Below are 56,472 nucleotides of genomic sequence, written 5' to 3'. Positions count from 1 at the left end.
GGGAGAGGGCTGGGGTGAGGGTGAACATACAGCTGTGGTGCTCGTTCCGTTCACCTTATATTCCTTGCTATTCTATAACCGCACGAGCGGTGAACGTGCCAGGGTGGCTCAGTCGCCACCACCCTGGCAACCCGGGCTCCCGGCGGTAAATCGTCGCTTCGCGATACCCTCGGCTTATTCCTTCCGGCTATCGGGTCGGGCATGAGCCTGCATCCATGCAGGCCACGCCCTCTCGGCGCATCCCTGCGCCTCGCCCCGGCCTTCAGGAAACGCCTCAGCGATTTACAGCCGGACCAGGGCATCGCTGAAAGCCCTCAGTTAGTCTGAAGACAACGTTATTGCTTCTGCTTTCAAATTACTGAGGAACCCTCTACCCATCCGGGGGCACTTTCCCTCTTGTGCGGTTACGATTTGCTTATGTAAAACGATCGAGGATAATAAAGACATTGCGTATCAGTGATATGCCCCAATACTGTTGGTATATCCCCAAGAGACTCTGACATAGCCATGCCTGAACACTATCGTTACTCCTTGCCTGTCAAAGCGGGCGACCAGCGCCAGCTGGGCGAACTCACGGGCGCGGCCTGCGCCACCCTGGTGGCGGAAATTGCTGAGCGGCATCCAGGGCCGGTGGTGCTGGTTGCCCCGGACATGCAAAACGCCCTGCGCCTGCACGACGAAATTCGTCAGTTCACCGACAGTCTGGTATTCAGCCTGGCCGACTGGGAAACGCTTCCCTACGACAGTTTTTCTCCGCACCAGGAGATCATCTCTTCACGCCTGTCGACGCTGTATCAGCTTCCCACCATGCAGCGCGGCGTGCTGATTGTACCAGTGAACACCCTGATGCAGCGCGTCTGTCCGCACAGCTATTTGCACGGCCATGCGCTGGTGATGAAAAAAGGCCAGCGCCTGTCGCGCGATGCCCTGCGCGTGCAGCTGGACGGAGCCGGCTATCGACATGTCGACCAGGTGATGGAGCACGGCGAATATGCGACGCGCGGTGCGCTGCTGGATCTCTATCCGATGGGCAGCGATCGGCCATATCGTCTGGATTTCTTTGATGATGAGATCGACAGCCTGCGCGTGTTCGACGCTGACACCCAGCGCACGCTGGAGGAAGTGGACTCCATTAACCTACTGCCCGCCCATGAGTTCCCGACGGATAAAACCGCCATCGAGCTGTTCCGCAGCCAGTGGCGCGACAGGTTCGACGTGAAGCGCGATGCCGAACATATCTACCAGCAAGTCAGCAAGGGCACCCTTCCGGCCGGGATCGAGTACTGGCAGCCCCTGTTCTTTAACGAACCGCTGCCGGCGCTGTTCAGCTACTTCCCGGCGAATACGCTGATTGTTAACACCGGGGATATCGACGCCAGTGCCAGCCGCTTTGAAAGCGAAACGCGCGCCCGCTTTGAAAACCGGGGCGTTGACCCGATGCGTCCGCTGCTGCCGCCGGAAATGCTGTGGCTACGTACCGACGAGCTCAACGCCGAGCTGAAACGCTGGCCGCGCATGCAGCTCAAAACCGACGCGCTTGCCGAGAAGGCGGCGAACACCAATCTCGCGTTCCGGACGCTGCCTGATCTGGCCGTCCAGGCGCAGCAGAAATCCCCGCTTGATAATCTGCGCAAGTTTCTTGAGTCCTTCACCGGGCCGGTGGTCTTCTCCGTTGAAAGTGAGGGTCGCCGTGAAGCGCTGGGCGAACTGCTGGGACGGATCAAAGTTGCGCCGAAGCGCATTCTTCGCCTGAGCGAAGCGACCGGAAATGGCCGTTACCTGATGATCGGCGCCGCCGAGCACGGATTCATTGATACGCTCAATAACCTGGCGTTGATTTGTGAAAGCGACCTGCTGGGCGAGCGCGTCGCGCGCCGTCGTCAGGACAGCCGTCGCACCATCAACCCGGACACCCTGATCCGTAACCTGGCCGAACTGCACCCCGGTCAGCCGATCGTTCACCTGGAACACGGGGTGGGTCGCTATCAGGGGATGACCACCCTCGAAGCAGGCGGCATCAAAGGTGAATACCTGATGCTGACCTACGCCAACGACGCCAAACTGTACGTGCCGGTGTCGTCCCTGCACCTGATCAGTCGCTACGCCGGGGGCGCGGAAGACAACGCGCCGCTGCATAAGCTGGGCGGCGATGCCTGGGCGCGTGCGCGCCAGAAGGCAGCGGAAAAAGTGCGCGACGTGGCCGCCGAGCTGCTGGATATTTACGCCCAGCGTGCGGCCAAAGAGGGCTATGCGTTTAAGCATGATAAAGAGCAGTATCAGCTGTTCTGCGACAGCTTCCCGTTTGAAACTACGCCGGATCAGGCCCAGGCCATTAACGCCGTGCTGAGCGACATGTGCCAGCCGCTGGCCATGGACCGCTTGGTCTGCGGTGACGTGGGCTTCGGCAAAACCGAAGTGGCGATGCGTGCCGCCTTCCTGGCGGTGGAAAACAACAAGCAGGTGGCGGTGCTGGTGCCGACTACCCTCCTCGCCCAGCAGCACTTCGACAACTTCCGCGACCGCTTCGCCAACTGGCCGGTGCGCATTGAGATGCTGTCGCGTTTTCGCAGCGCCAAAGAGCAGACGCAAATCCTGGAACAGGCAAGCGAAGGCAAAATTGATATTCTGATCGGCACTCACAAGCTGCTGCAAAGCGACGTGAAGTGGAAAGATCTGGGGCTGCTGATCGTGGATGAAGAGCACCGCTTCGGGGTGCGCCATAAAGAGCGCATCAAAGCGATGCGCGCCGACGTCGACATTCTGACCCTGACCGCAACGCCGATCCCGCGCACCCTGAACATGGCGATGAGTGGCATGCGCGATCTGTCGATAATCGCCACCCCACCGGCGCGCCGTCTGGCGGTGAAAACCTTTGTTCGCGAGTACGACAATCTGGTGGTGCGCGAGGCGATCCTGCGCGAAGTGCTGCGCGGCGGCCAGGTGTATTACCTGTATAACGACGTTGAAAATATTCAGAAAGCCGCCGACAGGCTGGCAGAACTGGTACCGGAAGCGCGCATCGCCATTGGTCACGGCCAGATGCGCGAGCGCGAGCTGGAGCGGGTGATGAACGATTTCCACCATCAGCGTTTCAACGTGCTGGTGTGTACCACCATCATTGAGACCGGGATCGACATTCCAACGGCGAACACCATCATCATCGAACGCGCGGATCACTTCGGCCTGGCCCAGCTGCACCAGCTGCGCGGGCGCGTCGGGCGCTCGCACCATCAGGCCTACGCCTGGCTGCTGACGCCGCATCCAAAGGCGATGACCACCGACGCGCAAAAGCGTCTGGAAGCTATCGCCTCGCTGGAAGATCTGGGTGCTGGCTTTGCGCTGGCGACCCACGACCTGGAGATCCGCGGCGCCGGTGAGCTGCTGGGTGAAGACCAGAGCGGCTCCATGGAAACCATCGGTTTCTCGCTGTATATGGAGCTGCTGGAAAATGCCGTCGACGCGCTTAAAGCCGGACGTGAACCGTCTCTGGAAGATCTCACCAGCCAGCAGACCGAAGTGGAACTGCGCATGCCTTCTCTGCTGCCGGATGATTTTATTCCTGACGTGAATACCCGTCTGTCGTTCTACAAACGCATTGCCAGCGCGAAAAGCGAAGGCGAGCTGGAAGAGATCAAAGTCGAACTGATTGACCGTTTTGGGATATTGCCCGATGCGGCGCGCAACCTGCTGGATATTGCCCGCCTGCGTCAGCAGGCGCAGAAGCTGGGCATTCGCAAGCTTGAAGGCAATGAGAAAGGCGGCGTCATTGAGTTTGCCGAGAAGAACCACGTCGATCCGATGTGGCTGATTGGCCTCCTGCAAAAACAGCCGCAGCATTTCCGTCTTGATGGCCCGACGCGTCTGAAATTTACTCAGGATCTGACGGAACGTAAAACCCGCATGGACTGGGTGCGTAACTTTATGCGTCAGCTGGAAGAGAACGCCATCGCATAACGGTATCCCCCGCCAGCGCCCGGCTGGCGGGGGGACAATTTACAAACTCTTTGCACTTCGCCCGAACTTCCCGACTATACATTCGCCATAATTATCATTAACGCCTTATAAAACAATAACCTTATCATTTGTATGGATTATGATAATGATGATTTCTTCGCGTTTTACCCGCTGGTTAACTCTGTTTGCGCTGGCCGCGACGGTTGCCGTCGCGCTCCCTGCTCGCGCAAATACCTGGCCTCTTCCGCCTGCCGGCAGCAACGTCGTAGGTGAAAACCGCTTTCACGTGGTTGAAAACGATGGCGGTTCGCTGGAAGCGATTGCCAAAAAATATAACGTCGGGTTCCTGGCGCTGTTGCAGGCCAACCCGGGCGTAGATCCATACGTGCCCCGGGCAGGCAGCGTACTGACGATTCCGCTGCAAACCATCCTGCCGGACGCGCCGCGTCAGGGCATTGTGATTAATCTCGCCGAGCTGCGTCTGTATTACTACCCGCCGGGCAAGAACGAAGTGACCGTCTACCCTATCGGTATTGGTCAGTTGGGGGGCGATACGCTCACGCCTACCATGGTCACCACCGTCTCTGATAAGCGCGCTAATCCAACCTGGACCCCGACGGCAAACATTCGCGCCCGTTATAAAGCTCAAGGTATCGACCTGCCTGCCGTGGTGCCTGCTGGCCCGGATAATCCGATGGGGCACCATGCGATTCGCCTGGCGGCATACGGTGGGGTTTATCTTCTGCACGGAACGAATGCGGATTTCGGGATCGGGATGCGCGTCAGCTCCGGCTGCATTCGCCTGCGCGATGACGATATCAAAACGCTCTACCGCGTGATCGCCCCTGGCACGAAAGTGAATATCATTAATACGCCGATTAAAGTGTCTGAAGAGCCGGGTGGCGTCCGTCTGGTTGAGATCCACCAGCCGCTATCGAAAAACATCAATGACGATCCGCAGACGCTGCCAATTAATCTGAATGCCTCGATGGTGAGCTTTAAAACGAATGTCAATACCGATGGCGCGGTGATGGAGCGGGCGATGGAAGCGCGCTCGGGGATGCCAACCGATGTCACGCGGCATCATGAGGTTGCTCAGCAATCAATGTAAAGCAGTAATAACGACAAACGCCCTGCATCAGCAGGGCGTTTTTTTTGCAGTGGCATAACGGAGGGTTGCGTTACGCTTATTTGTAGATAACAGCGGTACCGTGCAGGGTGTTAGGACCGGTCACAGAGGTGATGCGGAATGATTTCGCACCCATTTCGTCAGCTTTTTGTGCCAGCTGATCTTCCAGAGAGCCCAGATTAGTCCCGGCAGTGGCAGAGATGGTACCGACTTTCTGCTGGTCTGCTGGCGTTGATTGCACTTCAACAGCAGCGAAGCTTGCGAAAGAGAGTGAACTCAGAACGGCGGCAGCGATGAGGGTTTTAACGTTTTTCATGATTTTATACCTTTAGGCAGATGATGTAGTGGTCGTTAGTTATTTAGTTAACGATCGATAGGTAAATGATAGATGTGATCCAGGTCACACGTCAACCCATTTTTATAATGGTCGTTAAATTAATTTCATTTGCCTTATATTTCATAAAGATAAAATTAAATTATTTTTCAGAAATCACCGCTGGTCGTTGCAGACGTTTATTTTTATAATGACTATTCAACAAAACAACAGAGGACCAACGGCACATGACAACCGATGTCACGCGTTGCGCGAAGAAAAGCCGTGGCCGACCAAAAGTGTTCGACAGGGATGCGGCGCTCGATAAGGCCATGACGCTCTTCTGGCAGCATGGGTATGAAGCCACGTCGCTTTCCGATCTCGTGGAAGCAACGGGCGCGAAAGCCCCTACCCTGTACGCAGAGTTCACCAACAAAGAAGGCTTATTCCGGGCCGTTCTGGACAGATACATCGCGCGCTTCGCGGCAAAACATGAAGCCCAGCTGTTCTGCGAAGAAAAAACGGTTGAGCAGGCATTGCAGGATTATTTCACGGCAATCGCGACCTGCTATACCAGCAAGGACACGCCTGCGGGCTGTTTTATGATCAACACCTCCGCGACCCTCGCGGCATCGTCTAAAGAGATTGCCAACACGGTCAAATCGCGACATGCGATGCAGGAGGAGACGCTCAGCACGTTTCTGGCTCAGCGTCAGCAGCGCGGCGAAATACCGGCGCATTGCCGTCCGCAGGAGCTTTCCCAGTATCTGAGCTGTATTTTACAGGGGATGTCCATCAGCGCCCGTGAAGGCGCGACGCTGGAAAAATTGCAGGGGATTACGCAAACAACGCTGCGCTTGTGGCCTGAACTTCTTAAACTCTGACGCAAAAAAAAAGCTCCTCAGCCTGAGCGCATGAGGAGCTAAGTTCAGAGAACATCTTTTTTACACTTTGTTATTCAGTATCAGCTGACCGTTGCTGTCGAGAGGGATCTGCGTGCCAGGATCTTTATCCATGCGGATTTTGCCCTGCTGATCGCCAATTTTGTAGGTTACGTCGTAGCCCAACATTTTTTCAGACTTGTCATACACGGTTTTACAGCGCTGCTGCGTTGTGGTGTAGGTATCATTTTCCTGCATCGCGCCCTGTACCTGGTTACCGGCATAACCGCCACCCAGCGCACCAACCACCGTCGCGACATCCTTACCACGGCCGCCACCAAACTGATGACCAATCACCCCACCAGCAACCGCGCCCAGCACGGAGCCAGCGATACGGTTTTCATCCTGAACCGGACGACGGTGGGTGACAGAAACATTACGGCACTCCTGACGAGGCGTCTTGACCGTCTCTTTGATCGGTGTAGCGGAAACCACCTGCGCATACTGCGGGCCACGATCAAGTACGTTCAGACTGGCAACGGCAGCCACACCTAACGCAGCTGCGACGCCAATCCCTATACCCGCCAACATTGATTTATTCACGGGACTTCCTCCTTTGTTGCAATTGGTAGCAATTTTGCAGCGCAATAAACGCTTCGCCAATAAGATAAAGGATCAAAATCAGGGCTGTTGACCGGGACAACGTGGGTTTAAGAGAACTCTTAAGCGTCAGGAGGGAAATGCACAGCATGATGTGCTAAGAATTCCCTCCGGAGGGCCCGGAGGGAGAGAGAAATTAGTGCAGCTTCAGGCGTGGACGGATCACGCGGTTGATGCGGCCAACCAGCATCATCAGGCCGGTTTTGAAGTAGCCGTGCAGCGCAATCTGGTGCATACGGTACAGAGAAATGTACACGAAGCGGGCGATGCGCCCTTCCACCATCATGGAGCCGCGCATCAGGTTACCCATCAGGCTGCCCACGGTGGAGAAGTTTGAGAGCGACACCAGAGAGCCGTGGTCTTTGTAGACATAGGCTTTCATCGGTTTGCCTTTCATCTGCGCCAGGATGTTATGCAGCACGAGGCTTGCCATCTGGTGCGCGGCCTGGGCGCGAGGCGGTACAAATCCGCCTTCCGGACGTGCGCAGGAGGCACAGTCGCCAATGGCGAAGATGTCCGGATCGCGCGTGGTTTGCAGCGTCGGCTCTGTCACCAGCTGGTTAATGCGGTTCGTCTCCAGCCCACCGATATCTTTCATGAAATCAGGCGCTTTGATCCCCGCAGCCCAAACCATCAGGTCGGCCTGGATATATTCGCCGTCTTTGGTATGCAGGCCGCCCTCATCCGCGCTGGTCACCATGGTCTGGGTCAGCACGCGCACGCCCAGTTTGGTCAGCTCGTTGTGCGCCGCGCCGGAAATACGCGGCGGCAGCGCAGGCAGAATACGTTCACCTGCTTCCACCAGCGTCACATTCAGCGCTTCGTTAGTCAGCCCTTTGTAGCCGTAGCTGTGCAGCTGTTTGACCGCATTGTGCAACTCCGCCGATAATTCAACGCCCGTTGCGCCGCCGCCCACGATAGCAATGTTGACCTTGCCGTTAGCACCCATGTTATTGGTGTACTTCAGGAACAGGTTAAGCATCTCCTGATGGAAACGACGCGCCTGATGCGGGTTATCCAGGAAGATGCAGTGCTCTTTTACGCCTGGGGTGTTGAAATCATTGGAGGTACTGCCCAGGGCCATCACCAGCGTGTCATAGGCCAGCTTGCGCTCAGGAACCAGCAACTCGCCTTTATCATCACGCAGCTCAGCCAGCGTGATGGTTTTGTTTTCACGATTGATATCCACCACCGAACCCAGCTGGAACTGGAAGTGGTGGTTACGCGCATGCGCCAGATAGCTCAGCGCATCCACGCCCTCATCCAGCGACCCGGTCGCCACTTCGTGCAGTAACGGCTTCCACAGATGACTGTGGTTACGATCCACCAGCGTGATTTTGGCTTTCTTACCGCGACCCAGCTTCTTACCCAGCTGTGTCGCCAGCTCCAGTCCGCCAGCACCACCGCCGACAATCACTATCTTTTTCAATGGCGTAGTCAACGTGACCCCCTCAAATTATTAACCAATTGTTAATTAAAAGTTATATAAATAACCCTTAATTAACAACAGGTTACTGCGCTGAAACCATTCAGATTCATTGAGAATAGCACGTCAGGCGCATTGGTCATACCAAAATTGATATGTATCAAGTTTTGATGGTTTAAAAGTAGACAACTCTGACAAAAAAGAGGCCCGGTACGCTTTCACGTACCGGGCCTTTATCAGGTTCAGGAGATCAGCCCAGCGTTTTAAAGGCTTTAATACGCTGCAAGTGCGGGGAAATGTTTTTGAACTTGTGGGTCTGCTCTTCGTCCCAGACAATTTCGTAGTAATGGTGCAGAAGCTCGGCGGCGCGGGAGCTGTTCAGCGCTTCATCGTTGCGGGAGAGGATCACCAGGCACCGGTCGCGGTTCTTTTCACGGAAATTGCTCACGCATTTGGTTGCGATATCGGCGTACTCCTCCGGGCGATCGATTTTGCCTTCCATGTTTTCGTTCGGAAAGAGGTTAGGATTAAAAATGACCTGACGGATATCGCACAGAAAACCGATGCGCTCTGCCCAGTATCCTCCTAACCCCACGCCGCAGATCAGCGGGCGATCGTCGATATTGAGCTGCAACATTTTATCCACTTCTTTAAGCAGATGCTGCATGTCATGCTTCGGATGACGTGTGCTGTAACTGATCAGCCGGACATCCGGATCGATAAACTGCAATTGCAGCACTTTCTCATGATTACCAGGACTGTTTGAGTCAAAACCGTGTAAATAAATGATCATCGTCTCACCACGCTACGCCTTCCGGGATGAATTAAAGGGCTGCTTTATGTGCCTGCCAGCGCTCGTTCAGGGCTTCAAGCCGGGCGTTTACCGTTTTCCAGCGCGCCGAGTCCATCAGCTCCTGACGACTAAATGAACCTTTATGATACAATTGTGTAACACGTTCAGCATTGATCGGCGACAGGTTATCCAGCACGCTCACCGCCCCTTTACGATTATTGCAGACGAGGATCATATCGCAACCCGCATCCAGCGAAGCCTGCCCACGTTCGGCATAGCTACCCATAATTGCCGCCCCCTCCATGGATAAATCGTCAGAGAAAATTACGCCATTGAAGCCTAATTCCTGACGCAGTACGGTTTTCAGCCAGTGCGGAGAGCCGCTGGCCGGACGCGGATCGATCTCACTGTAGATGACGTGCGCAGGCATGATGGCATCCAGCTTGTTATCAGCGATCAGCGAGCGGAAAACCGACATGTCTTTAGCGCGAATGTCTGCTTCCGGGCGCGGATCGCGCGGGGTTTCTTTATGGGAATCCGCCGTCACCGCCCCGTGGCCCGGGAAATGTTTGCCGGTGGTTTTCATGCCCGCAGCATGCATACCGTCAATAAAGCGCGTCGCCATTGCCAGCGCAATACGCGGATCGTCATGATACGAACGCTCACCAATTGCCGCGCTAATGTGTCCTACGTCCAGCACCGGGGCGAAGCTGATGTCGATATCCATGGCGATCATCTCGCTGGCCATCAGCCAGCCGGCGTCCTGCGCCAGTTGACCGCCCTCTTCGATCCCCAGCAGCGCAGCAAAAGATTGCGCGGCGGGTAAACGGGTAAACCCTTCGCGGAAACGCTGCACACGCCCACCTTCCTGGTCTACGGCCACCACCAGGTGATTGCGCGACGCCGCACGGATCTGGCGAACCAGCTCACGCAACTGCTCCGGATCATGATAATTGCGGGTGAAAAGAATCAGCCCCCCTACCAGCGGATGCGCCAGAATTTCGCGCTCTTCCGCATCCAGCTCAAACCCTTCGACATCCAACATTACTGGACCCACACCTACCTCTCTTATCCTTTCGTTTGTAACTGACGCCAGGCATCATTTGCCAGCGCAATAAATTGTTTGTCATCTGTCTGCTGAAGGCGCATTTCAAACCATCCCGCCATCAGCATCAACACCCACGGACGCCAGCGCGCGACCTGCCGCGCAAGGGTGAGCGCATTGATGTTGGCGTTTCGGGCATAGGCGGTTATCAGCTGCTCGCGCGACGCCTCATCAGGCATCCAGACCGCAGCGAGTTCGAGCGCCACGTCACCGTCTCCGGCATATTCCCAGTCGATAAGTTTCTCGCCTGCCGTGGTATGAACGATATTACCCGCGTGGACATCCATATGCAGCGGCGCCAGACGTAACGCCTGCGGCTCTCCCGCTCTGCGTAGCCGCTTAAGCTGCGCCAGCCAGTAGGGCGTGCGTCGTCCAGGCGCAGCCTGCTGCCAGTAGTGATCCAGCAAAGGAAGTAACGTTACCCGCCAGCCCAGACGCGGCTGGCGATGCAGATGATACAGCATGGCTGCAAGCGCAGGCGTATCGGGAAGCTCGCTTTTGATCTCACCCGCAATAAACGCCACCGCCATCCAGTCTCTGATAAAGAGATGAGGTTGTGGCGCAAGGTCGGCGGGCAGGCGCTTCAGGGCGCGGAACTGGCGACGAAAATGGGAGGCAGGCGCGGCGGCATCGTGATGCTGACGTAAAACCAGCCGATGGTCGCCACGCTCAATAATGCAACTCGCGCCGCCAAGCCCGGCGGGGGCTTGCGGCGCGATAACACGGTACTGAGGGAAATAACGCGTCAGGACGTCATGACGCGTGCGTTTATTGTTGCGTAACGGCACCTTTACCTGACCAGATAATTTCGCCGGTCTGAACCAGCATTAACTGCATCTGCAACGACGGCGTGTTCACGTTGCCTGTCGCGTTAGAATAAAGGACATACTGCGCGCCAACGTTGCGGGCAATACCAATCGCTTTACTGCGCGAACCCAGGCTGTCCTGAGGCGACAGACCAAGCTGCTGCTTGGCGACCGCGAGCTGCTGAGCTGAGACCAGCGTAAATTTACCGTTGTTTGCCAGCGCGTTGCGCAGGGTTTCCGTCGCTTCTCCCGCATTCAGGGAACCGTTTGTACGGTTGTTCACGCTGTCCACCAGCAGCACGCTGCCGGGCGTAACGCCCTGTGCCTGCAACATTTTGCCCACCATCGGCTGCATCGCGCCGTTCCAGTCATAGTGGCGTACTCGCGGCGCAGGCTGTGCGGTGTCGTCCGGATGTTCGATCGGGCCAGGCTGCGCCGGAATGGTCGGTACAGACGGCACGGTTGGAACAGGCTGCGCTGGCGTTGTTGGCTGTTCCGTTCCCGGCTTCGCCTGATCTACCGGTGCTGGTTCTTCCGTTCGCGTCACACAACCCGCCAGAAAGAGTGCAAAAGCACTCAGGAGCGCATAACGGCTCATTGTTTTAATCAAGGTTCACTCCTTACAAATAAAGATAAAGTCTCACCTTATGTGCACCCAGATAGCTGGCGCTGCCGTAGAGCGTGACTGACGATCTTGCCGGGATGGTCACGCTGCGCGGCGCCTCAAGCGGGTGCATCTCAAGACCTCTCACGTCATACCAGTAGAAGCGATAATGCACCGTCACTGGCTCTTGCCTTTCGTTATAGAGCGTAGAGGAGGCTGAAGACTGGATTTCGCTTATGGTCAGCGAAGGTTTCTCCGCCGTGATGCCCGCAGCAAGCACTGAGGACTCCATCACCAGCGTCTGTTCTTCACTGACCGGGATGGCGGGACGCGCGCTGCACCCAACCATTACCAGCGTCACGATCAGCGCTGCAATACGCCCAGTTAACATATTAAAGACCTTTATGTGCCAGCATCGGTCCCAGTGGACGTCCACCCAGCAGATGCATATGAATATGATAGACTTCCTGGCCGCCATGGCGATTACAGTTCATGATCAGACGGTATCCGTCCTCAGCAATCCCTTCCTGCTCTGCGATTTTCGCGGCTACCGTAAGCATACGGCCCAGCGCCACTTCATGCTCGGTTTTAACGTCATTAACGGTCGGGATCAGAATATTGGGAATAATAAGGATGTGCGTCGGCGCCTGGGGAGAAATGTCGCGGAAAGCCGTGACCAGTTCATCCTGATAGACAATATCCGATGGAATTTCGCGGCGGATAATTTTACTGAAAATCGTTTCTTCAGCCATGACCTTTTCCTTTTAAGTTTAATCTGGCGTCGTGCGTCCGTTGTTAACACACATTGTCTGATTTACTGCGTGACACAAGACAAGAGTATGAGCGAGTTTCTCCTGTCCTTTCAACCTTCTCCCGTGATTTCTTTCCTGATTGTCCGCCATCTGGCTGAAGAGGCATCGCTTTAGGACATTTCTTTTCTGAAACCTTATTTCAGTTCATCCCGAAACATCTGTTTACAGCGTTAATCACAATGCGTATATTTCGCATTTGCATTTTCATGCGCATTTTTAACATAGAAAACGACGTCAGCCCGTGCTAGCGGGACTGTCGCGAATTACCTTCACCATTCACTAAGGGTTTGATGATGTCTTTCATTAATCACACCAGGGATGGGCAACATCAGCCTGCCGCAACACCTTCGTTGCTGGCCGCCTGCATTGCTATGGCATTGACGCCAACCGCCGCTTTCGCTGCTTCAACCACCGAAGATACCGTCGTCGTAGACGGGGGTTTTGACAACACACAGGATCTTTCTGCCAGCCAGGATCAGGATTACAGCGTAAAAACCACCACCACCGGCACCAAACTGTTGCTGGTTCCCCGCGACATCCCACAGTCCGTCAGCGTTATCAGCCAGCAACGTATGGCTGACCAGAATCTGCAATCCATCGGACAGGTGCTGACGAATACCACGGGCATTACGGCCCAGGTGCAGGACAGCGACCGTACCGTGTTTTACTCACGCGGCTTTTTCGTCAGCAACTACGCCTATGACGACCTGCCAACCTCCATCAGTGAAGTGTGGAACTTTGGTGATACCGCCGCGGATACCGCGATTTATGACCGCATCGAAGTGGTTCGCGGCGCCACCGGCCTGATGTCCGGCACGGGCAACCCGGCGGCGTACGTTAATATGGTGCGTAAGCACGCGGACAGCCCGGAATTTAAAGGTAACGTCTCCGCCAGTTACGGCAGCTGGGACAAGCAGCGCTACGTGCTGGATCTCCAGGCGCCGCTGGTAGAGTCAGGTAAGGTACGGGGCCGTCTGATTACGGGTTATCAGGACAACGACAGCTTCGTGGATAACTACCACTACCGGAAGAAATTCCTCTACGGTGTGATGGACGCGGATGTCACCGACAGCACCACCCTCTCGGTAGGGTATGAGTATCAGGAAAGCCATACCGCCGACCCAACCTGGGGCGGGCTGCCGACCTGGTACAGCGACGGAAGTAAGACCCACTACAATCGCAGCCAGACTGTCGCACCTGACTGGGCTTATTCAGATAAAGACAGCACCCGCATCTTCGCTAACCTGACTCAGCGTTTCGATAATGGCTGGGAAGCGCACATCAACGGTATGCACGCTGAAACCAACTTCGACTCCAAACTGATGTATATGTCCGGCTATCCGGATAAAGAGACCGGTGCGGGCCTGGTGGGTTACGGAGGCTGGAACCGTGGGGAACGTAAACAGGATGCGGTTGACGCCTTCCTGCGCGGCGGCTTCGATCTCTTTGGCCGTCAGCACGAAATGATGTTCGGCGGCAGCTTCAGCCGTCAGCGTAACCATTACGACAACTCCATGCCGGATGCGGTATACGGCATGGTTGATGTCGGCAACTTTAAGAACTGGAACGGGAACATCGCCGATCCCCAGTGGACGCCGTGGAAACTCTACAGCAAGGATGATATTCGCCAGTCTTCAGCCTATTCGTCGGCTCGTTTCTCGCTGGCCGATCCGCTGCACCTGATCCTGGGCGCGCGCTACACCCAATATAACATTCGTTATAACCCGGCAGGATCGCCGAATACCCGTCTGGAAAGCACCAAAGATGATGTCACGCCGTACGCCGGCCTGGTGTATGACATCAATGAGGACTGGTCGACCTACGTCAGCTATACCTCTATCTTCCAGCCGCAGGATAAGCGCGATGTCAGCGGACGTTATCTTGACCCTACCACGGGTAAAAGCTACGAAGCCGGGGTGAAGGCGGACTGGTTTAATACCCGCCTCACCACCTCGCTGGCGATTTTCCGCATTGAGCAGGATAACGTCGCCAGCAACACCTATACCTACATGCCGAGCGGTGAGTCGATCTATGAATCGCTGGACGGGGTGGTCAGCAAAGGGGTCGAGTTCGAGCTCAACGGTGCCCTTACCGATAACTGGCAGCTGACCTTCGGCGCGACGCGTTACATCGCAGAAGATAAGAATGGCAACGCCGTCAGCTCCGATCAGCCGCGCACAACCATGAAGCTCTTCACCCGCTATCAACTGCCAATGCTGCCGGAACTGACCGTGGGCGGCGGCGTAAACTGGCAGAACAAAGTGTGGACGGACGTGGAAGGCGGCCCGGCAGGACGTTCCCGCGCGGAGCAAGGCAGCTATGGGCTGGTGAACCTGTTCAGCCGTTATCAGGTCACCAAAAATTTTGCGGTGCAGGCTAACGTCAACAACCTGTTCGACAAAGAGTATTACGATTACGTCGGCTCTTATGTAGTGTATGGCGCGCCGCTGAACGTCTCGGTGAGCGCGAGCTACGATTTCTGAGTGACAGAAGCCCGGTGGCGCTGCGCTTACCGGCCCTACCCATCACGTAGGCCGGGTAAGACGCAGCCGCCACCCGGCACCACAAACCGCAGTAATAAAAAAGGCAGCCATTCGGCTGCCTTAGTCTCCCCAGGTCACAGCTTAGTTGTTACGGATGTACTCATCCATTTCGGTTTTCAGGTTATCGGATTTCGTACCGAAGATTGCCTGAACACCAGAACCTGCAACAACGACGCCCGCTGCGCCCAGTTTTTTCAGACCCGGCTGGTCTACTTTCGCAACGTCGGCAACGCTCACACGCAGACGAGTGATACACGCGTCCAGGTTAGTGATGTTCTCTTTACCGCCGAAAGCAGCTACCAGAGCAGGCGCCATTTCGCTGGTCACACCGGCTTTGCTGTCTTCCGTTGCATCTTCACGACCCGGCGTTTTCAGGTCCAGTGCTTTGATCAGCACGCGGAAGACGGTGTAGTACACCACTGCGTAGCCCGCACCCACAATTGGGAACAGCCACAGCTTGCTGCTGTTACCGGACAGAACGATGAAGTCGATCAGACCGTGAGAGAAGGACGTACCGTCACGCATACCCAGCAGGATACAGATTGGGAATGCCAGACCTGCCAGTACCGCGTGGATGATGTACAGGATCGGCGCAACGAACATGAAGGAGAACTCGATCGGCTCGGTGATACCGGTCAGGAACGAGGTCAGCGCTGCGGAGATCATGATACCGCCCACTTTTGCACGGTTCTCTGGTTTAGCAGAGTGCCAGATCGCAATTGCGGCGGCCGGCAGACCGTACATTTTGAACAGGAAGCCACCAGACAGTTTACCTGCCGTTGGGTCACCCGCCATGTAGCGTGGGATGTCGCCGTGGAACACCTGGCCTGCTGCGTTGGTGTATTCACCAATCTGCATCTGGAATGGAACGTTCCAGATGTGGTGCAGACCAAATGGTACCAGGCAGCGCTCAATGAAGCCGTAGATACCGAACGCCACAACCGGGTTCTGGTAAGCCGCCCACTGAGAGAAGGTCTGGATTGCTGTACCGATTGGTGGCCAGATGAAAGACAGAACCACACCGGTGAAAATCGCGGCCAGACCAGAAATGATCGGCACAAAACGTTTACCCGCGAAGAAGCCCAGATACTCAGGCAGCTTGATGCGATAGAAGCGGTTAAACATATACGCTGCAATCGCACCGGAGATGATACCACCGAGAACACCGGTGTCCGCCAGATGCTTAGCGGCAATCTCTTCAGCAGGTAAGTGCAGTACCAGCGGCGCAACCACAGCCATGGTTTTCACCATGATGCCGTAAGCAACAACGGACGCCAGCGCGGATACACCGTCGTTATTGGTGAAGCCCAGAGCAACACCGATAGCGAAGATCAGCGGCATGTTAGCAAAAACAGAACCGCCTGCTTCGGCCATCACGTGGGAAACTACGGCTGGCAGCCAGCTGAAGTTTGCAGAACCGACACCCAGCAGGATACCTGCGATAGGCAGTACGGATACTGGCAGCATCAGCGATTTACCGACCTTTTGCAGGTTAGCAAATGCATTCTTAAACATAATTGAGAGTGCTCCTGAGTATTTGTGCTTTTTTTACGTTTTCACGCATTGGCCCGGGGGGAGTACCGCGCCGTGGACAGGACATCTAAGCGCCCTTTATTTATTACACAGAGTAAAATAATTCCCTCTGAGTTTGTTTGACGGCTATCACGTTTCAGTTCAAGACGGCCAAAAAACTTGCAGATATTTACATAAAGCATGTCTGGATGTGTCTAAAAACGCCATCACCGCCCCAAATGAGGCGGTGAACTTTACTCGTTTTACTTATTAATTACGAGCCTAAAAATAACAGGCGTATCAGACAGATTGCAGGCGGGCGGGGTCGATATGGAACAGACTGGCGAAGTTTTCCGTTGTCACGCGAGCCAGCTCTTCAATACTGACACCTTTCAGAACGGCCATATACTCAGCGACATCCCGGGTCATCGCTGGCTGATTTTCTTTGCCGCGATGAGGCACCGGTGCCAGGTACGGGGAATCGGTTTCCACCAGAATACGATCCAGCGGAACATATCGCGCCGCATCACGCAGTTGCTCAGCATTCCGGAACGTTACAATCCCCGAGAACGAGATATAAAAGCCTAAATCAAGCAGCTTACCCGCCGTTTCTCTGTCTTCAGTGAAACAGTGTAGTACGCCACCGCAATCCGTCACCTTTTCTTCCCGCAGGATCGCCAGCGTGTCGGCGCGCGCATCGCGGGTATGAACGATAACAGGCTTATTCAGTTCACGGCCAATACGGATGTGGTTGCGGAAGGATTCCTGCTGGCGAGGTTTCGTTTCCGGGGTGTAGAAATAGTCGAGACCGGTCTCGCCCATCGCCACTACGCCCTCTTCTGCGGCAAGACGGCGTAAATCCTCAACGTCGTACGCTTCATCCTGATTCAGCGGATGCACGCCGCAGGAGAAGACGACATTATCGCGCTCGCCTACCAGTTCACGCATGGCGCGGTAACCCGGCAACGTGGTCGCCACGGCCAGGCAAAATTTCACATCGCGCGCGGCGGCTTTCGCCAGCACGTCGTCCACATTTTTATGCAGGGACTGATAATCCAGGCCATCGAGATGGCAGTGTGAGTCGACTAAAAACATAATGTCTCTCTCAGAGGTGGGAAACCGGCGGTATGACGCCTGGTTGCAGGTAGTGTTCGATACGCAGTAACTGGTCGGTCAGTAAAAGCCCGCGATTGAGACCGGTTACCGTCAAAAGTTGTTCACGACTCTGGCAGATATCATGAAGGATAGCGTGCAGCGACTGCCCTGACAGGCGATTCGCCAGCGTGGTGACCAGCGCCCACACGTCAGGGTTAGTCAGAAGCGTCGCCCCCTGCTGGATTTTGAGCGCATCCAGCAGCAGCGCGGCCAGCCAGTGCAGCCGTTCCGGTGCCTGATCGCTGTTCAGCGCTGGCAGCACGCTCAGCCAGTCATGGCTGTCGAGGGCTGATTCAACCGCACGACATAGCGTTTCACGCTGGGACCACACTTCCGGCTGCAATAAGGCCAGCGCAGCCGCAGGCGCACCGCTGCACAGGCGCAACGCCGAGCGCGCCGCATCTTGTGACACCGTCACTTCTCGCTCAAGCCAGGCGAGCGCCCAGGATTCCTGAGGGACAGCGAGGTGGTGAAGACGGCAGCGACTGCGCAGCGTCGCCAGCAAGCGTTCCGGCTCGCGGCAGGAGAGGAAAAACCAGGTATTCTCTGGCGGCTCTTCCAGGGTTTTTAACAGGGCGTTGGCTGCGGCTTCCGTGAGCAGCGCGGCGTCTTTCAGCCACACCACTTTCGCCCCCCCCAGACGCGCATATTCGTACAGTTTCTCACTGACCTCACGCACCGCGTCGATACCGAGCGTATTTTTGCCCTTCTCGGGTTCGAGGGTGTAATAGTCAGGATGCGTGCCCGCCTGCATAAGCTGGCAACCCCGGCATTTACCGCAGCTTTTATGTCCTTCCGGCTGTTGGCACATCAGAAAGCGGGTGATGGCGTAAATCAACGCATCATCACCCATTCCCGGCAGCGCCTGGATCAGTAACGCATGATGCCCCCGACCAACCTGATAGCTGCCGATCAGCTGTTCAAAGTGCGGGCGCAACCATGGATACCATTTCATGCCTGCTGCTCCTGTAGCCACTGCGTAACGGTCTGCTGAATATCACGCGTAACGTCTTCAAGGGATTGCGTCGCATCGATGGTACGAATGGTCATGTCCTGCCCGGCCAGTTCCAGATAACACGCACGGGTGCGGTTAAAGAAATCAAAAGACTCCTGTTCAATGCGGTCCAGTTCGCCGCGGGCACGGGCGCGCTTCAGGCCCACCTCAGGGGTCACGTCCAGATACAGCGTCAGGTCAGGACGGAAATCGCCCAGAACCGCGTCGCGAAGCGTAGCCAGCATGGTCTGGTCGATACCCCGGCCACCGCCCTGATACGCCTGGGTTGAGAGATCGTGGCGATCGCCAATCACCCATTTCCCTTCTGCCAGAGCGGGTTTGATCACCGTCTCCACCAGCTGAACGCGCGCCGCATAGAACATCAGCACTTCCGCTTTGTCGGTAATAACTTCATCGCCAACGGATTTGATATCCAGAACCAGGCTGCGCAGTTTTTCCGCCAGCTGCGTACCGCCCGGCTCGCGGGTAAAGACCATGTCGGCGACGCCAAGCGACGTAAGCGTATCCACCACCACGTTACGGGCAGTTGTTTTGCCCGCCCCTTCGAGTCCCTCAATGACAATGTATTTACTGCGCATTTTTTTCCTTAAGTGCCTTCAGATAGTCCTGAACCGAGCGATTGTGGCTGGCCAGGTTGGTATTAAACGTATGCCCCCCTTTTCCGTCAGCCACAAAATAGAGATACAGCGTTTTGGCCGGGTGCGCGGCGGCCTTCAACGATGCTTCACTCGGCGTCGCAATCGGTCCAGGCGGCAGGCCGCTAATCACGTAGGTATTATACGCCGTTGGCGTCTCCAGATCTTTTCTGGAAATCCTGCCGTTGTAGTTTTCGCCCATGCCGTAGATGACGGTAGGATCGGTTTGCAAACGCATGCCGATGCGCAGACGGTTAATAAACACCGAGGCAACCTGGTCACGTTCGGCAGCAACGGCCGTCTCTTTCTCGATGATCGAGGCCATCGTCATGAACTGGTTTTGATCTTTATAAGGCAGGCCCTCTGCTCGACCTTTCCAGGCAGCGTCTACCGCCGCGACCATTTTGTTGTGCGCGCGCTTCAGAATGGCCACATCGGTAATGCCTGCCGTATACATCCACGTATCGGGCCAGAACCAGCCTTCCACCCACTCGGGATGTTCGAATTTTAAGGCGTCTGCCACGGTCTGGTAGCGGTCATCTTTCAGCGTATGCTTAATGTATGGCGCGTCCCGCAGCTGCCTGAGGTAATCGCTCAGACGCATACCTTCCACAAAACGCAGCGGGAACTGGGCTTCTTTACCACTCTCCAGCAGTTGCAGCATCTCGCGCACGGTCATGCCAGGGGTAAAGCGATAGGTGCCGGCCTTGAAATGGGACAGGTCCGGTTCAATACGCAGCAGCCACTGGAATACGCGTGGGCGATTGATAATTTTGTCGTCATACAGCTGCTGACCAAGCGCCTGCCGCCCGGTCCCCGCTTTCAGGGTAAAAATCGTCTCGTCTTTTATCAGGATCTGACTCTCCGCCAGCTGACGGACTTTCCACACTCCCGCTCCGCCAGCGATACCGAACGCAACGATAAGAAGGAGGACAAAGCGTAACATTTTCTTCATGACTACCTGGTTTGCTCACATAACGGGGCCAGAAACTGGAACAGCTCGCGGGATGACCAGCATTTGCGGCCATAAGCGCGAACGGGGACAACGGGCATCAGCGCATTGCAGATTACGACTTCATCGGCGGACAGCAGCGCCTCTTCCTTAGCGTTGACTTCGACAACGCGAAAGCCTGCGCGTGCCAGCTGGTGCAGACAAAACTGCCGCATAATGCCGTTGACGCCGGCCTGCTCCAGCGAAGGCGTGAACACGTCACTGCCCTTCCGCCAGAGTAAATTAGCCGCACAGCATTCCGTAATGTACCCTTCGCTGTCAAGAACCAGCGCCTCCCCGGCCTCCGTCTGCTCAAGATGAGTACGAATAAGCACCTGTTCAAGGCGGTTGAGATGTTTTATGCCAGCGAGCATCGGGTTTCGCCCCAGACGTACCGGACTTAACGCCAGGGCTACGCCCTCTTCACGCCAGTGCGCATAATGGGAAGGATAATCTGAAACGGAAAGGACCCGCGTAGGATGCAGACAGGCAGAACCGCTATAGCCCCGGCCACCGCTCCCGCGGCTAATAATGACTTTCAGGACGCCGCTTGCTTTATCTGACGCCAGCCGACGCATTTCACTTTCAAGAATGTCCCACTGCGAGAAGGGGATCAGTAATGCTTCGCAGGCTTTTTGTAAACGAAGGATATGGGCCCCGAGCAGACACACGCCACCGTCGAGAATACGCGCAGTCGTGAAACAGCCATCGCCAAACTGGGTCGCCCTGTCGCTTGCCGGCAGCGTTTCTTGCTCAAGGCCATTAATTAAAAACATGGTGGCTCCTTATGCGTGGAGGCTCAGTCTGGCAGGATGTGGACAGCCGGACAAGGGGATTTCGCCTAATAAAAAAGGCCCGGCAAGCGGACCTTTTTTTATCGTCAGCGACCAACCAGACTCAGACCTTTTTGAAGATCAGAGAGCCGTTAGTCCCACCGAAGCCGAAGGAGTTACACAGGGTATACTCCATACCGCTAACCTGGCGCGCTTCGTGAGGAACGAAGTCCAGATCGCAACCTTCATCTGGATTATCCAGGTTAATGGTTGGCGGTACAGCCTGATCGCGCAGCGCGAGAATAGAGTAGATTGACTCTACTGCCCCCGCAGCACCCAGCAGGTGACCGGTCATGGATTTCGTGGAGCTTACCATTACGCGGCCAGCAGATTCGCCGAAGATAGACTTAACAGCCTGCGCTTCTGCTTTATCGCCCGCAGGGGTAGACGTCCCATGGGCGTTAACGTAGCCAATCTGTGCCGGCGTAATGCCCGCATCGCGGATGGCGTTTTCCATCGCCAGCGCAGCGCCTGCGCCGTTCTCTGGAGGAGACGTCATGTGATAAGCATCGCTGCTCATGCCAAAGCCAACAACTTCAGCATAAATTTTCGCGCCACGTTTTTTCGCGTGTTCGTACTCTTCCAGTACGATCATGCCTGCACCGTCACCCAGTACGAAACCGTCACGGTCTTTATCCCACGGACGGCTCGCCGCCTGCGGATTATCGTTTCGGGTAGAGAGCGCACGCGCTGCACCGAAGCCACCGACGCCCAGCGGGGTACTGGCTTTTTCAGCGCCGCCCGCAACCATAGCATCTGCATCGCCGTACGCAATGATACGCGCGGCCTGGCCGATGTTATGCACGCCAGACGTACAGGCTGTCGCGATTGAGATGCTTGGGCCACGCAGGCCGAACATAATGGTCAAGTGACCTGCCACCATGTTGACAATCGTAGACGGAACGAAGAACGGGCTGATTTTACGCGGGCCGCCATTCATCAGAGATGTATGGTTTTCTTCAATCAGACCAAGACCGCCAATCCCGGAGCCGATAGCGGCGCCGATACGGGTCGCGTTCTCTTCCGTAATCTCAAGGCCAGAATCCTGCATGGCCTGAACGCCAGCGACAATTCCATATTGAATGAAGGCATCCATCTTGCGCTGTTCTTTGCGCGAGATGATCTCTTCACAGTTAAAATCCTTTACTAAGCCAGCAAATTTCGTTGCATAGGCGCTAGTATCGAAATGGTCGATTAGGCTGATGCCGCTCTGACCGGCAAGGAGAGCTTTCCAGGTGGACTCTACGGTATTGCCGACAGGAGACAACATGCCAAGTCCGGTCACAACTACACGACGCTTAGACACGCTTGTCCTCCAGGGAGGGATAAAAAAAGAGATTCGTGGGACAACAAAAGATAAAACTCAGGCGGTCGAATGACCGCCTGGAGATGTTCACTTACGCCTGGTGACCGTTGATGTAATCAATGGCAGCCTGAACGGTGGTGATTTTCTCAGCTTCTTCGTCCGGAATCTCAGTATCAAACTCTTCTTCCAGAGCCATTACCAGCTCAACGGTGTCAAGAGAATCTGCGCCCAGGTCTTCAACAAAGGAAGCGGAGTTCACAACTTCTTCCTGCTTAACGCCCAGCTGTTCGCCGATAATTTTCTTAACGCGTTCTTCGATAGTGCTCATACTCTTAAATTTCCTATCAAAACTCGCTTTCGCGATGGTTTTCGTAGTGTATAAAATGTTGAAAAATTTGCAACTAAATCCCGGCAGGTCTTACCACGATTTTACGTTATTTTGAGGCCATTTGCCCAAATAACGCAAATATTTTCGATCGTGATTAAACCATGTACATCCCGCCGTTGACGTGGAGGGTTTCACCAGTGATGTAACCCGCTTCGTCAGAGGCTAAAAATGCAACCGCGCTGGCGATTTCTTTAGGGTCGCCAAGACGACCCGCCGGAACTGCCGCCAGCGTACCCGCACGCTGCTCATCAGTCAGCGCACGCGTCATGTCCGTTTCAATAAAGCCCGGAGCAACAACGTTTACAGTAATTCCGCGGGACGCGACTTCACGCGCCAGCGACTTACTGAAACCGATCAGACCTGCTTTCGCCGCAGCGTAGTTAGCCTGACCAGCATTTCCCATGGTACCAACCACAGAACCTACAGTGATAATACGACCATGACGCTTTTTCATCATAGCGCGCATTACCGCTTTTGACAGACGGAATACAGATGACAGGTTGGTTTCGATAATATCGTTCCACTCGTCGTCTTTCATTCGCATCAGCAGGTTGTCGCGAGTGATCCCGGCATTATTGACCAGAATATCCACTTCGCCAAACTCTGCGCGAATATTTTCCAGAACAGATTCGATAGATGCTGGTTCAGTCACATTCAGTACCAGACCTTTACCGTTCGCACCCAGATAGTCGCTGATGGCCTGTGCGCCATTCTCACTGGTCGCAGTCCCGATCACCGTCGCGCCGCGCGCAACCAGTGTTTCAGCAATAGCGCGCCCAATACCGCGGCTTGCGCCGGTCACCAGGGCAATTTTTCCTTCAAAACTCATGGTATTCCTCTTTTATTGCGAGAGTGCCGCTTTCATGGCTTCCGGCTCGTTAATCGCCGAGGCAGTCAGGGTGTCTACAATACGTTTTGTCAGACCGGTAAGTACCTTACCTGGACCAACTTCATACAGATGTTCAACGCCCTGAGACGCCATAAATTCAACGGTTTTAGTCCACTGAACCGGGCTGTAGAGCTGGCGAACCAGCGCGTTACGGATAGCCTCCGGCGCGGTTTCGCACTGCACATCGACGTTATTCACAACGGAAATCGTCGGTGCGTTAAAGGTCATTTTTTCCAGCTCAACCGCCAGCTTATCGGCAGCGGGCTTCATCAGCGCGCAGTGAGACGGTACGCTCACCGGCAGGGGCAGTGCACGTTTTGCGCCCGCAGCTTTACAGGCAGCACCTGCACGCTCAACCGCTTCTTTATGACCCGCGATAACCACCTGGCCTGGCGAGTTAAAGTTTACCGGAGAAACGACCTGACCTTCAGCAGATTCTTCACAGGCTTTAGCGATAGACGCATCATCCAGACCGATGATGGCAGACATGCCGCCCGTGCCCTCTGGCACCGCTTCCTGCATGAATTTACCACGCAATTCAACCAGGCGTACCGCGTCAGCGAAGGCAATCACCCCTGCGCAGACCAGCGCAGAGTATTCACCCAGGCTATGACCCGCCATCAGCGTCGGCGCTTTGCCGCCCTGCTGCTGCCATACGCGCCACAATGCGACGGAGGCTGCCAGCAGTGCCGGTTGAGTCTGCCAGGTTTTGTTCAGCTCTTCAGCGGGGCCCTGTTGGGTCAGCGCCCACAGATCATAACCCAGCGCGTCAGAGGCTTCACGGAAAGTCTCTTCAATAACCGGATAGTTTGCTGCCATTTCAGACAACATCCCAACAGTTTGCGAGCCCTGTCCCGGGAACACAAAAGCAAATTGCGTCATTTTTTAATCCTTATCCTAGAAACGAACCAGCGCGGAACCCCAGGTGAACCCGCCACCAAAGGCTTCAAGCAAGACCAGTTGGCCCCGTTTAATTCGTCCATCGCGTACCGCTTCGTCAAATGCGCACGGTACCGATGCCGCAGAGGTGTTGCCGTGGCGATCAAGCGTCACCACAACGTTATCCATAGACATGCCCAGCTTCTTCGCCGTCGCGCTGATGATACGCAGGTTCGCCTGATGCGGCACCAGCCAGTCGAGTGCGGTGCGTTCAAGGTTATTGGCTTCCAGCGTCTCATCGACAATATGCGCAAGCTCAGTCACCGCCACCTTGAATACTTCATTACCTGCCATGGTGAGGTAAATGGAGTTATCAGGATTAACGCGATCGGCGTTAGGCAGCGTTAACAGCTCGCCGTAGCGGCCATCGGCATGCAGGTGCGTGGAGATGATGCCCGGCTCTTCGGACTGCCCCAGCAGCACCGCGCCCGCGCCATCGCCAAAAATAATGATCGTGCCGCGATCGGTCGGATCGCAGGTACGCGCCAGCACATCAGCGCCGATCACCAGCGCATATTTTACGGCGCCCGATTTTACATACTGATCGGCGATGCTCAGCGCATAGGTGAAACCCGCGCACGCTGCTGCAACATCAAATGCCGGGCAGCCTTTGATGCCGAGCATGTTCTGCACCTGGCACGCTGCGCTTGGGAAGGCATGCGTGGCAGAGGTTGTCGCCACCACAATAAGCCCGATCTGTTCTTTATCAATGCCAGCCATCTCAAGCGCTCGCTGAGCGGCTTCGTAGCCCATGGTGGACACAGTTTCGTCTGGCGCGGCGATACGACGTTCACGGATACCTGTGCGCGTGACAATCCACTCGTCAGACGTATCTACCATTTTTTCAAGATCGGCGTTGGTACGCACTTGTTTTGGCAGGTAGCTGCCGGTACCTAAAATCTTCGTATACATGTACGCTCAGTCACTTTTAGCTAATACAGATCCCAGGCGAGCGGCAATCCTCTGAGGGACTTGTCGCTGCACCGCCTGCACTGCCTGTTCAATCGCGACGGTAAATGCTCGCTGATTGGCGGCGCCATGACTCTTAATCACGATGCCGCGCAATCCTAACAGACAGGCGCCATTATACTGGTCGGGGTTGAGGTGACTGAATCGCCGCGTCAGGCTTTTTTGTAACCAACGCTTTAATAAAATCAGCCACCAGGACCTTTTTTTACCTTCTCCCTGCGATTTCAGCAGAGAAAGGAACATTCGTACGACCCCTTCCATGGTCTTCAACGTCACGTTTCCGGTGAAGCCATCACACACTAATACATCCGTTTTGCCCGTCAGCAACTCATTGGCTTCGAGATAACCAATATAGTTGATGGAGGGGACCTGTTTGAGTATTTCCGCAGCGTCGCGGATACTGTCCAGGCCTTTGGTCTCTTCTTCACCAATATTCAGTAAAGCAACGCGGGGATTGTTAATCCCGACCACGTCTTCAGCCAGCACCGACCCCATAACGGCAAACTGAGCCAGCATTGTACTATCACAATCCACGTTAGCGCCCAGATCCAGCACCACCGTTTTGCCCTTCTGCTGATGCGGTAATACCGTCACCAGCGCCGGACGCTCAATGCCCTCAATCGGCTTGAGCAATAATTTCGACAGCCCCATCAGCGCGCCAGTATTTCCCGCGCTGACGCAAGCCTGCGCTCGCCCTTCTTTCACCAGCTCCAGCGCCATTCGCATAGAGCTGCCACGGCTATTACGAATAGCCTGCGATGGCCGGGCATCACTGGCAATAACTGACTGCGCAGGAATAATCTGCAGACGCGAACGTTGTTCAAAGTCAGCTTTTGCAAGTAATGGCGTGATTGTGTCGGGATTACCGACTAAAAGAAGTGTGAGTTGCGAATTAGAATTCAGTGCCTGCAATGCTGCAGGCACTGTCACGGTAGGGCCAAAATCTCCCCCCATGACATCTAACGCCAGGGTTAGACGTGTCAAGGTATCGTCGCAGCCTGGTTCGGTAAACTCCCCGTTTGCACGGGGAAGTTCCTCACTAAGCCTAATCACGCTGACGCGTGATTACTTAGTGATAACCTTGCGGCCGCGGTAGAAACCGTCAGCGGTGATGTGGTGACGCAGGTGTTTCTCACCAGAAGTCTTGTCTACAGACAGGCTGGTAACTGCGGTCAGCGCGTCATGGGAACGACGCATGCCACGTTTGGAACGGGTTGGTTTATTCTGTTGTACGGCCATGGACCTTACTCCTCAATTACTTACGCTTTAAGCTGGCTAATACGGCAAATGGGTTTGGTTTTTGCGCTTCATCAGGCAGTTCCCCAAAGACCATGTCCGCCTCGGACACTTCACAGTGTTCAGAATCATGCACCGGAACGACTGGCAGGGAGAGGATGACTTCATCTTCAACCAGCGCCAGAAGATCGATTTCACCGAATTCGTTAACCTCAATCGGCTCATACGCTTCCGGGAGTGCTTCAGCCTGTTCGTCAGAACGAACCGGACTAAAACAATACGTTGTGTGAACATGCTGTACAAACGGTTTCCCGCAACGCTGACATTCGAGCGTTACCGTCACCTTTGCATCACCGGTTAACACGGCGAGACGCTGGTTGTCGATAGCGAACGACATGGAGCATTCTACATCACTGTCCACACTGACTACAGATTCGGCAATACGCTCAGCCTGATCGGAAGAATAGATTCCTTCGTAATCGAGGCGTTTTTGAGCCGTACGAACCGGATCAAGAGTCAGGGGTAATTTTACCTTTTGCATAGGGCGCGCATATTAACTTTGTAACGTCATAGAGTCAAAGAAAAAGGCAACCAGAGCTGCCTTTTGCCAATTATTCGCACACATTGCGGCCTGTAGTTTAAAATGGCTGGCATCGATACGCTATATCTGGTGATAAAAATATGCCAAATCTCGTCCTTGCTTCCACTTCACCTTATCGCCGAATGCTGCTGGAAAAGCTCGGGATCCCGTTTGAATGCGCTGCGCCGGAGGTGGATGAAACGCCACAGCCGGGCGAGTCACCGCGTCATCTGGTGACCCGTCTCGCGAAAGAGAAAGCACAGTCGCTGGCCGTACGTTACCCCGCACATCTGATTATAGGCTCCGATCAGGTTTGTGTGCTGGACGGCGAAATCACCGGCAAACCGCATACGGAAGAAAACGCCTGCCAGCAGCTGTTGCGTGCGCGAGGCGGTATCGTGACCTTTTATACCGGCCTGGCGCTTTATAATTCGGCTTCCGGTCATCTGCAAACCGAGTGCGAGCCGTTTGATGTGCACTTCCGTCATCTTAGCGAGCAGGAGATTATGGATTATGTGCGTCGGGAACGTCCGCTAAACTGTGCAGGGAGCTTTAAAAGTGAAGGACTAGGGATTGCGTTGTTCGACAAGCTCGATGGCCGCGATCCCAACACGCTGGTGGGGTTGCCGCTGATTGCGCTGTGCCAGATGTTAAGGCGAGAAGAGTGTAATCCACTGACGGCGTGACTTTGCCCAGCGGCGCTTCGCTTGCATGGGCCTACGGATTTCGTAGGCCGGGTAAGCGCAGCGCCACCCGGCACAAAATCAGCCGCGCAGAACTTTCAGACAGCGTTTGAGCTGCTCATCCAGCGGCGCTTCAATACGGATAACTTCGCCGGTATTAGGATGGGTAAATTTCAGCGCTGCCGCGTGCAGGAACAGACGCGACAGCCCTGTTCCCGCCAGCTGCTTATCAAATTCGCGATCGCCATAGCGGTCATCAAACGCAATCGGATGGCCCGCAAACTGGGTATGGACGCGAATCTGGTGGGTACGCCCCGTCACCGGACTACAGCGCACCAGCGTGGCGAATTCGTAGCGCTCTTCAACTTTAAAGCGCGTCTCAGACGGTTTCCCTTCCTGATTAACACGAACAATGCGCTCGCCGCTTTGCAGAATATTTTTCAGCAGCGGCGCCTGCACCACTTTCACGTGGGACTGCCACTGGCCGCGCACCAGCGCCAGGTAATCTTTCTGCATCCCTTTTTCGCGCAGCTGTTCATGCAAAGAACGCAGCGCAGAACGTTTTTTCGCCACCAGCAGCACGCCAGAGGTATCGCGGTCAAGACGGTGAACCAGTTCGAGGAAACGCGCTTCCGGGCGCAGCGCGCGTAACCCTTCAATCACGCCGAAGCTCAGACCACTCCCCCCGTGTACCGCCGTTCCGGACGGTTTATTCAGCACCAGAATGTGGTCGTCCTCATAAAGGATAACGTCGCTCAGGGCCGCGACTTTTTGCAGCTTCGGAGAAACGACCTCTTCTTCACGCTCTGCAACACGTACCGGTGGAATCCGGACTTCATCGCCCGCCTCGAGCTTATACTCTGGCTTCACGCGTTTTTTGTTCACCCGCACCTCGCCCTTACGCAAGATGCGATAAATCATACTTTTTGGCACGCCCTTCAACTGGGTGCGCAAAAAATTATCGATACGTTGCCCCGCCTCGTCGTCGGCGATGGCAACCATTTTTACGGCTGGAGTCTCTGTTTTCATGGTTGGCGATTCTAAATAGCGTCAGACATTAGCGCCACTCATTTTTCTATGCTTATATTTACTTTTATCCGGACCACTCCCCTTTCGCGCAATCGATTTGGTGGTTATTAAACCAATCACCCCCTTGAAGTGAAGAAACTGTGAGTAACCGGGTGATAATTGGTAAAAGTCATCTTGCTATAACCCGGCGAGCAGTGGAATAATGAATCCGTTTTCCGCGTTAAATCCGGGTTTTGTAAGGATGTCGACGGAATGACCAATTTTGTCTGACCGATCATCCACGCAGCAATGGCGTAAGACGTATTGATCTTTCAGGCAGTTAGCGGGCTGCGGGTTGCAGTACTTCCCGGTATAAGGATTGTTCTCTGGAGAGTTTTCCCAGGCAAATCCCCTGATAATTGCGCTGTGTTTCCGTATGAAACACAGGCAACCGACACTCTGCGCCTCTTAAGCGAGCGACAACCGTGAGGTTGGCGACGTGAATAGACACGAGGCCATCGGTTCATACCCCGGAAAGCGTCACCTTGCCCGCAGCTTTGTCGTCAATGTAAGAATAACGAGTAAGTTACGATGAAAAGAATGTTAATCAACGCAACTCAGCAAGAAGAGTTGCGTGTCGCCCTTGTGGATGGGCAGCGCCTGTACGATCTGGATATCGAAAGTCCTGGACACGAACAGAAAAAAGCGAACATTTACAAAGGCAAAATCACCCGCATTGAACCAAGCCTTGAAGCTGCATTTGTCGATTACGGTGCTGAGCGTCACGGTTTCCTTCCTCTCAAAGAAATCGCCCGCGAATATTTTCCTGCAAACTACAACTCCCATGGCCGTCCGAACATTAAAGATGTTCTGCGTGAAGGTCAGGAAGTTATCGTCCAGATCGATAAAGAAGAGCGTGGCAACAAAGGTGCCGCACTGACCACCTTTATCAGCCTGGCAGGAAGCTATCTGGTATTGATGCCAAACAACCCGCGTGCGGGTGGCATCTCTCGCCGTATCGAAGGCGATGACCGTACCGAGCTGAAAGAAGCGCTGGCAAGTCTCGAGCTGCCAGACGGCATGGGCCTTATCGTGCGCACCGCAGGCGTCGGCAAATCTGCCGAAGCGTTGCAGTGGGACCTGAGCTTCCGTCTGAAGCACTGGGAAGCCATCAAGAAAGCGGCTGAGAGCCGTCCTGCTCCGTTCCTGATCCACCAGGAAAGCAACGTTATTGTGCGTGCCTTCCGTGATTATCTACGTCAGGACATCGGTGAAATTCTGATTGATAACCCGAAAGTGCTTGAGCTGGCTCGCCAGCACATCGCCGCGCTGGGTCGCCCGGATTTCACCAGCAAAATTAAACTGTACACCGGTGAAATCCCGCTGTTCAGCCACTATCAGATTGAATCCCAGATCGAGTCTGCCTTCCAGCGTGAAGTGCGTCTGCCGTCCGGCGGTTCTATCGTAATTGATACCACCGAAGCGCTGACCGCTATCGACATCAACTCCGCGCGTGCAACCCGTGGCGGCGACATCGAAGAGACCGCCTTCAACACCAACCTTGAAGCCGCTGATGAAATCGCCCGCCAGCTCCGCCTGCGCGACCTGGGTGGTCTGATTGTTATCGACTTCATCGACATGACCCCGGTTCGCCATCAGCGTGCGGTTGAAAACCGTCTGCGTGAAGCGGTGCGCCAGGATCGCGCACGTATCCAGATTAGCCATATCTCGCGCTTCGGCCTGCTGGAAATGTCCCGTCAGCGTCTGAGCCCGTCACTCGGCGAGTCCAGCCATCACGTCTGCCCGCGCTGTTCCGGTACGGGTACCGTGCGTGACAATGAATCGCTCTCCCTCTCTATTCTGCGTCTGATTGAAGAAGAAGCGCTGAAAGAGAACACCAAAGAGGTTCACGCCATCGTTCCGGTGCCGATTGCCTCCTACCTGCTGAACGAAAAACGTGCAGCGGTAAGCGCAATCGAAGCGCGTCAGGGCGGCGTTCGCTGCATCATCGTGCCAAACGACGAGATGCAAACCCCGCACTATCACGTGCTGCGCGTGCGTAAAGGCGAAGAGACAAGCACCCTCAGCTACCTGCTACCGAAGCTGCATGAAGAAGAAATGGCGCTGCCATCGGATGAAGAGCCTGCCGAGCGTAAACTGCCTGAGCAGCCTGCATTAGCAACCTTCATCATGCCGGAAGCCCCGCCGGAAGCGACGCTGGAAAAACCAGCGGCAAAACCTGCCGTGCAAAAGGCGGCCCCTGCCGCGCCAAAAGCGCAGCCTGAGCAGCCGGGTCTCCTGAGCCGCATCTTCGGCGCGCTGAAAAAAATGTTTGCTGGCGAAGAAGTTCAGCCTGAGCAGCCGAAAGAAGCGCCAAAAGAAGCGAAACCAGAGCGTCAGCAGGACCGTCGTAAGCGTCAGAACAATCGTCGCGATCGTAATGACCGCAACGACCGTAGCGATCGTAACGAGCGCCGTGATAATCGTTCCGAGAACAACGAAGGTCGTGAACAACGCGAGGACAACCGTCGCAACCGTCGCGAGAAGCAACAGCAGAACGTTGAAGATCGTGAAATTCGCCAGCAGGCGGGCGATGAGTCCGAGAAGAGCAAACAGCGTGACGAGCAGCAACCTCGCCGCGAGCGTAACCGTCGTCGTAACGACGAGAAACGCCAGGCCCAGCAGGAAGTCAAAAACCTGAACCGCGAAGCGCCTGTTGAACAGCAGGACACGGAGCAGGAAGAGCGTACTCAGGTTATGCCGCGTCGTAAGCAGCGTCAGCTGACCCAGAAAGTACGTGTGGGTGCTGTTCAGACGGAAGAAAACGACGTTATCGCGGTTGAAGCAGCAGAAAGCACAACGGGTACCCAGGTCGCGAAAGTTGACCTGCCAGCCGTAGTGGAAAATCAGGTTGAGCAGGACGAAAGCAGCGAAAACCGTGACAACGCAGGTATGCCGCGTCGCTCCCGTCGTTCTCCGCGTCACCTGCGCGTGAGCGGCCAGCGTCGTCGTCGCTACCGTGACGAGCGTTACCCGACTCAGTCGCCAATGCCGCTGACCGTGGCGTGCGCGTCACCTGAGATGGCATCCGGTAAAGTCTGGATCCGTTATCCGGTTGCTCGCCCGGAGCAGGCTGTTGAAGAACAGGCTGTGACCGAAGAGGTGATTGCACCGGTAGCAGCGGTGGAAGACGTCGTGACTGAAGCGGCAACCGTGGTTGAACCGCAAGTTGTTGACACGGTGGCACCGCAGGCTGTGGAAGTGGAAACGACCCATCCTGAAGTCATTGCCGCGCCGGTTGATGCCGCTCCGCAGATCATTGCCGAAGAAGATACCGTGGTGGCTGAAGAAGTCGCGGAGGAAGCTGAGCCGGTCTCCGCAGCAGAAGAACCCGCAGACGTTACCGTCGAAACGGTGACGGAAGAGGTTGTTCAGGACGTCGAGATTCAGGTTGAGCCTGTTGTCGAAGAGGTCAAAGAGGCTGAAGTGAAATCCGAGCCGGTTGAGGTCGTTGCCGCTCCAGCGCCTGCTCACGTTGCTACCGCGCCGATGACTCGCGCCCCGGCACCTGAGTATGTACCTGAAGCGCCACGCCATAGCGACTGGGTTCGTCCGGCATTCAACTTCGAAGGCAAAGGTGCTGCCGGTGGTCACAGTGCAACGCACATGGCTACTGCGCCAGCTACTCGTCCTCAGCCTGTTGAATAACGCACGCTAAGACTGAAAGCCGACCTTCGGGTCGGCTTTTTTATGGCTGTTGCAGGGGCTTTCTCATTCCGGTGACCTCCGGCATTATCTGCCGCATCAGCTCCAGAAAACGCCGCAAGCGCGCCGGATAATAACGAGACCAGGGGTAAACCAGATGTACCGGTAACGCTGCCGGCTGCCACTCTGGCAGTAGATGCACCAGTCTTCCTTCCTGAATATCATCCTGTACTGTCCAGCTGGATACCACCGCCACGCCCAGCCCGGTGAGTGCCGTATTGCGCGCCACATACAGGCTGTCGGTACTCAGGCGTGGCGTAATGGTAACCCGCGCCGGGGCAGATGATGCATCGTGGAAAAGCTCCACATGGCGTTGATAAAAAGAGCTGATGGCAATCCAGGGAAGCTGCTGCAAATCTTCCGGCGTTTTAACCGCGGGATAACGGGCCAGTAATTCCGGTGAAGCCACCACCGAGCGCGGCACTTCAGCCAGCAGCACGGACACGGTTGCCGGATCGACTTCCACACCCACCCGAATAGCACAGTCAAGGTTGTCGCCGAGGAAATCAACCGAGCGATCGTTGAGCATCCACTCTACAGAAAGCTGGGGATAGCGCTGCAAAAATTCGGTTAACGGTTTCAGAAGCTGATCCTGGCCAAACGCGTGCGGGGCGCGCACCCTCAGCACCCCAACCGGTTCATCTTCCGTCTGCCCTACCTCGTCTTCCAGCGCCAGCCAGCTGTCAATCACCCGTCGGGCATGCTGATAGCAGCGTTCGCCGTCATCGGTCAGCCGGGTCGTATGGGTTGTGCGCAGCATCAGGCGTACTCCCAGCATGGTCTCAAGCGACTGCAACCGTCGGCTCACCGTGGCCTGGGTTGTTGCCAGCTGACGTGCCGCCGCAGAAAGAGACCCCGCCTCCACAATGCGAACAAACGTTCGCATCAGTTCTACCCGATCTATACGCTCAGACCTTTTCATACCATTTTTACCCATACGCCACACGTATAAGCGTTTTACCACCGCGCCCGCTACCGTCGCAAGGCGTACTGATAAAAAATAGCCGCACACGACGAATGAGGAACATCTTATGAACACAACCACCACCCGGGCCGTAAGCCGCTGGGTAATCTTAATGCTGGCGCTCGGTGCGGGCTTTAGCGTGGCATCCATCTATTATGCCCAGCCTCTGCTGCCGCTGATGGGCTCAGACCTGCATCTGAGCATCGAAGGCATGGGCATGGTCCCGACGCTCACCCAGGCGGGTTATGCCCTGGGCATCCTGTTTCTGCTCCCGCTCGGCGATCGTCATGACCGCAGAACGCTGATCCTGATAAAAAGTGCGGCCCTGGCGCTGTTCCTGCTGGGTTGTAGCCTGACCGGACAACTGCACTCCCTGCTGCTCACCAGCCTGCTGATTGGCATGGCCGCCACCATGGCGCAGGATATTGTCCCGGCCGCAGCGATCCTCGCGCCGGAAGGTAAACAGGGAAAAACGGTCGGCACGGTGATGACCGGCCTGCTGCTGGGGATTTTGCTCTCCAGAACCGTCAGCGGCGTGGTCGGTGAAGCCTTTGGCTGGCGGGTGATGTATCAGCTGGCTGCTGCAAGCATTGCCTTTGTCGGCGTGGTGATGTGGGCCGTACTCCCACGTTTTGCTATTCACTCCACGCTGAGCTATCCCGCGCTGATGCGTTCCATGGAGCACCTGTGGCGTCGTTACCCGGCACTGCGTCGCGCGGCGCTGGCTCAGGGTTTTCTGTCGATTGCCTTTAGCGCATTCTGGTCAACGCTGGCGGTCATGCTGCTGGAACGGTATCACCTTGGCAGCGCCGTAGCGGGTGGATTTGGTATTGCCGGAGCCGCTGGTGCGCTGGCTGCACCGCTGGCAGGGGGTCTGGCAGATAAGCTGGGCGCCGGTAAAGTGACCCAGCTGGGTGCCGCGCTGGTGACCCTCTCGTTTGCCCTGATGTTCATGATGCCGGCACTGGGTGTACACGGTCAGTTGATCCTGATTGCCCTCTCCGCGGTCGGTTTCGATCTCGGCTTGCAGTCCAGCCTCGTGGCCCACCAGAACCTGGTCTACAGCCTTGAGCCGCAGGCCCGCGGACGCCTGAACGCCCTGCTGTTTACCGTCATTTTCATCGGAATGGCGCTGGGTTCGGCATTAGGCAGCAATATCTATACGCTGGCAGGCTGGTCTGGCGTGCTGGCTCTGGCAACCCTGTGTGGTGCCATTGCGCTGGCTATCAGAGTGATTGAAAGCGCCCGGGTGCTGTCCGCACAGGCAGAAAGTGTGTAAAAAAAATGCCCAACCCGGACGGGTTGGGCAGTCAAAACATGCCCAGTTTCAAGACATGTCAAACAGGTCAGAGTCTTATTTGTTCATCTGGAACAAAGACATACCCTGCATATCGCTAAAGGCTTTATACGAGGCCTGCAACGCCGCCTGCTGCATGGTGTAGGACGAAATCACCGAGTTCCAGTCCACGTCAACCAGGTTACTCATCTGCTGCGTCTGACCCAGCGCGCGGTCTTCACCCAGAGCGTCCAGCTTGCCCAGCTCATCCAGCTTGATGCCGAGGTCGGCGCGCACGGTCAGCACGTTGTTGAGGGAGTTGCTCAGGCCACGGTTGGCTTTATCAATAGCCGCCGTAAACGCCTCGGCTTTCGTTTCGTCCTCCCCAATCGGCGTATTCAACGCTTCAATTGCGGAGTCGAGGATCTTAAACAAATTCGTTTCCGGCGCACTACCATCTGGCTCTGGCTTGGCATTGCTGGTGAAGCTATCGAAAACTTCAGTGCCCGTATGGCTAATTTGCATCGTGCGCGCGGAGTCAACCTGCTGGCTGATTGGCGTTCCGCCGCCCTTATAATCACCCGTCGCCTGGTCGAAAGCCGCCGCTTCGGTCTTGTAACCGGAAAAAATATAGCGACCGTTACCGTCCGTGCTGTTAGCCAGGTTCATGAGCTGATCGCGAATACCTTGCAGGTTCGTGGCCAGCGAAGCGCGGTCATCGTCACTTAACGTACCGTTGCCCGCATTGACAATCTTTTCCTGAGCAGCCTGGATGGCGGTTGTCACTTGCGATAACACGTTCTCTTCCAGGGAGACTTTCGTCGTAGCGAAGGAGCGTGCCAGCGCATACTGGCTGTTTTGCGTTTGAGCCTGAGAGAGCACAACGGCCTGCGAGGCGGCAATCGGATCGTCAGACGGACGGTTGATACGCTTCCCCGTAGACATCTGCTCGCCGTAGCTGAGCCAGAGACTTTGGGAGTTCGTCACGCCGCGCATGCTTTGCTCATACATCATTTGAGTACTAATACGCATTTTTTATGCCTCAGCCTTAGCGGATATTGATCAATGCATCAAACAGCGTGCTCGCCGTTTGCAGCACCTGCGCATTCGCCAGATAGTACTGCTGATAGCGTTGCAGGTTGCCATACTCTTCATCCAGGTTAACCCCGGAGATTGACTGCTGTTGTTTGGTCAGCTGCGTCACCACGTTAACTTTGGTTTCGCTGCTGGTTTTCAGCGACGCCGTGGTGCTGCCCACCGTACTGACCAGCGCGGCATAAGCATCGTTAAAGGTTTTGTTCCCTCCCACCAATTTGGCGCTCTGTAAATCCAGCAGCTTCTGGCCATTGGTATTGTCGCTTTCACCGCTTCCTTTCGCGGAGGCCATCGCCAGTTTGGATTCGTCGCTGATCGCTACGTCCATATTCACAATGACGTCATTCACCGGTTTGACGATGAAACTGTCTTTATTATCGGCTGAGCCGCTAATCTTAACGTTGAGACCATCAAACGACAGATTACCGCTGGCGTCAGGCTTGGCCGTGAAGCTGGTGTTGTCCGACAGACGCGTGATTGTCCAGTCAGTACCGTTGTACTCAACTTTATAGTTTGTCGCCTGGACCTTTGTACTGTCCGTCATCGTGGCCGTAACGGACGCGCTTCCGGTGTTTTTACCGTTACTCAGCACTGCCGGCGAGCCAAAATCAAACAGCTTGCCGCCTTTGTCCCCGTTGGCATCAAAGCCAGCCTGGTGCTGGGTATTCATGGCATCCGCAAACGCCAGCGCCATCTGGTTAAGGGTGTTTCGCGCCTGATCCAGATCCTGAGAACGGAACGTTAACAGCCCACCAAGCGACCCCGTGGTGATCTGTTTTTCTGAGATCTCCACGTTGCCCGCTGCGGTATCCACATACGCAATTGTTGTACGCGCTGGGTCCGCACTGGATTTCACCGCCGCCAGCTGGCTGGCGTTGCTGCCCTGTACCAGTGTGTAACCATTGGCGATAGAGATGTTGTAGGTGCCGCTGTCCTGTACGGTGACGTCCACACCGACAATCTTGTTCAGTTCACTCACCAGCTGATCGCGCTGATCGAGCAGTTCATTCGGGGATGCGCCCGCACCGACGCCAGTCAGCCGGGAGATCTGATCGTTAAGATTGGCAATCTGTTTCGCGTAGTTATTGATCTGATCGACGCTGGTAGAAATCGCCGTATTGACCTGCGCATCCTGATCGCGGAGATATTGATCGTTGGTTTTAAACTGGTTTACCAGACCATCCGCCTTCCCGAGTACCGTCTGGCGAGCAGCCGGATCTTCTGCGTTACTCACCAGCGTTTGCAGGCTTTTAAAGAAATCCTGGAGGTTGGCAGAAAGCGAGTTCGTGGTATCAGAAAGCACATCGTCAATTTTTGACATCTGCTGGTAGCGCGTGGTCAGCCCACTGCTCTGGTTCTGCGCCGCGCGCAGCTGGTTAGTGATAAACGCATCATATTCACGCTGAACACCGGAGACATAGACCCCGTTACCCACCCAGCCACCGCCGGTCAGGGTGCTGTTTGATGCCCCCAGAATGGTGGTCTGGCGGGTATAACCTGCCACGTTGTAGCTTGAAATATTATTACTGACGGTATTGAGTGCCGACTGCGCAGCACTGAGGCCACTCATGGCGCTGTTAATCAAACTGGACATGGGGGTTCCTTTTATACGTTCAGACACGAGTCCTGATGAAGGTTATCGGCAACCTCCACCGGGACTTGAGAACTTTCAGAACAGATTTTCGAGATCTGTGCTATACGCTTTGCTGACCTTCTCAGACATGGATTTCAGCTGCTGGATCATGCTGGTCAGCTTGCGCGCATAGTTTGGATCGGTCGCGTAGCCAGCATTCTGCAATGCCTGAGCGCCCTGCTCTGGCGTGGCGGCCTGGGTCACGGCGGTGTAGCGCGGATTCCGGCTCAGCAGCCCGACATAATCCGACAACGCTTCCAGATACGAGCTGTAGACGCGGAATTTGGCTTTCACCTTCACTGCCGCACCGTTCTCATATTCGGTGGTGGTGATCTCGGTGGTCGGCCCTTTCCAGCTGGAGGTGGCCTTCACGCCAAAGATGTTGAAGCTCGGCTCACCGTTCTCCCTGCGGATCTGACGTTGCCCCCAGCCCGACTCCAGCGCCGCCTGCGCCAGAATCAGATGGTGCGGCACGCCGCTCTCTTCACTGGCAAGACGCGCCGGCAGGGAGAGCTGCGCCAGGAAGTCTTTGCTGTCGCCGGAGAGCGGCTCGTCACGCGTTTCTGCCGGCTTCGGCATCGCCTTACGCACCATCTGCGTCAGCGCCTGATTTTGATAACTGGTCACCTTTTCCAGATCAAACTTCAGCGGCACCTGCGGCGGGGCCTCTTCAGGCGGGAGCCCCTGAGCGGCTGCGGTCTGCTTCACAATCATGTCCGCCAGGCCGAGCCCCTTTCCGGCGGTCATTTGCTGGGCAATCTGCTGATCGTACATGCTGGTGTAAAGCCGCGTGGAATCGCTGCTGAACATGCCATCTTTCGGCAGGGTTTCACGCATGCTTTTCAACATCATTTGTACGAACATGCCTTCCACCTGACGGGCCACCGGGCGGATATTCGCCGCCGGATCCTTGCCCGCTTTGGTTTTCAGCTCGTTGAGCGACTGGGCATCCCAGGCGGCACTGGTCAACAGTTTGCTATCGGTCAGCATTTAGATGATTTCCAGTCTGGCGCGCAGGCATCCTGCACTTTGCATGGATTGCAGAATGGACATCAGATCCATTGGCGTTGCACCCAGCGCATTCAGAGCACGCACCACGCTGTTCAGGTTGGCGCTGGAGCGCACACTCTGCAACGAACCGCCGCTCTGTCGTAAATCAATCTGCGTTTGCGGGGTCACTACCGTCTGACCGCCACCAAACGGGGTATCCGGCTGGCTGACGTTGGCCGAGCGGTTAACCGTGACGGAGAGATTGCCCTGCGCCACGGCGCAGCTGTCCAGCGTCACTTCGCGGTTCATCACCACCGAGCCGGTACGGGAGTTGATAATGACTTTCGCATCCTGCACCGGCACGTTCACTTCCATATTCTGGATATCGGCCAGCAACCGCACCTGGTTGCTGCTGCCGGTTGACGTGCGGATCTGCACGGTACGGGCATCCAGCGCGGTGGCGCTGCCGTAGCCCCGGCTGCGGTTGATGGTGTCAGCGATCTGCTGCGCCATCGTAAAGTCTTCGTTATTCAGTTGCAGGTTAATGGTGTTGCCGGTGCCGAACTGGGTCGGCAGCTCACGTTCGATGATCGCGCCGTTGGTAATACGTCCCCCGTTCAGCTGGTTCACCTGCACGCTGCTGCCACCCGCCGACGCGCCTGCTCCGCCAACCAGAATGTTGCCCTGCGCCAGAGCATACACCTGGCTGTCGACGCCTTTCAGCGGCGTCATCAGCAACGTACCGCCGCGCAGGCTTTTGGCATTACCCATCGACGAGACAACCACGTCGATGGTCTGCCCCTGACGCGCAAAGGCCGGATAAGACGCGGTCACCATCACGGCCGCCACGTTTTTCAGCTGCATGTTGGTCCCGGCCGGTACGGTAATACCGAGCTGCGAGAGCATATTGTTCAGGCTCTGGGTGGTGAACGGCGTCTGGGTCGTCTGGTCACCCGTCCCATCCAGCCCCACCACCAGGCCGTAGCCAATCAGCGAGTTTTCGCGCACGCCCTGCACGCTGGTGAGATCGCGTATGCGATCGGCCTGCGCAACGGTAGCGACCAGCGACAGCGCCACGGCGAAGAGAAATTTATACATAGGTCACCTCGCTTACATCGGCGATAAGTTAAGGAAGAAACGTTGCAGCCAGCCCATATTTTGCGCTTCGTTGATGTAGCCGTTGCCGACGTACTCAATGCGCGCATCCGCCACCTGAGTGGACGGTACGGTATTGGTGCCGCTGATGGTGCGAGGGTTAACCACACCGGAGAAGCGAATGAATTCCGTACCCTGGTTAATGGCGATCTGTTTTTCGCCCACCACGTGCAGGTTGCCGTTCACCAGAACCTGATCAACCGTAACCGTCAGCGTTCCGCTGAAGGTATTGCTGGCGTTCGCACCACCTTTACCGTTAAAGGTGTTGCCGCCGGAGGCTTCCACATCCGCACGGGCGTTGCCGAACAGCCCTTGCAGATAGCGCGGCACGGTGTCGAAGCCAAAATTGGTTTTGCCGTCGCGGCTGGCGTTCGCCGACGAGCTCTTACTCGCACTGACGTTTTCCTGCAACACAATGGTCAGCGTATCGCCAACGTTACGCGGACGACGGTCTTCAAACAGCGGCTGATAACCGTAGTTAATCGGCTGCGCGGTCTGGAAAATAGAGCCGTTCACCACCGGCGCGGGGCCGGGAACGGGTTGGGCGGTAGTCGCACCCTGTACCAATGGTTTAGACGGGATCCAGGCACACCCGCTGAGGGTGACGGCCAGAACAGTCAGGATCGGATAACGAAACGCCGCGTTTTTTTGCATTGACTTCATCTTCGAAAACAGGGAGCCGGTGCGACGTTTACCGCACCGGGCTACACCTTAGAGTTGCGTCAGTTTTTGCAGCATCTGGTCGGTCGTCGACACTGCTTTACTGTTAATTTCATAGGCGCGCTGGACCTGGATCATATTCACCAGCTCTTCCGCCACGTTAACGTTCGAGGTTTCCACATACCCCTGATACAGCAGCCCCGCCCCGTTCAGGCCCGGGGTACTTTCATTTGGCGTGCCGGAAGACTGCGTTTCGGTGTAGAGGTTCTCGCCGATGCTTTCCAGTCCGGTATCGTTCATGAAGGTGGTCAGGTTGAGCTGTCCAACCTGGACCGGCGCGGCCTGACCTTGCTGAGTGACGCTGACGATGCCGTCACGACCAATGGTGATACTCAGCGCGTTCGCCGGTATGGTGATCGCAGGCTGAACCTGGAAACCGCCCGCCGTCACCAGCTGGCCGTTCTGATCCACCTGGAACGAACCATCGCGGGTATAGGCGGAGGTCCCGTCAGGCAGCTGCACCTGGAAGAAACCCTGACCTTTAATGGCAACGTCTTTACTGTTGTTGGTCTGGGACAGGTTGCCCTGGCTGTGCAGACGCTCGGTGGCGACCGGGCGCACGCCGGTACCAATTTGCAGACCGGACGGCAGCGTGGTTTGCTCAGAAGACTGCGCCCCTGGCTGACGAATCGTTTGATAAAGCAAATCTTCGAAAACCGCACGCTGGCGCTTGAAACCATTGGTGCTGACGTTTGCCAGGTTGTTGGCAATCACATCCATATTGGTTTGCTGTGCGTCCAGACCGGTTTTCGCGATCCATAAAGAACTGATCATAGGGAGTCCTGTTAACTCATAGCCAGAAGTTGGTTAGCCTTGCCTGCGTTTTCATCGACGCTGCTGATGATTTTCATCTGCATTTCGAAGCGGCGGGCGCTGGCGATCATGTCGGTCATGGCTTCCACCGGTTTGACGTTACTGCCTTCCAGCACGCCGGACATCACGCGGATGGTCGGGTCGGCCTGTAACGTGGCGCCACGCGTGGCCTGCGCCGCCTGGGTCAGACGGAACATCCCGTCATCGCCACGCTGCACTTCGTTGCCTTCCGCTTTCACCAGCTTCAGACGACCGACAGGCGCAACGGTGTTCGCCGGGTCGCCCGGGTTTAACGCCGAGATCGTCCCGTCTGCCGCAATGGTCAGCTCTGACCCTTCCGGCACCGTCAACGGACCGGCTTCGCCCATAACCGGATGCCCCTGAATCGTCAGCTGCCCGGTGGCGCTCACCTGGATATTACCGTTGCGGGTATACCCTTCCCCGCCGTCAGCCGTTTGCACCGCCAGCCAGCCGTCCTGCTGAAGGGCAACGTCCAGCGGACGCGCGGTGTAATCCATCTGACCTGGCGTCATGTCGGCGCCCGGCGTGGAGGCGGTGACCAGCGTACGCGTGGGCAATGACAGCCCTTCTACCGGCACCGCACGCAGCGCGTTGAGCTGCGCACGAAAACCTGGCGTGGAAGCGTTCGCAAGGTTGCTGGCGGTAACAGCTTGCTGATTGAGCGTCTGGCTTGCTGCGCCCATCGCTGTATATATTGCGTGATCCATTGCGCTTTCCCGTCAGCTGCTTAACGCAGGTTAACCAGCGTGTTGAGGATCTGATCCTGGGTTTTGATGGTCTGCGCGTTGGACTGGTAGTTACGTTGCGCGACGATCATGTTCACCAGCTCTTTACTCAGATCGACGTTGGAGGCTTCCAGCGCACCGTTAGTCAGCGTGCCGAAGTTACCGGAACCCGCGGTTCCCAGCAGGGCAACCCCGGAAGACTGCGTGGCAGACCAGACGTTATCCCCTTCGGATTTCAGGCCTTCGTTGTTGGCGAAGTTTGCCAGCACGATCTGGCCCAGCACCTGGGTCTGTTCGTTCGAATAGTTACCGACAACGGTACCGTCATCGTTGATCTGGTAGCTCACCAGATCGCCCGGCTTATAGCCGTTCTGGCTCGTCGCCACGATGTTGTTCGCACCGGTGTTTTGCTGCATGGAGTTGGCGAAACTCATTTTGAATGTTGCCGCCGTTGCACCAGGGATCTCTCCGGTCTTGATGTCGGCTTCCGCACCACCGGTCAACACACCGCTCTCATTAAAGACCAATGTGGTTGCCAGCTGAGCTTTATCTCCCGCTACGCTGCCGTCCTGCGCATACACTTTCCAGGAGTTAGCTGGAGTTGCATCCTTGACATAGAACAGGTTCATGTTGTGCGCATTACCCTGGCTGTCAAACACCGTCACGGTGCCTTTCTTATTGTAAGAGTCAGGGTTGGCCGGGTCGAAGGCGACGGTTGGCGCGGTATCGGTGGAGTTCAGGTTGATCTGCTGAGAGGCCGTGGTGGTGGACTTCGCCGCCATCAGCGTCGTTGGGATGGAGATCGCCTGCGGATTCGCACCGGTTTGCACCGTAGGCGGCGTGCCGGCAACCGGATAACCGGTTAACTGAAGTCCCTGCATGTTCACCAGGTTACGGTTTTCATCCAGCTTGAACTGGCCGTTGCGGCTGTAGAACACGGAACCGTTGGCATCCACCATACGGAAGAAACCGTTCTGGCTGATGGCGACGTCCAGACCGCGACCGGTGTTGGTGGTCGTCCCGTCGGTGAAGTCCTGGGTGATACCCGCAACCTTCACGCCCAGACCCACTTTAGAGCCTGCAAACATATCTGCAAAAGACGCAGAACCGGATTTAAAACCATAGGTCGCGGAGTTGGCGATGTTGTTGCCAATGACGTCCAGGTTGGTGGCCGCAGCATTCAGGCCGCTGACCGCTTGAGAAAAGGCCATGACTTACTCCTGATAAGTATTAAGGCTTAGATAATCTGCCGAACTTCGTCGAGTGTGGTGGTACCGGAGGTACCCAAATCCAGTTTGTTGCCATCGCTACCCTTGATGACGCCCTGAACCAGGGCAAACTGTAGCGGCTGAGCCACCAGCTGAGTGGTGCCGTTGCTGGCGCTAATCGCAACCTGATACGAGCCGTTAGGCGCTTTAGTGCCGTCGGTCAGGCTGCCATCCCAGGTAAAGGTATGAACGCCCGCTTTAAGCTCGCCAATCTCAATCGTGCGCACCACGTTGCCGCTGGCGTCTTTGATTGTGGCGGTGACTTTGTCGGCCGGCTGCTGCAACTCAACGCCAAACGGCGTCGTGGTGGTGGTGGAGGTGCCATCGGTAGTGCTGGTGCCCGCCAGAATCGTGGTCCCCGGGATCATCACCCCGTGACCGATCAGGTTGGCGGCCTGCAAGGACTGGCTGTTATCGATTTGACCGGAGACCGAGCCGAGCGTGGTGTTCAGTTTCTCAATGCCGCTGACGGTACTGATCTGCGCAAGCTGCGTGGTCAGTTCGTTGTTCTGCATCGGATTGGTCGGGTCCTGATTTTTCAGTTGTGCCACCAGCAGGGTCAGAAAGCTGCTCTGTAAATCGGAGGCATTGCTCCCGGTGAGAGAGCTGGAACCGGTCGCACTGCTGGTGCTGTTGACGCCGGTATTTGTCGGGTCATTCACGTTTACGGCGATGGACATGCGTGTCTCCTTTACTGGCCGAGAGTGAGTGTTTTGAGCATCATGCTCTTCACGGTATTAAGCACTTCGACGTTTGCCTGGTAGCTACGCGACGCGGACATGGAGTTCACCATCTCCCCGACCACATCCACGTTCGGCATTTTCACGTAGCCGCTGGCATCCGCGAGCGGGTTGCCAGGCTCGTAAACCAGCTTGTCGGGCGCCTGGCTCTCAACCACGTCCGCCACTTTTACGCCGCCCGTTGCCGCACCCGGTGCAGCATCAACCTGGAAGACAACCTGTTTAGCGCGATACGGTTGCCCGTCAGGGCCGGTCACGCTGTCGGCGTTGGCCAGGTTACTGGCGGCCACGTTCAGTCGTTTGGACTGCGCCGTTAATGCCGAACCGGCGATATCAAAAATATTCAGCAAGGCCATTTACTAATTGCCCCCCTGTAGGACGGTCATCATGCCTTTAATTTGCCCGCCGAGTAGCGTCAGACCTGTCTGGTATTGCAGGCTGTTATCGGCAAACTGTGTGCGCTCCCGGTCCATGTCGACGGTGTTACCATCAAGTGAGGGCTGATCGGGAATACGGTAAAGCAGGTCGGTCGTTGGCGCGGTCATCGCCTGAGCGGGAATATGACGTGAGGATGTCAGGGCCAGTGAGACACCCGTTCCTTCGGCACGTCCACGCTCCATCACTTTTTTGAGTTCACTGGAAAAATCAATATCGCGCGCCTGATACCCGGGGGTATCCGCGTTGGCGATATTGGCGGCTAAAATCTCCTGCCGCTGGGCGCGTAAATTGAGCGCTTCCTGCTGAAAACGTAACGCGGCGTCGAGTTTATCGAGCATGTCTCCTCCGCTGATGAGAAAATTTCAGTTCACAGCTTAAATCTCACCCCGTCTCCCCTATCGACGGAATAAGCGCAAAATGCGTCGCTATTTGTTGCGTTGATGGAAAACCACTGCGGGTAGAATTTGCTAAATTCTGGACATGGTGGAACGTGCGATGCGGACTTTTAAACGTGGCCTGGCGGCGGCCCTACTGCTTTTAAGCCCTCTGGTGCAGGCTGAGGGGTTAGAGGACCAGCTCAATGCATTCTTTGCGCAGAAGCTGGCCGGTTTCAGCGATGACGTACGCGTGACCGTGCGCACCCCGCCTAACCTTTACCCTTCCTGCGAAGCCCCGTCATTTAGCGTGACCGGCAGCACCCGCTTATGGGGCAACGTGAACGTGCTGGCGCGTTGCGCCAACGAAAAACGCTATTTACAGGTCGCGGTTCAGGCGACGGGCAATTATGTTGTCGCCGCCGTTCCCATTCCCCGGGGCAGCCTGCTGCAACCTGACAGCGTAACGCTGAAGCGAGGCCGTCTGGATCAGCTTCCACCGCGGACGATGCTGGATATCAACCAGGCTCAGGAGGCGGTCAGCCTGCGCGATGTCGCTCCTGGACAGGCGATACAGCTATCCATGCTGCGCCAGGCGTGGCGGGTGAAAGCGGGACAACAGGTGATGGTGGTCGCCAATGGCGAAGGCTTTAGTATCAACAGTGAAGGAAAAGCGCTGAATAATGCCGCAGTGGCGCAAAATGCCCGGGTCAGAATGTCCTCAGGCCAGGTGGTCAGCGGCACGGTCGGTCCTGATGGGAATATTCTGATTAACCTGTAATCTTTTTAAAGATTTCGCGGCGACTGCCGATAAATATTCAACAAATGATGATGTCAGGCGCAAACGCCGCGAACCCTCGATGAGGACAACACTATGAGCATTGATCGTACATCAGCCCTGAAGCCGGTTAGCACTGTACAACCTCGCGAAACGAATGAGGCTGCCCCGCAAAAAACGCGTCTGGAAAAAACGTCGACGGCTAACAGCACCAGCGTCACGCTGAGCGATGCCCAGTCGAAGCTGATGCAGCCAGGCAGCAGCGATATCAACATGGAACGTGTTGAAGCGCTGAAAACGGCTATCCGTAACGGTGAACTGAAAATGGATACCAGCAAAATCGCTGATGCGCTGATTCAGGACGCACAGAGTTTCCTCCAGAGTAACTAACCGTATGAGTCGACTGTCAGAAATACTGGATCAGATGACGGTGGTCCTGAACGACCTGAAAACGGTGATGGATGCAGAACAGCACCACCTCTCTTCTGGTCAAATCAACGGCAGCGCGTTGCAACGCATAACTGAAGATAAAAGCTCGCTGCTGGCGACCCTGGATTATCTGGAAAAACAGCGACGCGCTGAGCAAGACGCGAAACGCAGCGCCAATGATGAGATCAACGAACGCTGGCAGACCATTACAGAAAAAACCCAGCATCTTCGCGATCTCAACCAGCATAACGGCTGGCTGCTGGAAGGACAGATTATCCGTAATCAGCAGGCGCTTGAAGTGTTAAAGCCCTATAAAGAGCCGGGGCTGTACGGTGCGGATGGTCAGACGGCCACGGCACGTATCACGGGTGGGAAAAAGATTTCGATTTGACGCAGTAGCGGCACGTCATGAAGCGGGGAGCACCTTCTGGTGAACTCCCCTTTTGGCGTTTATACCGTGCGGCGGGTGAACTCTTTCACTTTGAAGCCAAGCACCGCCAGCGTGGCAAAGTACGCCACCACACCGACCACCACCACGGCCATCAGACGCATCAGGCGGTAAGGCATGGTGCCCTGCGCCCACTCAGGCATGACATACAACATGCCAACCAGCGCGGCCGCCATCACCACTACCGCAATCGCCAGACGCAGCAGGAAGCTTGCCCAGCCCGGCTGCGGTGTGAAGATATCCTGCTTGCGCAGCTGCCAGTACAGCAGCCCGGCGTTCAGACAGGCCGCCAGACCAATCGACAGTGACAGCCCCGCGTGTTTCAGCGGTCCAATAAACGCCAGGTTCATCAGCTGCGTCATGATCAGCGTCACAATGGCAATCTTAACCGGCGTTTTGATGTCCTGACGTGAATAGAAACCGGGCGCAAGCACCTTCACGACAATCAGCCCCATCAGCCCCACCGAGTAGGCTACGAGCGCACGCTGGGTCATGGCGGCATCAAAGGCGGTGAACTTTCCATACTGGAACAACGACACCGTCAGCGGTTTCGCCAGGATCCCCAGCGCCACCGCGCTTGGCAGCGCCAGCAGAAAACAGAGACGCAGGCCCCAGTCCATCAGGCGGCAGTATTCATCGTGGTTGCCGCTGGCGAAACTTTTCGACAGCGACGGCAGCAGAATAGTCCCCAGCGCCACGCCCAGCACCCCGGATGGAAACTCCATCAAACGATCGGCGTAGTACATCCAGGACACCGAGCCCGACACCAGGAAAGAGGCGAAGATGGTATTGATGATCAGCGAGATTTGGCTAACGGACACACCGAGTATCGCCGGTCCCATCTGTTTGATAACGCGCATTGCGCCCGCATCTTTGAAATTAATGCGTGGCAGAACCAGCATGCCGATTTTTTTCAGGTGCGGAAGCTGGTAAGCAAGCTGTAACACGCCGCCGACGGTCACGGCCCAGGCCAGCGCCAGCACCGGTGGGTTAAAATGCGGCGCGGCGAACAGCGCAAAGCCAATCATGCTGACGTTGAGGAACGTGGGGGCAAAGGCCGGAACGGAGAAGCGGTTCCAGGTATTCAGGATGGCACCCACCAGCGACGCCAGCGAAATCAGCAGAATATAGGGGAAGGTTATACGCAGCAGTTGGGTGGTCAGGGTAAATTTATCCGCTGTGTCAGCAAAACCCGGCGCCGTCACAATGATCACCCAGGGCGCTGCCAGCATCCCCAGGACGGTCACGATCGCCAGCGCCAGCGTCAGTAATCCGGAAACGTAGGCCACAAAGACGCGGGTGGCATCTTCGCCCTGTTTGCTTTTATATTCTGCGAGGATCGGAACAAATGCCTGTGAAAAGGCCCCTTCGGCAAAAATACGGCGCAGCAGGTTTGGCAGCTTAAAGGCGACGAAAAAGGCGTCAGTCGCCATCCCGGCGCCAAAAACCCTAGCCACAATGGCATCGCGCGCAAAGCCAAGCACGCGGGAAAACATGGTCATCGAGCTGACGGCCGCCAGCGATTTTAATAAGTTCATTAACGTGAAGTTCCACAACCCTACGGATTTCCAGGACGGGCAAGCGTTAGCGCCACCCGGCAAAGCCAACAAGCGGCGCTTAGTCTAACCGGATTTCAACGAATTACTATCGGCAGATGTTACAACGCGTTATTCCGACATGGCTTCGCGCCAGAGTCGTTCCACAATGCGCTGCGCCAGAATAGCCTGCTCCCCGGACGTTTCAGGAACCGTCTGATTCTGCACGCAGGTGATGAAGTGACGCGCGCAGCCCACAAAGCCACGCTGCTCCAGGGTGCTTTGCCAGCCGGGAACCGGTAACGCGACCACGCCATTGCCCTTCTCTTCCCGCCACTCTCGCATATCGGTGACGTCATACAGCGCGCCATCCGTAACGGCCTGCACGGACTCGCGCTGGCTGCCCGCCCGACGATGCATGCTGGTCGTCACCTGCAAATGCTCAACGGCAAAATGATGTTCGGCGTAAACCATCTCTCCCTGCTCGTTGGTCAGCAGCGTGCCGCTTTGCAGCTGGGCTTTTCCGTTACTCAGCCACAGGGCCGTATCCACGACGTGGAGATAATCATCCAGCAGCGTGAAGCGCAGGTCGTTAGGCCCCACGCTGTCGGTACGGTGCTTATCCATACGCAGAGAGGCGAACGAGCCGGACTGCGCTTTAAGCTGCTGATAGAGCGGCGCAAAACGGCGGTTGAAGCCGACCATCAGCGTCAGCTTTTTACGCGCGGCCAGCTCAATCAGTCGCTCAGCATCCTGTACATTTTCCGCCAGGGGTTTATCCACGCAGACGTGAACGCCTGCGTTCAGCAACTCGCTCACCACCTGGTAGTGCGTCGCGGTTGAGGTATGCACAAATACCGCATCACATTCACGGGCTAAATCCTGTAGCGAACCGGCATAAGGGATGCGCCAGGTTTTGCAGATGCGCTCTGCTTTCTCGCGGGTGGGCGACCACGCCCCTTGCAGCGTCCAGTCGGACGCGGCGCCTAAAACGGGCAGCCAGGCTTTTTGCGCGATCCCTCCCAGCCCCACAACACCAATGCGTAATGTTGTCACGATTAATCTCCCAGATGTGCGAGTAACGCATCCAGACGCTGCTTCAGCCCGGCAACCTCGTCTTCCAGGGCCGCCACGCGCGCGTTCAGGCTGTCGTTTGATGCTGGCGTGTCGGATTCTACGGCCAGCGCAGAGGGCTCAACGTCGCCGCTAAAAAGGTGCATGTAACGGCTTTCACGCTTGCCCGGCTCGCGGGGCAGACGCACCACGTAAGGACCGTCCTCGCGTGAGGCCAGCCCCTCCAGCGTCTGTTCAACGTCCTGCATATCCTGAAACTCATGCATGCGGGAGGCGCGTGTGCGCAGTTCACCCGGCGTCTGCGCTCCGCGCAGCAGCAGCGTGGTGATCACTGCCACTTCTGCGGCGCTGAGTTTTAAATCGCCAAATTCGGAATTACAAAAGCGCTGTTCATATTTAGTGACGCGATTACCGAAGCCGCTGACGGTGCGCAGGTAGTGGCGCTTCACCAGCTCATCAAGGATATCCTGCACCTCGTGCTCGCCAAGGTTCATCACCGGCTCACGGTTCGTCTTCTGGTTGCAGGCCATCGTGACGGCATTCACGGACAGAGGATACTGTTCCGGCGTGGTGACCTGCTTTTCCAGAAGGCAGCCGACCACGCGCGCTTCGGCGCCATTTAACTGATATTTCATTTTTTCTCCTTAACGACCCGCGGTCCACTCCTGGGTGGTGAGCGCGGTGAGCACATGGTCCCGCCACTCGCCGTCAATCAGCAGATAATCTTTGGCATAGCCCTCTTTCTCAAACCCCAGGCGGGCCAGCAGATCGCCGCTGCGCTTATTGTGCGGCATGTAGTTGGCCATAATGCGATGGATATGTTGCGTGCGCTGCATGTAGCGAATCGCCGCCGTCAGCGCCTCAAACATGAGCCCCTGCCCCTGCCATTTCTGACCGATGGAATACCCGAGGTAACAGGCGTGAAACGACCCGCGTACCACGTTTGAAAAATTGGCAATGCCAACGATCTCTTTCTCTTCCGGATCGAGAAGCGCGAAATAAAACGCACTTCCCTGTTTATGAAATTCCGCAATCATACTGAGGCGCGCCTGCCAGCCAGAGGGGTAGCAGTGGCTCTCGTCCCGAACGGGTTCCCAGGGTTTTAAAAACTGGCGATTCTCGGCGTAATAATCCGCCAGACGCCAGGCATCACGCTCATGCACCAGACGAACGACCAGCCTGTCCGTCGTCAGACGCACTTTTGGCACATTACTGCGATAGCCAAACATCGTTACCACTCCTTCCCGTCGCTTCTGCTCTGCCTGTTAGCTTTACTATACCTGCGCCTGTGCCTTCTGTGAAAACAGTGACATACCATTTTGATCGCTTTTCACATTTTTCGATGAGAACTCTCTATCAAAGCACCTTTTTGATAAAAAAATATTGTCGCCAGCGGGTATGGGAAAAAGCCCGGCGACACCGCAGAATGTTAGCGTGCTCACCTTTTATTTTCCCTGGAGGGAAAATGTCCCGCGTATCACAGGCCAGGAGCCTGGGTAAATATTTCCTGCTCGTCGATAACATGCTGGTCGTGCTCGGCTTTTTTGTCGTTTTTCCGCTTATATCGATTCGTTTTGTCGATCAAATGGGCTGGGCGGCATTGATGGTCGGGATCGCGCTGGGTCTACGCCAGTTTGTACAACAGGGTCTGGGCGTGTTTGGCGGCGCAATAGCCGACCGCTTCGGCGCGAAACCGATGATCGTCACCGGCATGCTGTTACGTGCGGCGGGATTCGCCACCATGGCAATCGCTCATGAACCCTGGCTGCTGTGGTTCTCCTGTTTCCTTTCCGGGATTGGCGGCACCCTTTTCGACCCACCGCGTACCGCGCTGGTGGTTAAGCTTATCCGTCCGCAACACCGGGGGCGCTTCTTTTCGATTTTGATGATGCAGGACAGCGCTGGCGCGGTGGTGGGCGCCCTGCTGGGAAGCTGGCTGCTGCAATACGATTTCCGCCTGGTCTGCGCCACCGGCGCGGTGTTGTTTATTCTCTGCGCGCTGTTTAACGGTCTGTTTCTGCCCGCGTGGAAGCTGTCAACGGTGAAAGCACCTGTGCGGGAAGGGCTCGACCGTGTGCTAAGCGATAAACGCTTCGTCACCTATGTGTTAACCCTGACTGGCTACTACATGCTCGCCGTGCAGGTCATGCTGATGCTGCCCATTATGGTTAACGATATTGCCGGCACGCCGGCAGCGGTGAAATGGATGTATGCCATTGAGGCCTGCCTCTCTCTGACGCTGCTCTATCCGATTGCCCGCTGGAGCGAGCGCCGTTTCCGACTTGAGCACCGTCTGATGGCCGGGCTGTTGCTGATGACGCTGAGCATGATGCCCATCGGCCTGGTGAGTTCGCTTCAGCAACTGTTTATGCTCATCTGCACCTTCTATATTGGCTCAATCATTGCCGAGCCAGCCCGTGAAACGCTGAGCGCGTCACTTGCCGACGCCCGGGCCCGAGGCAGCTACATGGGCTTCAGCCGTCTCGGGCTGGCGCTTGGCGGCGCACTGGGTTACACCGGTGGTGGCTGGCTGTTTGATGCCGGAAAAGCGCTCCATCAGCCGGAGCTGCCGTGGGTCATGCTCGGCATGGTCGGCTTTATGACGCTGATTGCCCTCTGGTGGCAGTTCAGTGATAAACGCAGCACCCGCGGGATGCTGGAGCCTGGCGCCTGACCCCTTTCATTATCAGTTTATTCTGCTGGTTTCTGTTGGATCACCCTGACATACTGGCGTATCAGGACAGATGCGCCGATTTTATGTTGAGGAACGCCATGAAAAAGATCGTTATTGCCGCTGCGTTAATTGTCAGTGGTCTGCTGGTGGGATGTAACCAGCTTACGCAGTACACCGTCAGTGAGCAGGAAATTAATCAGGCGCTTGAAAAACATAATAACTTTTCAAAAGATATCGGCGTGCCCGGCCTTGCGGATGCGCATATCGTCCTGACGAATCTCGCCAGCCAGATTGGGCGCGAGGAGCCTAACAAAGTCACCCTTTCCGGCGATGCCAGCCTCGATATGACCTCGCTCTTCGGCAATCAGAAAGCGGATATCAAGCTGAAGCTCAAGGCGCTGCCGGTCTTCAATAAAGAGAAAGGGGCCATTTTCCTGCAAGAGATGGAAATCGTCGATGCGGTTGTGACGCCGGAAAAAATGAAACCGGTGCTGCAAACGCTGATGCCGTATCTCAACCAGTCGTTGCAGAACTACTTTAACCAACAGCCTGCCTATGTTCTGAGCGAAGACAAGAGCAAAGGCGAATCTCTGGCGAAAAAATATGCCAAAGGGATAGAGGTGAAACCGGGTGAAATCATCATCCCTTTCACCGACTAAACACTCCGGGCGCTCAGGCGCCCGTTTTTTTTAACGGAATAGTGTGCAAACGAAAACGTTTCCGCTTATGATTTGTGTCCGGCAAAAACAGCCCTCTTATGACTGATCTCTTTCAAGCCGGAGCTTCCATGACTGTACAATCCCAGGTTCTCAAAATCCGCCGCCCAGACGACTGGCATATCCATCTTCGTGATGGCGACATGCTGAAAACCGTCGTGCCGTATACCAGCGAAATTTATGGCCGTGCGATTGTTATGCCTAACCTGGTTCCGCCAGTCACTACCGTCGAGGCCGCGATTGCCTATCGCCAGCGTATCCTTGACGCCGTTCCGGCCGGACACGATTTTACCCCATTGATGACCTGCTACCTGACGGACTCGCTGGATCCGAATGAAGTTGAGCGCGGGTTTAACGAAGGTGTATTCACCGCCGCGAAGCTCTACCCGGCGAATGCCACCACCAACTCCAGCCATGGGGTGACCAGTATTGATGCCATCATGCCTGTTCTGGAGCGTATGCAAAAACTGGGCATGCCGCTGCTGGTGCACGGGGAAGTGACCCACGCTGACATTGATATTTTCGATCGCGAAGCACGTTTTATCGAAACGGTCATGGAGCCGCTGCGCCAGCGTCTTCCGGGGCTGAAAGTGGTGTTTGAACACATTACGACTAAAGATGCCGCAGAGTATGTCCGGGATGGAAACGAGCTGATTGCCGCCACCATCACCCCGCAGCACCTGATGTTTAACCGTAACCACATGCTGGTGGGCGGCGTTCGCCCACATCTGTATTGTCTGCCGATCCTCAAGCGCAACATCCACCAGCAGGCGCTACGTGAGCTGGTCGCCAGCGGCTTCCCGCGCGCGTTCCTCGGCACGGATTCCGCCCCGCATGCCCGTCACCGTAAAGAGGCGAGCTGCGGCTGTGCAGGCTGTTTTAACGCCCCGACCGCCCTGGCAAGTTACGCAACCGTGTTTGAAGAGATGAATGCGTTAGACCATTTCGAAGCCTTCTGCTCCCTTAACGGCCCGCGTTTCTACGGTCTGCCGGTTAATGACACGTTCATTGAGCTGGAGCGCAAAGAAAGCCAGGTTGGAGCGTCGATTGCGCTCACCGACGATACGCTGATCCCCTTCCTGGCCGGTGAAACCGTAAACTGGACGGTAAAACGCTAAAAAAATCGCGCCCCCTGTTGTCAAAGCGACAATATAACTGTATAAATAAACAGTATATTACACAGGGGGGCATTTATGCGTATCGAAGTCACCATTGCCAAATCCACCGTCCTGCCTGCTGGCGCACTCGACGCTCTGGCGGGTGAACTATCCCGACGTATTAGCAGCACTTTTCCTGAAAACGATGGCGCCGTAACGGTACGTTATGCGACAGCAAACCATCTTTCCGTCATCGGCGGCGCGAAGGAAGACAAAGAACGCATCAGCGAAATTTTGCAGGAAACATGGGAAAGCGCCGACGACTGGTTCATCACTGATTAAAATTTGCTCCCTCATTGTGTTTTTTTGCCGGGTCGCCCCGGCTTTTTTTCGTTTCGTCTCCTGAAAGTTCAAAATATTTCAGCATCTTCTTAGAAAATCGTGAACAAGATGGCGTTTTATTGTTCGAACAATCCTAAAAAGCAGAAAAATGTGTTGCTACCCGTTTATTTTTTCCTTCTGAACCCTTATTAATTGATATACTGAAATTGCTTTCAGAAAAACATGCATTGAACCTCAAAGTCGTTGTCTTCTAACACGCATTAAGGGGGTTATAATGGAAAAGAATAGTGAAGTCATCCAGACCCATCCGCTTGTTGGCTGGGATATCAGCACCGTAGACAGCTACGATGCGCTGATGCTGCGTTTGCACTACCAGACCCCAAATCAGCAAAACCGTGACGAAGCGGAAGTTGGACAGACGCTGTGGCTTACAACAGACGTCGCCCGTCAGTTTATCTCTATTTTAGAAGCAGGCATCGCAAAAATAGAATCTGGCGACTATCAGGAAAATGAGTATAAACGGCATTGACCTTATGCCCCTTTTCACTCAACAGGCACCCTCGCGGTGCCTTATTTATTTCGCTCTTGTATAAGCCCACTTAGTTAATTACTCTGCTAACAAAGCGTTAGTAAAGAGAAGCCTATGAAATACGATTTAATCATTATCGGAAGCGGCTCCGTAGGATCTGCCGCCGGTTATTACGCCACGCAGGCGGGTCTGAAAGTGCTGATGATTGACGCCCACCTTCCCCCCCACTCTGAAGGAAGCCATCACGGCGATACCCGTCTGATCCGTCACGCTTACGGTGAAGGTGAACGTTATGTACCGCTGGTGCTTCGGGCTCAGACGCTGTGGGATGAGCTGGCCTCACTCACCGAAGATCGCATTTTTGAGCGCACCGGGGTCGTTAACCTGGGGCCAGCCAGCTCCACGTTTCTGGCGACCGTCGAGGAGAGCGCGAAAGCCTACCGCCTGGACGTCGAGCGTCTGGATGCAAACGGCATCATGGCGCGCTGGCCGGAAATTTCTGTTCCTGAAGACTACATTGGATTGTTTGAAGCCAATTCCGGGGTACTGCACAGCGAAACGGCCATTAAGACCTGGATTGATCTCGCCGCCAAAGCGGGCTGCGCACAGTTGTTCAACTGTCCGGTCACGGGCATCACCCACCATGCAGAGGGTTCAACCGTCACCACCTCTGAAGGTGAATATACCGCCACGCGTCTGCTGGTGAGTGCGGGAACGTGGGTGACGAAACTGCTGCCGGACCTACCCATCCAGCCGGTGCGAAAAGTCTTCTCCTGGTTCCAGTCTGACGGGCGTTACAGCAGCCAGAACAAATTCCCGGCGTTTACAGGCGAGTTACCCAATGGCGACCAGTTCTACGGTTTCCCCTCGGAAAAAGACGCGCTCAAGATTGGCAAACATAACGGCGGGCAGGTAATTTCCTCTGCGGAAGAACGCAAGCCTTACGGTGCTTATCCGCAGGATGGTTCCGAAGCCTTCACATTCCTGCGTAATATCCTGCCGGGCGTAGGCGGGTTGCTTTACGGCGCAGCGTGCACCTACGACAACACCCCGGATGAAGACTTTATCATCGACACCCTGCCGGGACACGATAACACCCTGCTCGTAACCGGGCTCAGCGGTCACGGGTTTAAATTTGCCTCTGTGTTAGGTGAAATCGCCGCCCAGTTTGCGCAGGGGATCACACCTTCGTTTGATCTCAAGCCCTTCGCGCTCTCGCGCTTTAACCGATAATACCTCTACAGGCTCCGAATAACCGGGGCCTGTTTAGCGAGAGGGGCATGATGCGCAGACTGGTGAATTACCTTATCAATAACATCCGCGAGCATTTCATGCTCTACATTGTTCTTTGGTCGCTGCTGGCGATCATTGACGTTATCTATATTGTATTCTTCTGAAAGTTCTTGCTGACGTTTATTGACACTCCTTTAAATTTATTTAACTTATATTTTTTAAAAAACGTCACCTCAAATTTATTGAACGAAGCGATTGAAATACATTGCGGAAACACATTCAAATTCGCTGAAATAAATTAAATAAAAAACATTATTCATTTTTTTCAGTTGCATTATTTATTTAACCCGTCCATTTTTATTGCTCAGTCATTTGAGAACGGAAATTCATATGCAATGGCGTAACTCCTCCCGTCGCTACGGAATAATATCCATGTGTTTACACTGGCTATTTGCACTTGCCGTCTATGCCATGT

Annotated in this window: 58 protein-coding genes (1 of these 58 only partly in view); 18 read left to right on the top strand and 40 right to left on the bottom strand. The window is 55.6% G+C overall.

All coding sequences use genetic code 11. The features are described from left to right. Positions 1 to 507: 507 nt before the first annotated feature. Complete coding sequence (gene mfd / locus ACOTWU_RS02975) at positions 508 to 3,954, top strand: transcription-repair coupling factor (protein WP_017693631.1); 3,447 nt, start codon at positions 508 to 510, stop codon at positions 3,952 to 3,954. A gap of 145 nt (positions 3,955 to 4,099) precedes the next feature. Next, positions 4,100 to 5,065: a L,D-transpeptidase LdtC gene (gene ldtC / locus ACOTWU_RS02970; protein WP_045141466.1), complete on the top strand. Its 966-nt coding sequence runs from the start codon at positions 4,100 to 4,102 to the stop codon at positions 5,063 to 5,065. A 76-nt stretch (positions 5,066 to 5,141) separates the two neighbouring features. On the opposite strand, the gene bhsA is transcribed toward ldtC, so the two are convergent. Continuing rightward, positions 5,142 to 5,399, bottom strand: coding sequence for a multiple stress resistance protein BhsA (gene bhsA, locus ACOTWU_RS02965; protein ID WP_006809234.1), 258 nt, complete (start codon positions 5,397 to 5,399; stop codon positions 5,142 to 5,144). A 245-nt stretch (positions 5,400 to 5,644) separates the two neighbouring features. On the opposite strand from bhsA, the gene ACOTWU_RS02960 reads away from it, so the two are divergent. After that, a complete protein-coding gene (locus ACOTWU_RS02960; RefSeq protein WP_015570813.1) occupies positions 5,645 to 6,280 on the top strand; it encodes a TetR/AcrR family transcriptional regulator in 636 nt (211 codons plus the stop codon). 60 nt (positions 6,281 to 6,340) lie between these two features. Here ACOTWU_RS02960 and ACOTWU_RS02955 read toward each other — a convergent pair whose 3' ends face one another. From ACOTWU_RS02955 to hinT, 8 genes are all read right to left on the bottom strand, one after another. After that, positions 6,341 to 6,880 carry a glycine zipper 2TM domain-containing protein gene (locus ACOTWU_RS02955; RefSeq protein WP_017384715.1) on the bottom strand — a complete coding sequence of 180 codons (540 nt, stop codon included), beginning with the start codon at positions 6,878 to 6,880 and terminating at the stop codon, positions 6,341 to 6,343. A gap of 193 nt (positions 6,881 to 7,073) precedes the next feature. Next, positions 7,074 to 8,378 (bottom strand): NAD(P)/FAD-dependent oxidoreductase, encoded by a 1,305-nt coding sequence (locus ACOTWU_RS02950; RefSeq protein WP_017693633.1) that lies wholly within the window; start codon positions 8,376 to 8,378, stop codon positions 7,074 to 7,076. A gap of 235 nt (positions 8,379 to 8,613) precedes the next feature. After that, positions 8,614 to 9,156, bottom strand: a complete 543-nt coding sequence (gene ycfP, locus ACOTWU_RS02945; RefSeq protein WP_006809239.1) for an alpha/beta hydrolase YcfP — start codon at positions 9,154 to 9,156, stop codon at positions 8,614 to 8,616. A gap of 31 nt (positions 9,157 to 9,187) precedes the next feature. Then, positions 9,188 to 10,213, bottom strand: coding sequence for a beta-N-acetylhexosaminidase (nagZ, locus tag ACOTWU_RS02940; protein ID WP_032653224.1), 1,026 nt, complete (start codon positions 10,211 to 10,213; stop codon positions 9,188 to 9,190). Between the two features lie 11 nt (positions 10,214 to 10,224). Next, positions 10,225 to 11,049 carry a thiamine kinase gene (gene thiK / locus ACOTWU_RS02935; protein WP_017384718.1) on the bottom strand — a complete coding sequence of 275 codons (825 nt, stop codon included), beginning with the start codon at positions 11,047 to 11,049 and terminating at the stop codon, positions 10,225 to 10,227. Next, positions 11,030 to 11,674 (bottom strand): penicillin-binding protein activator LpoB, encoded by a 645-nt coding sequence (lpoB, locus tag ACOTWU_RS02930; protein ID WP_085929697.1) that lies wholly within the window; start codon positions 11,672 to 11,674, stop codon positions 11,030 to 11,032. Before lpoB ends, thiK begins: the two co-directional genes overlap by 20 nt. A 13-nt stretch (positions 11,675 to 11,687) precedes the next feature. Next, positions 11,688 to 12,062, bottom strand: coding sequence for a YcfL family protein (locus ACOTWU_RS02925; protein WP_003857939.1), 375 nt, complete (start codon positions 12,060 to 12,062; stop codon positions 11,688 to 11,690). Position 12,063: 1 nt separating this feature from the next. Continuing rightward, entirely contained in the window at positions 12,064 to 12,423 is a 360-nt protein-coding gene (hinT, locus tag ACOTWU_RS02920; RefSeq protein ID WP_006809243.1) for a purine nucleoside phosphoramidase, read from the bottom strand. A 353-nt stretch (positions 12,424 to 12,776) separates the two neighbouring features. On the opposite strand from hinT, the gene fhuE reads away from it, so the two are divergent. Further along, entirely contained in the window at positions 12,777 to 14,966 is a 2,190-nt protein-coding gene (gene fhuE / locus ACOTWU_RS02915) for a ferric-rhodotorulic acid/ferric-coprogen receptor FhuE (RefSeq protein WP_047062611.1), read from the top strand. A gap of 141 nt (positions 14,967 to 15,107) precedes the next feature. Here the strand turns inward: fhuE and ptsG are convergent, their stop codons facing one another. From ptsG to yceD, 14 genes are all read right to left on the bottom strand, one after another. After that, positions 15,108 to 16,541 (bottom strand): PTS glucose transporter subunit IIBC, encoded by a 1,434-nt coding sequence (gene ptsG / locus ACOTWU_RS02910; RefSeq protein ID WP_006809245.1) that lies wholly within the window; start codon positions 16,539 to 16,541, stop codon positions 15,108 to 15,110. Positions 16,542 to 16,838: 297 nt separating this feature from the next. Beyond that, the gene (locus ACOTWU_RS02905; RefSeq protein ID WP_023303429.1) at positions 16,839 to 17,633 is read right to left on the bottom strand and encodes a metal-dependent hydrolase; all 795 of its coding nucleotides are present in this window, start codon (positions 17,631 to 17,633) and stop codon (positions 16,839 to 16,841) included. A 10-nt stretch (positions 17,634 to 17,643) separates the two neighbouring features. Continuing rightward, a complete protein-coding gene (gene holB / locus ACOTWU_RS02900; RefSeq protein WP_126498933.1) occupies positions 17,644 to 18,648 on the bottom strand; it encodes a DNA polymerase III subunit delta' in 1,005 nt (334 codons plus the stop codon). Beyond that, positions 18,645 to 19,286, bottom strand: a complete 642-nt coding sequence (gene tmk, locus ACOTWU_RS02895; RefSeq protein WP_126498934.1) for a dTMP kinase — start codon at positions 19,284 to 19,286, stop codon at positions 18,645 to 18,647. The genes holB and tmk overlap by 4 nt, the downstream gene beginning before the upstream one ends. Then, on the bottom strand, positions 19,276 to 20,298 hold the full coding sequence (gene yceG, locus ACOTWU_RS02890; protein WP_252049307.1) for a cell division protein YceG: 1,023 nt from the start codon (positions 20,296 to 20,298) through the stop codon (positions 19,276 to 19,278). Before yceG ends, tmk begins: the two co-directional genes overlap by 11 nt. 2 nt (positions 20,299 to 20,300) lie before the next feature. Further along, the gene (pabC, locus tag ACOTWU_RS02885; RefSeq protein WP_023303428.1) at positions 20,301 to 21,110 is read right to left on the bottom strand and encodes an aminodeoxychorismate lyase; all 810 of its coding nucleotides are present in this window, start codon (positions 21,108 to 21,110) and stop codon (positions 20,301 to 20,303) included. Positions 21,111 to 21,231: 121 nt separating this feature from the next. Then, on the bottom strand, positions 21,232 to 22,473 hold the full coding sequence (gene fabF / locus ACOTWU_RS02880) for a beta-ketoacyl-ACP synthase II (protein WP_032104090.1): 1,242 nt from the start codon (positions 22,471 to 22,473) through the stop codon (positions 21,232 to 21,234). Positions 22,474 to 22,564: 91 nt separating this feature from the next. Next, positions 22,565 to 22,801 carry an acyl carrier protein gene (acpP, locus tag ACOTWU_RS02875; RefSeq protein WP_003857954.1) on the bottom strand — a complete coding sequence of 79 codons (237 nt, stop codon included), beginning with the start codon at positions 22,799 to 22,801 and terminating at the stop codon, positions 22,565 to 22,567. Positions 22,802 to 22,955: 154 nt separating this feature from the next. Further along, positions 22,956 to 23,690 (bottom strand): 3-oxoacyl-ACP reductase FabG, encoded by a 735-nt coding sequence (gene fabG, locus ACOTWU_RS02870; protein WP_003857956.1) that lies wholly within the window; start codon positions 23,688 to 23,690, stop codon positions 22,956 to 22,958. Positions 23,691 to 23,702: 12 nt separating this feature from the next. Continuing rightward, positions 23,703 to 24,632: an ACP S-malonyltransferase gene (gene fabD, locus ACOTWU_RS02865; RefSeq protein ID WP_015570824.1), complete on the bottom strand. Its 930-nt coding sequence runs from the start codon at positions 24,630 to 24,632 to the stop codon at positions 23,703 to 23,705. Between the two features lie 15 nt (positions 24,633 to 24,647). Beyond that, positions 24,648 to 25,601, bottom strand: a complete 954-nt coding sequence (locus ACOTWU_RS02860; RefSeq protein ID WP_017384725.1) for a beta-ketoacyl-ACP synthase III — start codon at positions 25,599 to 25,601, stop codon at positions 24,648 to 24,650. Positions 25,602 to 25,607: 6 nt separating this feature from the next. Further along, a complete protein-coding gene (gene plsX / locus ACOTWU_RS02855; RefSeq protein ID WP_017693638.1) occupies positions 25,608 to 26,642 on the bottom strand; it encodes a phosphate acyltransferase PlsX in 1,035 nt (344 codons plus the stop codon). Positions 26,643 to 26,723: 81 nt separating this feature from the next. Continuing rightward, positions 26,724 to 26,897 (bottom strand): 50S ribosomal protein L32, encoded by a 174-nt coding sequence (rpmF, locus tag ACOTWU_RS02850; protein WP_003857964.1) that lies wholly within the window; start codon positions 26,895 to 26,897, stop codon positions 26,724 to 26,726. 16 nt (positions 26,898 to 26,913) lie between these two features. Continuing rightward, positions 26,914 to 27,435 carry a 23S rRNA accumulation protein YceD gene (gene yceD, locus ACOTWU_RS02845; protein ID WP_003857966.1) on the bottom strand — a complete coding sequence of 174 codons (522 nt, stop codon included), beginning with the start codon at positions 27,433 to 27,435 and terminating at the stop codon, positions 26,914 to 26,916. Between the two features lie 140 nt (positions 27,436 to 27,575). On the opposite strand from yceD, the gene ACOTWU_RS02840 reads away from it, so the two are divergent. Further along, entirely contained in the window at positions 27,576 to 28,160 is a 585-nt protein-coding gene (locus ACOTWU_RS02840) for a Maf family protein (RefSeq protein WP_032670934.1), read from the top strand. 78 nt (positions 28,161 to 28,238) lie between these two features. Here ACOTWU_RS02840 and rluC read toward each other — a convergent pair whose 3' ends face one another. After that, positions 28,239 to 29,186 carry a 23S rRNA pseudouridine(955/2504/2580) synthase RluC gene (gene rluC / locus ACOTWU_RS02835; RefSeq protein ID WP_003857970.1) on the bottom strand — a complete coding sequence of 316 codons (948 nt, stop codon included), beginning with the start codon at positions 29,184 to 29,186 and terminating at the stop codon, positions 28,239 to 28,241. A gap of 570 nt (positions 29,187 to 29,756) precedes the next feature. On the opposite strand from rluC, the gene rne reads away from it, so the two are divergent. Beyond that, entirely contained in the window at positions 29,757 to 32,873 is a 3,117-nt protein-coding gene (gene rne, locus ACOTWU_RS02830) for a ribonuclease E (RefSeq protein WP_023303426.1), read from the top strand. Between the two features lie 40 nt (positions 32,874 to 32,913). Here rne and ACOTWU_RS02825 read toward each other — a convergent pair whose 3' ends face one another. Further along, positions 32,914 to 33,867 carry a LysR family transcriptional regulator gene (locus ACOTWU_RS02825; protein WP_032671510.1) on the bottom strand — a complete coding sequence of 318 codons (954 nt, stop codon included), beginning with the start codon at positions 33,865 to 33,867 and terminating at the stop codon, positions 32,914 to 32,916. A 94-nt stretch (positions 33,868 to 33,961) separates the two neighbouring features. Between ACOTWU_RS02825 and ACOTWU_RS02820 the strand changes: the two genes are divergently transcribed. Next, positions 33,962 to 35,173, top strand: coding sequence for an MFS transporter (locus ACOTWU_RS02820; RefSeq protein ID WP_032653206.1), 1,212 nt, complete (start codon positions 33,962 to 33,964; stop codon positions 35,171 to 35,173). Positions 35,174 to 35,248: 75 nt separating this feature from the next. Here ACOTWU_RS02820 and flgL read toward each other — a convergent pair whose 3' ends face one another. The 11 genes from flgL to flgB form a co-directional block, all read right to left on the bottom strand. Continuing rightward, on the bottom strand, positions 35,249 to 36,202 hold the full coding sequence (gene flgL, locus ACOTWU_RS02815; protein WP_017384730.1) for a flagellar hook-associated protein FlgL: 954 nt from the start codon (positions 36,200 to 36,202) through the stop codon (positions 35,249 to 35,251). 16 nt (positions 36,203 to 36,218) lie between these two features. Then, positions 36,219 to 37,859, bottom strand: a complete 1,641-nt coding sequence (gene flgK, locus ACOTWU_RS02810) for a flagellar hook-associated protein FlgK (RefSeq protein WP_045338830.1) — start codon at positions 37,857 to 37,859, stop codon at positions 36,219 to 36,221. A gap of 75 nt (positions 37,860 to 37,934) precedes the next feature. Further along, positions 37,935 to 38,888 (bottom strand): flagellar assembly peptidoglycan hydrolase FlgJ, encoded by a 954-nt coding sequence (gene flgJ, locus ACOTWU_RS02805; RefSeq protein ID WP_017384732.1) that lies wholly within the window; start codon positions 38,886 to 38,888, stop codon positions 37,935 to 37,937. Further along, positions 38,889 to 39,986: a flagellar basal body P-ring protein FlgI gene (locus ACOTWU_RS02800; RefSeq protein ID WP_017384733.1), complete on the bottom strand. Its 1,098-nt coding sequence runs from the start codon at positions 39,984 to 39,986 to the stop codon at positions 38,889 to 38,891. It lies immediately after the preceding gene. A gap of 12 nt (positions 39,987 to 39,998) precedes the next feature. Next, positions 39,999 to 40,697, bottom strand: a complete 699-nt coding sequence (gene flgH, locus ACOTWU_RS02795; RefSeq protein WP_003857987.1) for a flagellar basal body L-ring protein FlgH — start codon at positions 40,695 to 40,697, stop codon at positions 39,999 to 40,001. Positions 40,698 to 40,754: 57 nt separating this feature from the next. Beyond that, positions 40,755 to 41,537, bottom strand: a complete 783-nt coding sequence (gene flgG / locus ACOTWU_RS02790) for a flagellar basal-body rod protein FlgG (RefSeq protein ID WP_000625853.1) — start codon at positions 41,535 to 41,537, stop codon at positions 40,755 to 40,757. An 11-nt stretch (positions 41,538 to 41,548) separates the two neighbouring features. Further along, positions 41,549 to 42,304 carry a flagellar basal body rod protein FlgF gene (locus ACOTWU_RS02785; protein WP_003857990.1) on the bottom strand — a complete coding sequence of 252 codons (756 nt, stop codon included), beginning with the start codon at positions 42,302 to 42,304 and terminating at the stop codon, positions 41,549 to 41,551. A 20-nt stretch (positions 42,305 to 42,324) separates the two neighbouring features. Beyond that, positions 42,325 to 43,533, bottom strand: coding sequence for a flagellar hook protein FlgE (flgE, locus tag ACOTWU_RS02780; RefSeq protein WP_039271120.1), 1,209 nt, complete (start codon positions 43,531 to 43,533; stop codon positions 42,325 to 42,327). A gap of 26 nt (positions 43,534 to 43,559) precedes the next feature. Next, positions 43,560 to 44,270, bottom strand: a complete 711-nt coding sequence (gene flgD, locus ACOTWU_RS02775; RefSeq protein WP_003857994.1) for a flagellar hook assembly protein FlgD — start codon at positions 44,268 to 44,270, stop codon at positions 43,560 to 43,562. An 11-nt stretch (positions 44,271 to 44,281) separates the two neighbouring features. Continuing rightward, positions 44,282 to 44,686 (bottom strand): flagellar basal body rod protein FlgC, encoded by a 405-nt coding sequence (flgC, locus tag ACOTWU_RS02770; protein ID WP_003857997.1) that lies wholly within the window; start codon positions 44,684 to 44,686, stop codon positions 44,282 to 44,284. 3 nt (positions 44,687 to 44,689) lie between these two features. After that, complete coding sequence (gene flgB / locus ACOTWU_RS02765) at positions 44,690 to 45,106, bottom strand: flagellar basal body rod protein FlgB (RefSeq protein ID WP_003857999.1); 417 nt, start codon at positions 45,104 to 45,106, stop codon at positions 44,690 to 44,692. Between the two features lie 157 nt (positions 45,107 to 45,263). Here flgB and flgA point away from each other — a divergent pair, with 157 nt between their 5' ends. The 3 genes from flgA (at position 45,264) to flgN (ending at position 46,740) form a co-directional block, all read left to right on the top strand. Continuing rightward, positions 45,264 to 45,923, top strand: a complete 660-nt coding sequence (gene flgA / locus ACOTWU_RS02760; protein WP_045344268.1) for a flagellar basal body P-ring formation chaperone FlgA — start codon at positions 45,264 to 45,266, stop codon at positions 45,921 to 45,923. Between the two features lie 93 nt (positions 45,924 to 46,016). Next, positions 46,017 to 46,310, top strand: coding sequence for a flagellar biosynthesis anti-sigma factor FlgM (gene flgM / locus ACOTWU_RS02755; protein ID WP_003858002.1), 294 nt, complete (start codon positions 46,017 to 46,019; stop codon positions 46,308 to 46,310). Between the two features lie 4 nt (positions 46,311 to 46,314). Continuing rightward, entirely contained in the window at positions 46,315 to 46,740 is a 426-nt protein-coding gene (flgN, locus tag ACOTWU_RS02750; RefSeq protein ID WP_003858003.1) for a flagella biosynthesis chaperone FlgN, read from the top strand. Positions 46,741 to 46,799: 59 nt separating this feature from the next. Here the strand turns inward: flgN and murJ are convergent, their stop codons facing one another. The 4 genes from murJ to rimJ all read right to left on the bottom strand — a co-directional run bounded on the left by murJ (position 46,800) and on the right by rimJ (position 50,635). After that, a complete protein-coding gene (gene murJ, locus ACOTWU_RS02745) occupies positions 46,800 to 48,335 on the bottom strand; it encodes a murein biosynthesis integral membrane protein MurJ (protein ID WP_126498935.1) in 1,536 nt (511 codons plus the stop codon). A gap of 129 nt (positions 48,336 to 48,464) precedes the next feature. Next, positions 48,465 to 49,388 (bottom strand): Gfo/Idh/MocA family protein, encoded by a 924-nt coding sequence (locus ACOTWU_RS02740; RefSeq protein ID WP_017384736.1) that lies wholly within the window; start codon positions 49,386 to 49,388, stop codon positions 48,465 to 48,467. Between the two features lie 2 nt (positions 49,389 to 49,390). Beyond that, on the bottom strand, positions 49,391 to 50,041 hold the full coding sequence (locus ACOTWU_RS02735; RefSeq protein WP_126498936.1) for a YceH family protein: 651 nt from the start codon (positions 50,039 to 50,041) through the stop codon (positions 49,391 to 49,393). A gap of 9 nt (positions 50,042 to 50,050) precedes the next feature. Beyond that, entirely contained in the window at positions 50,051 to 50,635 is a 585-nt protein-coding gene (gene rimJ, locus ACOTWU_RS02730) for a ribosomal protein S5-alanine N-acetyltransferase (protein ID WP_003858007.1), read from the bottom strand. A gap of 236 nt (positions 50,636 to 50,871) precedes the next feature. Here rimJ and mdtH point away from each other — a divergent pair, with 236 nt between their 5' ends. The 8 genes from mdtH to ACOTWU_RS02690 all read left to right on the top strand — a co-directional run. Continuing rightward, on the top strand, positions 50,872 to 52,080 hold the full coding sequence (gene mdtH / locus ACOTWU_RS02725; protein ID WP_003858008.1) for a multidrug efflux MFS transporter MdtH: 1,209 nt from the start codon (positions 50,872 to 50,874) through the stop codon (positions 52,078 to 52,080). Between the two features lie 98 nt (positions 52,081 to 52,178). Beyond that, positions 52,179 to 52,739 carry a lipoprotein gene (locus ACOTWU_RS02720; protein ID WP_017384739.1) on the top strand — a complete coding sequence of 187 codons (561 nt, stop codon included), beginning with the start codon at positions 52,179 to 52,181 and terminating at the stop codon, positions 52,737 to 52,739. 128 nt (positions 52,740 to 52,867) lie between these two features. Further along, positions 52,868 to 53,914, top strand: a complete 1,047-nt coding sequence (gene pyrC / locus ACOTWU_RS02715) for a dihydroorotase (RefSeq protein WP_126498937.1) — start codon at positions 52,868 to 52,870, stop codon at positions 53,912 to 53,914. Between the two features lie 75 nt (positions 53,915 to 53,989). Continuing rightward, the gene (gene dinI / locus ACOTWU_RS02710; RefSeq protein WP_017384741.1) at positions 53,990 to 54,235 is read left to right on the top strand and encodes a DNA damage-inducible protein I; all 246 of its coding nucleotides are present in this window, start codon (positions 53,990 to 53,992) and stop codon (positions 54,233 to 54,235) included. 274 nt (positions 54,236 to 54,509) lie between these two features. Beyond that, on the top strand, positions 54,510 to 54,764 hold the full coding sequence (gene bssS, locus ACOTWU_RS02705; RefSeq protein WP_015570838.1) for a biofilm formation regulator BssS: 255 nt from the start codon (positions 54,510 to 54,512) through the stop codon (positions 54,762 to 54,764). Between the two features lie 114 nt (positions 54,765 to 54,878). Continuing rightward, positions 54,879 to 55,997 carry an N-methyl-L-tryptophan oxidase gene (gene solA, locus ACOTWU_RS02700; RefSeq protein WP_017384742.1) on the top strand — a complete coding sequence of 373 codons (1,119 nt, stop codon included), beginning with the start codon at positions 54,879 to 54,881 and terminating at the stop codon, positions 55,995 to 55,997. Between the two features lie 50 nt (positions 55,998 to 56,047). Continuing rightward, on the top strand, positions 56,048 to 56,161 hold the full coding sequence (locus ACOTWU_RS02695) for a YceO family protein (RefSeq protein WP_003858014.1): 114 nt from the start codon (positions 56,048 to 56,050) through the stop codon (positions 56,159 to 56,161). A 226-nt stretch (positions 56,162 to 56,387) separates the two neighbouring features. Beyond that, on the top strand, positions 56,388 to 56,472 hold the beginning of the coding sequence (locus ACOTWU_RS02690) for a cytochrome b (RefSeq protein WP_017384743.1). 482 nt of this gene lie beyond the right edge of the window; 85 of the gene's 567 nt are visible here — the first part of the coding sequence; its start codon is at positions 56,388 to 56,390; the stop codon falls past the right edge of the window.

The organism is Enterobacter cloacae complex sp. GYL001 (assembly GCF_049237125.1).
Classification (GTDB): Bacteria; Pseudomonadota; Gammaproteobacteria; order Enterobacterales; family Enterobacteriaceae; genus Enterobacter; species Enterobacter hormaechei_C.
The sequence above is the reverse complement of the archived record's forward strand: the minus strand, read 5'-3'. Positions and strand labels throughout refer to the sequence as shown.

What these genes read in the sequence shown, in the direction of transcription:
- mfd (WP_017693631.1), top strand. Translation starts at nt 508, where the DNA reads ATGCCTGAACACTATCGTTACTCCTTGCCTGTCAAAGCGGGCGACCAG.
- ldtC (WP_045141466.1), top strand. Translation starts at nt 4,100, where the DNA reads ATGATGATTTCTTCGCGTTTTACCCGCTGGTTAACTCTGTTTGCGCTG.
- bhsA (WP_006809234.1), bottom strand. Translation starts at nt 5,399, where the DNA reads ATGAAAAACGTTAAAACCCTCATCGCTGCCGCCGTTCTGAGTTCACTC.
- ACOTWU_RS02960 (WP_015570813.1), top strand. Translation starts at nt 5,645, where the DNA reads ATGACAACCGATGTCACGCGTTGCGCGAAGAAAAGCCGTGGCCGACCA.
- ycfP (WP_006809239.1), bottom strand. Translation starts at nt 9,156, where the DNA reads ATGATCATTTATTTACACGGTTTTGACTCAAACAGTCCTGGTAATCAT.
- ACOTWU_RS02925 (WP_003857939.1), bottom strand. Translation starts at nt 12,062, where the DNA reads ATGTTAACTGGGCGTATTGCAGCGCTGATCGTGACGCTGGTAATGGTT.
- hinT (WP_006809243.1), bottom strand. Translation starts at nt 12,423, where the DNA reads ATGGCTGAAGAAACGATTTTCAGTAAAATTATCCGCCGCGAAATTCCA.
- fhuE (WP_047062611.1), top strand. Translation starts at nt 12,777, where the DNA reads ATGTCTTTCATTAATCACACCAGGGATGGGCAACATCAGCCTGCCGCA.
- ptsG (WP_006809245.1), bottom strand. Translation starts at nt 16,541, where the DNA reads ATGTTTAAGAATGCATTTGCTAACCTGCAAAAGGTCGGTAAATCGCTG.
- ACOTWU_RS02905 (WP_023303429.1), bottom strand. Translation starts at nt 17,633, where the DNA reads ATGTTTTTAGTCGACTCACACTGCCATCTCGATGGCCTGGATTATCAG.
- holB (WP_126498933.1), bottom strand. Translation starts at nt 18,648, where the DNA reads ATGAAATGGTATCCATGGTTGCGCCCGCACTTTGAACAGCTGATCGGC.
- tmk (WP_126498934.1), bottom strand. Translation starts at nt 19,286, where the DNA reads ATGCGCAGTAAATACATTGTCATTGAGGGACTCGAAGGGGCGGGCAAA.
- yceG (WP_252049307.1), bottom strand. Translation starts at nt 20,298, where the DNA reads ATGAAGAAAATGTTACGCTTTGTCCTCCTTCTTATCGTTGCGTTCGGT.
- pabC (WP_023303428.1), bottom strand. Translation starts at nt 21,110, where the DNA reads ATGTTTTTAATTAATGGCCTTGAGCAAGAAACGCTGCCGGCAAGCGAC.
- acpP (WP_003857954.1), bottom strand. Translation starts at nt 22,801, where the DNA reads ATGAGCACTATCGAAGAACGCGTTAAGAAAATTATCGGCGAACAGCTG.
- fabG (WP_003857956.1), bottom strand. Translation starts at nt 23,690, where the DNA reads ATGAGTTTTGAAGGAAAAATTGCCCTGGTGACCGGCGCAAGCCGCGGT.
- fabD (WP_015570824.1), bottom strand. Translation starts at nt 24,632, where the DNA reads ATGACGCAATTTGCTTTTGTGTTCCCGGGACAGGGCTCGCAAACTGTT.
- ACOTWU_RS02860 (WP_017384725.1), bottom strand. Translation starts at nt 25,601, where the DNA reads ATGTATACGAAGATTTTAGGTACCGGCAGCTACCTGCCAAAACAAGTG.
- rpmF (WP_003857964.1), bottom strand. Translation starts at nt 26,897, where the DNA reads ATGGCCGTACAACAGAATAAACCAACCCGTTCCAAACGTGGCATGCGT.
- yceD (WP_003857966.1), bottom strand. Translation starts at nt 27,435, where the DNA reads ATGCAAAAGGTAAAATTACCCCTGACTCTTGATCCGGTTCGTACGGCT.
- ACOTWU_RS02840 (WP_032670934.1), top strand. Translation starts at nt 27,576, where the DNA reads ATGCCAAATCTCGTCCTTGCTTCCACTTCACCTTATCGCCGAATGCTG.
- rluC (WP_003857970.1), bottom strand. Translation starts at nt 29,186, where the DNA reads ATGAAAACAGAGACTCCAGCCGTAAAAATGGTTGCCATCGCCGACGAC.
- rne (WP_023303426.1), top strand. Translation starts at nt 29,757, where the DNA reads ATGAAAAGAATGTTAATCAACGCAACTCAGCAAGAAGAGTTGCGTGTC.
- ACOTWU_RS02825 (WP_032671510.1), bottom strand. Translation starts at nt 33,867, where the DNA reads ATGGGTAAAAATGGTATGAAAAGGTCTGAGCGTATAGATCGGGTAGAA.
- ACOTWU_RS02820 (WP_032653206.1), top strand. Translation starts at nt 33,962, where the DNA reads ATGAACACAACCACCACCCGGGCCGTAAGCCGCTGGGTAATCTTAATG.
- flgL (WP_017384730.1), bottom strand. Translation starts at nt 36,202, where the DNA reads ATGCGTATTAGTACTCAAATGATGTATGAGCAAAGCATGCGCGGCGTG.
- flgK (WP_045338830.1), bottom strand. Translation starts at nt 37,859, where the DNA reads ATGTCCAGTTTGATTAACAGCGCCATGAGTGGCCTCAGTGCTGCGCAG.
- flgJ (WP_017384732.1), bottom strand. Translation starts at nt 38,888, where the DNA reads ATGCTGACCGATAGCAAACTGTTGACCAGTGCCGCCTGGGATGCCCAG.
- ACOTWU_RS02800 (WP_017384733.1), bottom strand. Translation starts at nt 39,986, where the DNA reads ATGTATAAATTTCTCTTCGCCGTGGCGCTGTCGCTGGTCGCTACCGTT.
- flgH (WP_003857987.1), bottom strand. Translation starts at nt 40,697, where the DNA reads ATGCAAAAAAACGCGGCGTTTCGTTATCCGATCCTGACTGTTCTGGCC.
- flgG (WP_000625853.1), bottom strand. Translation starts at nt 41,537, where the DNA reads ATGATCAGTTCTTTATGGATCGCGAAAACCGGTCTGGACGCACAGCAA.
- ACOTWU_RS02785 (WP_003857990.1), bottom strand. Translation starts at nt 42,304, where the DNA reads ATGGATCACGCAATATATACAGCGATGGGCGCAGCAAGCCAGACGCTC.
- flgE (WP_039271120.1), bottom strand. Translation starts at nt 43,533, where the DNA reads ATGGCCTTTTCTCAAGCGGTCAGCGGCCTGAATGCTGCGGCCACCAAC.
- flgD (WP_003857994.1), bottom strand. Translation starts at nt 44,270, where the DNA reads ATGTCCATCGCCGTAAACGTGAATGACCCGACAAATACCGGCGTCAAC.
- flgC (WP_003857997.1), bottom strand. Translation starts at nt 44,686, where the DNA reads ATGGCCTTGCTGAATATTTTTGATATCGCCGGTTCGGCATTAACGGCG.
- flgB (WP_003857999.1), bottom strand. Translation starts at nt 45,106, where the DNA reads ATGCTCGATAAACTCGACGCCGCGTTACGTTTTCAGCAGGAAGCGCTC.
- flgA (WP_045344268.1), top strand. Translation starts at nt 45,264, where the DNA reads ATGCGGACTTTTAAACGTGGCCTGGCGGCGGCCCTACTGCTTTTAAGC.
- flgM (WP_003858002.1), top strand. Translation starts at nt 46,017, where the DNA reads ATGAGCATTGATCGTACATCAGCCCTGAAGCCGGTTAGCACTGTACAA.
- flgN (WP_003858003.1), top strand. Translation starts at nt 46,315, where the DNA reads ATGAGTCGACTGTCAGAAATACTGGATCAGATGACGGTGGTCCTGAAC.
- murJ (WP_126498935.1), bottom strand. Translation starts at nt 48,335, where the DNA reads ATGAACTTATTAAAATCGCTGGCGGCCGTCAGCTCGATGACCATGTTT.
- ACOTWU_RS02735 (WP_126498936.1), bottom strand. Translation starts at nt 50,041, where the DNA reads ATGAAATATCAGTTAAATGGCGCCGAAGCGCGCGTGGTCGGCTGCCTT.
- rimJ (WP_003858007.1), bottom strand. Translation starts at nt 50,635, where the DNA reads ATGTTTGGCTATCGCAGTAATGTGCCAAAAGTGCGTCTGACGACGGAC.
- mdtH (WP_003858008.1), top strand. Translation starts at nt 50,872, where the DNA reads ATGTCCCGCGTATCACAGGCCAGGAGCCTGGGTAAATATTTCCTGCTC.
- ACOTWU_RS02720 (WP_017384739.1), top strand. Translation starts at nt 52,179, where the DNA reads ATGAAAAAGATCGTTATTGCCGCTGCGTTAATTGTCAGTGGTCTGCTG.
- pyrC (WP_126498937.1), top strand. Translation starts at nt 52,868, where the DNA reads ATGACTGTACAATCCCAGGTTCTCAAAATCCGCCGCCCAGACGACTGG.
- dinI (WP_017384741.1), top strand. Translation starts at nt 53,990, where the DNA reads ATGCGTATCGAAGTCACCATTGCCAAATCCACCGTCCTGCCTGCTGGC.
- bssS (WP_015570838.1), top strand. Translation starts at nt 54,510, where the DNA reads ATGGAAAAGAATAGTGAAGTCATCCAGACCCATCCGCTTGTTGGCTGG.
- solA (WP_017384742.1), top strand. Translation starts at nt 54,879, where the DNA reads ATGAAATACGATTTAATCATTATCGGAAGCGGCTCCGTAGGATCTGCC.
- ACOTWU_RS02695 (WP_003858014.1), top strand. Translation starts at nt 56,048, where the DNA reads ATGCGCAGACTGGTGAATTACCTTATCAATAACATCCGCGAGCATTTC.